The 55,758-nt window shown below is 69.9% G+C and carries 56 protein-coding genes and 2 tRNA genes; 31 read left to right on the top strand and 27 right to left on the bottom strand.

The features are described from left to right. Positions 1 to 249: hypothetical protein (locus tag AU194_RS22035; protein ID WP_059091394.1), on the top strand; the 249-nt coding region annotated here is incomplete at its 5' end. Positions 250 to 319: 70 nt separating this feature from the next. On the opposite strand, the gene AU194_RS22030 is transcribed toward AU194_RS22035, so the two are convergent. Both AU194_RS22030 and AU194_RS22025 read right to left on the bottom strand, forming a co-directional pair. Then, entirely contained in the window at positions 320 to 1,927 is a 1,608-nt protein-coding gene (locus AU194_RS22030; protein ID WP_059091393.1) for a 4-coumarate--CoA ligase family protein, read from the bottom strand. 38 nt (positions 1,928 to 1,965) lie between these two features. Continuing rightward, positions 1,966 to 2,361, bottom strand: coding sequence for an MmcQ/YjbR family DNA-binding protein (locus tag AU194_RS22025; protein WP_197417705.1), 396 nt, complete (start codon positions 2,359 to 2,361; stop codon positions 1,966 to 1,968). A gap of 73 nt (positions 2,362 to 2,434) precedes the next feature. Between AU194_RS22025 and ligA the strand changes: the two genes are divergently transcribed. Next, positions 2,435 to 4,513 (top strand): NAD-dependent DNA ligase LigA, encoded by a 2,079-nt coding sequence (gene ligA / locus AU194_RS22020; RefSeq protein ID WP_157576385.1) that lies wholly within the window; start codon positions 2,435 to 2,437, stop codon positions 4,511 to 4,513. Here the strand turns inward: ligA and AU194_RS22015 are convergent. The 6 genes from AU194_RS22015 to AU194_RS21990 all read right to left on the bottom strand — a co-directional run bounded on the left by AU194_RS22015 (position 4,510) and on the right by AU194_RS21990 (position 8,744). Continuing rightward, entirely contained in the window at positions 4,510 to 6,069 is a 1,560-nt protein-coding gene (locus AU194_RS22015; RefSeq protein ID WP_059091391.1) for a polyamine aminopropyltransferase, read from the bottom strand. The two genes, ligA and AU194_RS22015, sit on opposite strands and share 4 nt — an antisense overlap. Continuing rightward, positions 6,066 to 6,521: a DUF350 domain-containing protein gene (locus AU194_RS22010; protein WP_059091390.1), complete on the bottom strand. Its 456-nt coding sequence runs from the start codon at positions 6,519 to 6,521 to the stop codon at positions 6,066 to 6,068. The genes AU194_RS22015 and AU194_RS22010 overlap by 4 nt, the downstream gene beginning before the upstream one ends. A gap of 23 nt (positions 6,522 to 6,544) precedes the next feature. Then, on the bottom strand, positions 6,545 to 6,976 hold the full coding sequence (locus AU194_RS22005; RefSeq protein WP_059091402.1) for a DUF4247 domain-containing protein: 432 nt from the start codon (positions 6,974 to 6,976) through the stop codon (positions 6,545 to 6,547). After that, complete coding sequence (locus AU194_RS22000) at positions 6,973 to 7,476, bottom strand: DUF2617 family protein (protein WP_059091389.1); 504 nt, start codon at positions 7,474 to 7,476, stop codon at positions 6,973 to 6,975. Before AU194_RS22000 ends, AU194_RS22005 begins: the two co-directional genes overlap by 4 nt. Positions 7,477 to 7,485: 9 nt before the next feature. After that, entirely contained in the window at positions 7,486 to 8,097 is a 612-nt protein-coding gene (locus AU194_RS21995) for a DUF4178 domain-containing protein (RefSeq protein ID WP_059091388.1), read from the bottom strand. Positions 8,098 to 8,180: 83 nt separating this feature from the next. Next, positions 8,181 to 8,744, bottom strand: coding sequence for a hemerythrin domain-containing protein (locus AU194_RS21990; protein ID WP_059091387.1), 564 nt, complete (start codon positions 8,742 to 8,744; stop codon positions 8,181 to 8,183). A gap of 160 nt (positions 8,745 to 8,904) precedes the next feature. Here AU194_RS21990 and AU194_RS21985 point away from each other — a divergent pair, with 160 nt between their 5' ends. Then, the gene (locus AU194_RS21985; RefSeq protein ID WP_059091386.1) at positions 8,905 to 9,159 is read left to right on the top strand and encodes a hypothetical protein; all 255 of its coding nucleotides are present in this window, start codon (positions 8,905 to 8,907) and stop codon (positions 9,157 to 9,159) included. 6 nt (positions 9,160 to 9,165) lie between these two features. Here AU194_RS21985 and AU194_RS21980 read toward each other — a convergent pair whose 3' ends face one another. Beyond that, positions 9,166 to 9,834, bottom strand: coding sequence for a hypothetical protein (locus tag AU194_RS21980; protein ID WP_059091385.1), 669 nt, complete (start codon positions 9,832 to 9,834; stop codon positions 9,166 to 9,168). 71 nt (positions 9,835 to 9,905) lie between these two features. On the opposite strand from AU194_RS21980, the gene gatC reads away from it, so the two are divergent. The 4 genes from gatC (at position 9,906) to gatB (ending at position 14,362) form a co-directional block, all read left to right on the top strand. Continuing rightward, positions 9,906 to 10,205, top strand: a complete 300-nt coding sequence (gene gatC / locus AU194_RS21975) for an Asp-tRNA(Asn)/Glu-tRNA(Gln) amidotransferase subunit GatC (protein ID WP_059091401.1) — start codon at positions 9,906 to 9,908, stop codon at positions 10,203 to 10,205. Beyond that, positions 10,202 to 11,683: an Asp-tRNA(Asn)/Glu-tRNA(Gln) amidotransferase subunit GatA gene (gatA, locus tag AU194_RS21970; RefSeq protein WP_059091384.1), complete on the top strand. Its 1,482-nt coding sequence runs from the start codon at positions 10,202 to 10,204 to the stop codon at positions 11,681 to 11,683. Before gatC ends, gatA begins: the two co-directional genes overlap by 4 nt. A 90-nt stretch (positions 11,684 to 11,773) precedes the next feature. After that, a complete protein-coding gene (locus tag AU194_RS21965; protein WP_059091383.1) occupies positions 11,774 to 12,805 on the top strand; it encodes an ATP-dependent 6-phosphofructokinase in 1,032 nt (343 codons plus the stop codon). 51 nt (positions 12,806 to 12,856) lie between these two features. Beyond that, positions 12,857 to 14,362, top strand: a complete 1,506-nt coding sequence (gatB, locus tag AU194_RS21960) for an Asp-tRNA(Asn)/Glu-tRNA(Gln) amidotransferase subunit GatB (protein ID WP_059091382.1) — start codon at positions 12,857 to 12,859, stop codon at positions 14,360 to 14,362. A 4-nt stretch (positions 14,363 to 14,366) separates the two neighbouring features. Here gatB and AU194_RS21955 read toward each other — a convergent pair whose 3' ends face one another. From AU194_RS21955 to AU194_RS21940, 4 genes are read right to left on the bottom strand one after another with little or no spacing between them, the layout of a single operon-like run. Beyond that, positions 14,367 to 15,575 carry a DUF1214 domain-containing protein gene (locus tag AU194_RS21955; protein ID WP_059091381.1) on the bottom strand — a complete coding sequence of 403 codons (1,209 nt, stop codon included), beginning with the start codon at positions 15,573 to 15,575 and terminating at the stop codon, positions 14,367 to 14,369. Next, on the bottom strand, positions 15,575 to 16,351 hold the full coding sequence (locus AU194_RS21950; RefSeq protein WP_059091380.1) for a sugar phosphate isomerase/epimerase: 777 nt from the start codon (positions 16,349 to 16,351) through the stop codon (positions 15,575 to 15,577). Before AU194_RS21950 ends, AU194_RS21955 begins: the two co-directional genes overlap by 1 nt. A 5-nt stretch (positions 16,352 to 16,356) precedes the next feature. Beyond that, on the bottom strand, positions 16,357 to 17,520 hold the full coding sequence (locus AU194_RS21945) for a sulfotransferase (protein WP_059091379.1): 1,164 nt from the start codon (positions 17,518 to 17,520) through the stop codon (positions 16,357 to 16,359). Further along, positions 17,517 to 18,659 (bottom strand): LLM class flavin-dependent oxidoreductase, encoded by a 1,143-nt coding sequence (locus AU194_RS21940; RefSeq protein WP_059091378.1) that lies wholly within the window; start codon positions 18,657 to 18,659, stop codon positions 17,517 to 17,519. Before AU194_RS21940 ends, AU194_RS21945 begins: the two co-directional genes overlap by 4 nt. Positions 18,660 to 18,786: 127 nt before the next feature. On the opposite strand from AU194_RS21940, the gene AU194_RS21935 reads away from it, so the two are divergent. From AU194_RS21935 to AU194_RS21925, 3 genes are read left to right on the top strand one after another with little or no spacing between them, the layout of a single operon-like run. Beyond that, entirely contained in the window at positions 18,787 to 20,016 is a 1,230-nt protein-coding gene (locus tag AU194_RS21935) for an acetyl-CoA C-acetyltransferase (RefSeq protein WP_082698781.1), read from the top strand. Positions 20,017 to 20,021: 5 nt separating this feature from the next. Then, positions 20,022 to 20,801, top strand: a complete 780-nt coding sequence (locus AU194_RS21930; RefSeq protein ID WP_059091377.1) for an enoyl-CoA hydratase/isomerase family protein — start codon at positions 20,022 to 20,024, stop codon at positions 20,799 to 20,801. A 12-nt stretch (positions 20,802 to 20,813) separates the two neighbouring features. After that, the gene (locus AU194_RS21925; protein ID WP_059091376.1) at positions 20,814 to 22,109 is read left to right on the top strand and encodes an acyl-CoA dehydrogenase family protein; all 1,296 of its coding nucleotides are present in this window, start codon (positions 20,814 to 20,816) and stop codon (positions 22,107 to 22,109) included. Here the strand turns inward: AU194_RS21925 and AU194_RS21920 are convergent. From AU194_RS21920 to AU194_RS21910, 3 genes are read right to left on the bottom strand one after another with little or no spacing between them, the layout of a single operon-like run. Further along, positions 22,106 to 23,056: a phosphotransferase family protein gene (locus AU194_RS21920; protein ID WP_059091375.1), complete on the bottom strand. Its 951-nt coding sequence runs from the start codon at positions 23,054 to 23,056 to the stop codon at positions 22,106 to 22,108. The two genes, AU194_RS21925 and AU194_RS21920, sit on opposite strands and share 4 nt — an antisense overlap. Beyond that, on the bottom strand, positions 23,049 to 23,837 hold the full coding sequence (locus AU194_RS21915) for an SDR family NAD(P)-dependent oxidoreductase (RefSeq protein WP_059091374.1): 789 nt from the start codon (positions 23,835 to 23,837) through the stop codon (positions 23,049 to 23,051). Before AU194_RS21915 ends, AU194_RS21920 begins: the two co-directional genes overlap by 8 nt. A gap of 59 nt (positions 23,838 to 23,896) precedes the next feature. After that, positions 23,897 to 24,979: a PQQ-dependent sugar dehydrogenase gene (locus AU194_RS21910; RefSeq protein WP_157576382.1), complete on the bottom strand. Its 1,083-nt coding sequence runs from the start codon at positions 24,977 to 24,979 to the stop codon at positions 23,897 to 23,899. A gap of 226 nt (positions 24,980 to 25,205) precedes the next feature. Between AU194_RS21910 and AU194_RS21905 the strand changes: the two genes are divergently transcribed. Then, complete coding sequence (locus AU194_RS21905; RefSeq protein ID WP_059091372.1) at positions 25,206 to 26,045, top strand: DoxX family protein; 840 nt, start codon at positions 25,206 to 25,208, stop codon at positions 26,043 to 26,045. A 5-nt stretch (positions 26,046 to 26,050) separates the two neighbouring features. Here AU194_RS21905 and AU194_RS21900 read toward each other — a convergent pair whose 3' ends face one another. Continuing rightward, positions 26,051 to 26,440 carry a PH domain-containing protein gene (locus AU194_RS21900; RefSeq protein ID WP_059091371.1) on the bottom strand — a complete coding sequence of 130 codons (390 nt, stop codon included), beginning with the start codon at positions 26,438 to 26,440 and terminating at the stop codon, positions 26,051 to 26,053. Positions 26,441 to 26,701: 261 nt separating this feature from the next. On the opposite strand from AU194_RS21900, the gene AU194_RS21895 reads away from it, so the two are divergent. The 3 genes from AU194_RS21895 to ilvC are packed head-to-tail and all read left to right on the top strand — an operon-like array spanning position 26,702 to position 30,132. After that, on the top strand, positions 26,702 to 28,573 hold the full coding sequence (locus tag AU194_RS21895; protein WP_059091370.1) for an acetolactate synthase large subunit: 1,872 nt from the start codon (positions 26,702 to 26,704) through the stop codon (positions 28,571 to 28,573). Next, a complete protein-coding gene (gene ilvN, locus AU194_RS21890; RefSeq protein ID WP_059091369.1) occupies positions 28,573 to 29,085 on the top strand; it encodes an acetolactate synthase small subunit in 513 nt (170 codons plus the stop codon). Before AU194_RS21895 ends, ilvN begins: the two co-directional genes overlap by 1 nt. 45 nt (positions 29,086 to 29,130) lie before the next feature. Then, positions 29,131 to 30,132 carry a ketol-acid reductoisomerase gene (ilvC, locus tag AU194_RS21885; protein WP_197417708.1) on the top strand — a complete coding sequence of 334 codons (1,002 nt, stop codon included), beginning with the start codon at positions 29,131 to 29,133 and terminating at the stop codon, positions 30,130 to 30,132. A gap of 62 nt (positions 30,133 to 30,194) precedes the next feature. Here the strand turns inward: ilvC and AU194_RS21880 are convergent, their stop codons facing one another. Next, positions 30,195 to 31,625 carry an NAD(P)/FAD-dependent oxidoreductase gene (locus AU194_RS21880; protein ID WP_197417704.1) on the bottom strand — a complete coding sequence of 477 codons (1,431 nt, stop codon included), beginning with the start codon at positions 31,623 to 31,625 and terminating at the stop codon, positions 30,195 to 30,197. Positions 31,626 to 31,706: 81 nt separating this feature from the next. Here AU194_RS21880 and serA point away from each other — a divergent pair, with 81 nt between their 5' ends. The 3 genes from serA to AU194_RS21865 are packed head-to-tail and all read left to right on the top strand — an operon-like array spanning position 31,707 to position 34,909. Next, complete coding sequence (gene serA / locus AU194_RS21875; protein WP_059091367.1) at positions 31,707 to 33,293, top strand: phosphoglycerate dehydrogenase; 1,587 nt, start codon at positions 31,707 to 31,709, stop codon at positions 33,291 to 33,293. A 5-nt stretch (positions 33,294 to 33,298) separates the two neighbouring features. Continuing rightward, complete coding sequence (locus tag AU194_RS21870; protein ID WP_059091398.1) at positions 33,299 to 34,309, top strand: 3-isopropylmalate dehydrogenase; 1,011 nt, start codon at positions 33,299 to 33,301, stop codon at positions 34,307 to 34,309. After that, positions 34,310 to 34,909, top strand: a complete 600-nt coding sequence (locus AU194_RS21865) for a hypothetical protein (RefSeq protein ID WP_059091366.1) — start codon at positions 34,310 to 34,312, stop codon at positions 34,907 to 34,909. Here the strand turns inward: AU194_RS21865 and AU194_RS21860 are convergent. Then, complete coding sequence (locus AU194_RS21860) at positions 34,860 to 36,089, bottom strand: amidohydrolase family protein (RefSeq protein WP_059091365.1); 1,230 nt, start codon at positions 36,087 to 36,089, stop codon at positions 34,860 to 34,862. The genes AU194_RS21865 and AU194_RS21860 overlap by 50 nt on opposite strands. 9 nt (positions 36,090 to 36,098) lie before the next feature. After that, the gene (locus AU194_RS21855) at positions 36,099 to 36,425 is read right to left on the bottom strand and encodes an antibiotic biosynthesis monooxygenase (protein ID WP_059091364.1); all 327 of its coding nucleotides are present in this window, start codon (positions 36,423 to 36,425) and stop codon (positions 36,099 to 36,101) included. Positions 36,426 to 36,483: 58 nt separating this feature from the next. Between AU194_RS21855 and AU194_RS21850 the strand changes: the two genes are divergently transcribed. After that, positions 36,484 to 36,918, top strand: a complete 435-nt coding sequence (locus AU194_RS21850; RefSeq protein ID WP_059091363.1) for a MarR family winged helix-turn-helix transcriptional regulator — start codon at positions 36,484 to 36,486, stop codon at positions 36,916 to 36,918. Here AU194_RS21850 and AU194_RS21845 read toward each other — a convergent pair. Then, positions 36,899 to 38,101, bottom strand: coding sequence for an MFS transporter (locus AU194_RS21845; RefSeq protein WP_059091362.1), 1,203 nt, complete (start codon positions 38,099 to 38,101; stop codon positions 36,899 to 36,901). The genes AU194_RS21850 and AU194_RS21845 overlap by 20 nt on opposite strands. Before the next feature lie 51 nt (positions 38,102 to 38,152). On the opposite strand from AU194_RS21845, the gene AU194_RS21840 reads away from it, so the two are divergent. The 5 genes from AU194_RS21840 (at position 38,153) to AU194_RS21820 (ending at position 42,023) form a co-directional block, all read left to right on the top strand. After that, on the top strand, positions 38,153 to 39,388 hold the full coding sequence (locus AU194_RS21840) for a lipase family protein (protein WP_082698778.1): 1,236 nt from the start codon (positions 38,153 to 38,155) through the stop codon (positions 39,386 to 39,388). Positions 39,389 to 39,403: 15 nt separating this feature from the next. Next, on the top strand, positions 39,404 to 40,186 hold the full coding sequence (locus tag AU194_RS21835; protein WP_059091361.1) for a fumarylacetoacetate hydrolase family protein: 783 nt from the start codon (positions 39,404 to 39,406) through the stop codon (positions 40,184 to 40,186). Continuing rightward, on the top strand, positions 40,186 to 41,688 hold the full coding sequence (gltX, locus tag AU194_RS21830; protein ID WP_059091396.1) for a glutamate--tRNA ligase: 1,503 nt from the start codon (positions 40,186 to 40,188) through the stop codon (positions 41,686 to 41,688). The genes AU194_RS21835 and gltX overlap by 1 nt, the downstream gene beginning before the upstream one ends. Positions 41,689 to 41,818: 130 nt before the next feature. Then, positions 41,819 to 41,890 (top strand) — tRNA-Gln (locus AU194_RS21825). A gap of 60 nt (positions 41,891 to 41,950) precedes the next feature. Beyond that, positions 41,951 to 42,023: transfer RNA gene (locus AU194_RS21820), tRNA-Glu, on the top strand. Between the two features lie 95 nt (positions 42,024 to 42,118). On the opposite strand, the gene AU194_RS21815 is transcribed toward AU194_RS21820, so the two are convergent. Further along, the gene (locus AU194_RS21815) at positions 42,119 to 42,820 is read right to left on the bottom strand and encodes an IclR family transcriptional regulator (protein WP_059091360.1); all 702 of its coding nucleotides are present in this window, start codon (positions 42,818 to 42,820) and stop codon (positions 42,119 to 42,121) included. Positions 42,821 to 42,896: 76 nt separating this feature from the next. On the opposite strand from AU194_RS21815, the gene leuC reads away from it, so the two are divergent. The 3 genes from leuC (at position 42,897) to AU194_RS21800 (ending at position 45,833) form a co-directional block, all read left to right on the top strand. After that, positions 42,897 to 44,342, top strand: a complete 1,446-nt coding sequence (gene leuC, locus AU194_RS21810) for a 3-isopropylmalate dehydratase large subunit (RefSeq protein ID WP_059091359.1) — start codon at positions 42,897 to 42,899, stop codon at positions 44,340 to 44,342. Between the two features lie 12 nt (positions 44,343 to 44,354). Continuing rightward, a complete protein-coding gene (gene leuD, locus AU194_RS21805) occupies positions 44,355 to 44,948 on the top strand; it encodes a 3-isopropylmalate dehydratase small subunit (protein WP_059091358.1) in 594 nt (197 codons plus the stop codon). Between the two features lie 204 nt (positions 44,949 to 45,152). Then, positions 45,153 to 45,833, top strand: coding sequence for an HU family DNA-binding protein (locus tag AU194_RS21800; protein WP_059091357.1), 681 nt, complete (start codon positions 45,153 to 45,155; stop codon positions 45,831 to 45,833). Positions 45,834 to 45,891: 58 nt separating this feature from the next. Here AU194_RS21800 and AU194_RS21795 read toward each other — a convergent pair whose 3' ends face one another. The 3 genes from AU194_RS21795 to cofC are packed head-to-tail and all read right to left on the bottom strand — an operon-like array spanning position 45,892 to position 49,735. Continuing rightward, positions 45,892 to 46,827 (bottom strand): NUDIX hydrolase, encoded by a 936-nt coding sequence (locus tag AU194_RS21795; RefSeq protein ID WP_059091356.1) that lies wholly within the window; start codon positions 46,825 to 46,827, stop codon positions 45,892 to 45,894. Positions 46,828 to 46,858: 31 nt separating this feature from the next. Beyond that, positions 46,859 to 49,018, bottom strand: a complete 2,160-nt coding sequence (locus AU194_RS21790) for an RNA degradosome polyphosphate kinase (RefSeq protein WP_059091355.1) — start codon at positions 49,016 to 49,018, stop codon at positions 46,859 to 46,861. A gap of 54 nt (positions 49,019 to 49,072) precedes the next feature. Beyond that, positions 49,073 to 49,735 (bottom strand): 2-phospho-L-lactate guanylyltransferase, encoded by a 663-nt coding sequence (gene cofC, locus AU194_RS21785; RefSeq protein WP_059091354.1) that lies wholly within the window; start codon positions 49,733 to 49,735, stop codon positions 49,073 to 49,075. Between the two features lie 93 nt (positions 49,736 to 49,828). On the opposite strand from cofC, the gene AU194_RS21780 reads away from it, so the two are divergent. Genes AU194_RS21780 through AU194_RS21770 form a run of 3 tightly spaced genes read left to right on the top strand, consistent with a single transcriptional unit; the run spans position 49,829 to position 53,080 of the window. Beyond that, complete coding sequence (locus AU194_RS21780; RefSeq protein ID WP_197417707.1) at positions 49,829 to 50,809, top strand: NAD(P)H-dependent glycerol-3-phosphate dehydrogenase; 981 nt, start codon at positions 49,829 to 49,831, stop codon at positions 50,807 to 50,809. Positions 50,810 to 50,815: 6 nt separating this feature from the next. Beyond that, positions 50,816 to 51,919: a cystathionine gamma-lyase gene (locus AU194_RS21775; protein WP_059091352.1), complete on the top strand. Its 1,104-nt coding sequence runs from the start codon at positions 50,816 to 50,818 to the stop codon at positions 51,917 to 51,919. A 45-nt stretch (positions 51,920 to 51,964) separates the two neighbouring features. Continuing rightward, positions 51,965 to 53,080, top strand: a complete 1,116-nt coding sequence (locus AU194_RS21770) for a D-alanine--D-alanine ligase family protein (RefSeq protein ID WP_059091351.1) — start codon at positions 51,965 to 51,967, stop codon at positions 53,078 to 53,080. Here the strand turns inward: AU194_RS21770 and AU194_RS21765 are convergent. Together AU194_RS21765 and AU194_RS21760 are read right to left on the bottom strand one after the other, a co-directional pair. Further along, positions 53,077 to 53,664: a DUF3515 domain-containing protein gene (locus AU194_RS21765; RefSeq protein ID WP_059091350.1), complete on the bottom strand. Its 588-nt coding sequence runs from the start codon at positions 53,662 to 53,664 to the stop codon at positions 53,077 to 53,079. The genes AU194_RS21770 and AU194_RS21765 overlap by 4 nt on opposite strands. A gap of 10 nt (positions 53,665 to 53,674) precedes the next feature. Further along, entirely contained in the window at positions 53,675 to 53,902 is a 228-nt protein-coding gene (locus AU194_RS21760) for an Lrp/AsnC ligand binding domain-containing protein (RefSeq protein WP_059091395.1), read from the bottom strand. A gap of 116 nt (positions 53,903 to 54,018) precedes the next feature. Between AU194_RS21760 and AU194_RS21755 the strand changes: the two genes are divergently transcribed. Both AU194_RS21755 and AU194_RS21750 read left to right on the top strand, forming a co-directional pair. Then, positions 54,019 to 54,975, top strand: coding sequence for a thiamine-phosphate kinase (locus AU194_RS21755; RefSeq protein WP_059091349.1), 957 nt, complete (start codon positions 54,019 to 54,021; stop codon positions 54,973 to 54,975). A 28-nt stretch (positions 54,976 to 55,003) separates the two neighbouring features. After that, on the top strand, positions 55,004 to 55,687 hold the full coding sequence (locus tag AU194_RS21750; RefSeq protein WP_059091348.1) for a uracil-DNA glycosylase: 684 nt from the start codon (positions 55,004 to 55,006) through the stop codon (positions 55,685 to 55,687). Positions 55,688 to 55,758: the final 71 nt, after the last annotated feature.

The following is a 55,758-nucleotide window of genomic DNA, read 5'->3' as shown; positions in this document are numbered from 1 at the left end:
ATGAACAAGTTCGGATTCGCCACCATCATCGCCGGCGGACTGGCCACCGGATTCCTGGCCTTCGCCGCCCCCGCCGGGGCCGCCCCCGCCGGCCCCGGCAACGCCCAAGACACCATCAGCTCCCTGGATGACCGCGGCTACCAGGTCCGCATCAACCAGCAGGGTATGACCAAGCCGCTGGACGAGTCGAAGATCGTGTCGGTCCGCTACGACAACGACGACCGCATCGTCTACGTCACCACCCGCTGACTTTTCGTTGACTCTGCGCACAGGGCGACAAACCCCGAGTGGGGAGTGCCCTGGGCGCAGAGTCAACGCCTCAGCGGCGCAGGTCTTTTCGCAGGATCTTGCCCGACGCGGACTTCGGGATCTCGTCGATGAACTCCACCTTGCGGACCTTCTTGTACGGCGCGACCTGACCGGCGACGAACAACATGACATCGGCCTCGGTCAACGACGCATCGGGCTGGCGCACCACGAACGCCTTCGGCACCTCTTCACCGGATTCGGTGTCGACCACGCCGATCACCGCGGCGTCGGCGATCGCGTCGTGTGAGAGCAGCACCGCCTCCAGTTCGGCGGGCGGTACCTGGTAGCCCTTGTACTTGATCAGCTCCTTGAGCCGGTCGACGATGTAGACGCAGCCGTGTTCGTCGACCTGGGCCAGGTCGCCGGTGTGCAGCCAGCCGTCCTCGTCGATGGTCTCGCGGGTGGCCTTCTCGTTGTTGAGGTAACCGGCCATCACGTTCGGGCCGCGGAACCACAGCTCGCCGGTGGCGCTCACACCGCTTGCGGGGACGTCGATCTCGGCGCCGGTCTCCGGGTCGAGGATGCGGCTCTCCGAGTTCGGCACCGTCCACCCGCTCGAGGACAACGGCGCCACCGTTCCGACGAACCCCGTACCTCCGTCGAACGGCGTGACGTGGCTGACCGGGCTGAGTTCACTCATGCCGTAGCCCTGTACCACCGCGCAGCCCAGCCGTTCGGCGACGGCGTGGCCGAGGTCGGCGTCGAGCGGGGCGGCGCCGGACATGATGCCCTGCAGCGAGGACAGGTCGTACTCGTCGATCAGCGGATGCTTGGCCAGTGCCACCGCGACCGGCGGCGCGATGAACGCGTAGGTGCACTTGTGTTCGGCGATGTTGGCGAGGAATGCGGTGAGGTCGAACCTCGGCATGATCACCAGCGCTGCCCTGGCGTGCAGTGCCGCGTTGAGCAGCACCGTCATCCCGTAGATGTGGAAGAACGGCAGCACGGCCAGGATGCGGTCGTCGGCGGTCATCCCCTGCACGGGGCGGATCTGCGCGACGTTGGCCACCAGGTTGCGGTGGGTCAGCATGACGCCCTTGGGGTTGCCGGTGGTGCCCGAACTGTACGGCAGCACTGCGAGATGCGTCGACGGATCGAAGCTGACGTCGGGCGCCGGATGCCCCGGGCCGAGCAGGTCCGCGGCGTTCGGATGGCCGTCGGCGGCGGCGCCGGGTCCGTCGAGCACGATCACGCGGTCCTTGCTCATCCCGACGGCGGCGGCGCCCTCGACGGCATTGGCCAGCAGCGGTGTGACGGTCACCAGCATCGTGGCCTTGGAGTCGGCCAGCTGTTTGGCGATGTCCTTGGCGGTGAACAGCGCGTTGATCGTGGTGGCCGTCGCACCCGAGCGCAGGATGCCGTGGAACGCGATCGCGAACGCCGCACTGTTCGGGGCGAGCAGTCCGACCACCGAGCCCACGCCCACCCCGCGCTCGGCGAGTGCGCCGGCGAAGGCGTCGATGCGAGCGAGCATCTCGCCGTAGGTGAGGCGCTCACCGGTCGCGGTGTCGATCAGCGCGGTGCGCGCGGCGTCGGACTCGTCGAAGTCGCTGAACAGGTAGTCGTAGACGCTGGTCGTCGGGATGTGGACGTCGGGGTACGGGCTGGCGAAACTCATGGTGCCTCCGATCGAACCATGCCCGGTGGCCGCCGCGGTCAGAGTCCGTCGAGTTGGTCGACCAACCTCTTCGGCGCCACCAGCCGGTAGGACGCGTCGACCAGTTCGCGGACCTCGGCCCAGTCCACGTCGGCGACGTCGAAGTCCAGCCCCAGCCAGCCCGAAGCGCCCAGGTAGGCGGGCAGGAAGAAGCGGTCGTCGGCCTGCAGGGCCGCCCGGTCGGACTCGTCGACCTTGACCAGCACGCAGTGCGACACCGTGGTCATCTCGCCGGTCTGCTTGGTGCTGCCGCCGTACATCGCGAACATCTTGGACACGAAGAACCCGGGCCTGCCGTGTGAGACCTTCTCGTGGGCGCCGGGGAACGCGAGCGCGATGTCCCGCACCTCGGCCAGCCCGAAATCGTCGTCGCGGAACATGATCGGATGGGGCATGACCGCCACGCTAAGACTTGTCGCCCCCCTTCGATAGCCTTCGGGAGTGAGCTCGAAAGACGCCGAGGCGGCGCTGGCGCAGCAGGCCGACGATGCGACGGATCCCGACGTGCGCCGGGAATGGCAGGAGCTGGCCGACGAGGTGCGCGGGCATCAGTTCCGTTACTACGTCCGCGATGCGCCGATCATCACCGACGCCGAGTTCGACACGTTGCTGCGCCGGTTACAGTCCCTCGAGGAGCAGCATCCGGAACTGCGCACCCCCGATTCGCCGACCCAGCTGGTCGGCGGCGCGGGGTTCGCCACCGACTTCACCCCAGCCGAGCACCTCGAGCGGATGCTCAGCCTGGACAACGTCTTCGACCCCGAGGAGCTGACCGCCTGGGCGGGCCGCATCAAGGCCGAGATCGGCGCCGACGCCCACTACCTGTGCGAGCTCAAGATCGACGGGGTGGCGCTGGCGCTGGTGTACCGCGACGGCAGACTCGAGCGGGCCGCCACCCGCGGTGACGGCCGCACCGGGGAAGACGTCACGCTCAACGCGCGCACCATCGCCGACATCCCCGAGCGGCTCACCCCGTCCGACGAGTTCCCCGTGCCCAAGGTGCTCGAGGTGCGCGGTGAGGTGTTCTTCCGCGTCGTCGACTTCGAGGAACTCAACGCCGGGCTGGTCGCCGAGGGCAAGGCGCCGTTCGCCAACCCGCGCAACAGCGCTGCCGGATCGCTCCGGCAGAAGAACCCCGCCGTCACCGCCCGCCGCAACCTGCACATGATCTGCCACGGCCTCGGAAAGGCCGAGGGCTTCACGCCGAAGACCCTGCACGACGCCTACCGCGCACTCAAGGAGTGGGGGCTGCCGGTGTCCACGCACACCACCCGGGTGCAGGGCCTCGACGCGGTCACCGAGCGGATCGCCTACTGGGGTGAGCACCGCCATGACGTCGAACACGAGATCGACGGCCTGGTCGTCAAGGTCGACGAGGTGTCGCTGCAACGCCGCCTGGGCGCCACCTCGCGCGCGCCGCGCTGGGCGGTGGCCTACAAGTACCCGCCCGAGGAGGCGCAGACCAAACTCCTCGACATCCGGGTCAACGTAGGCCGCACCGGCCGGGTCACGCCGTTCGCGTACATGGAGCCGGTGAAGGTGGCCGGGTCCACCGTCGGGCTCGCGACGCTGCACAACGCGTCGGAGGTCAAGCGCAAGGGCGTGCTGATCGGCGACACCGTGGTGATCCGCAAGGCCGGGGACGTGATCCCCGAGGTGCTCGGCCCGGTGGTCGACCTGCGCGACGGCTCCGAGCGCGAATTCGTGATGCCGACCCACTGTCCGGAGTGCGGCACCGAACTGGCCCCGGCCAAGGAGGGCGACGCCGACATCCGCTGCCCGAACTCGCGGACCTGTCCGGCGCAGCTGCGGGAGCGGGTGTTCCACGTGGCCGGCCGCGGGGCGTTCGACATCGAGGGCCTCGGCTACGAGGCGGGGATCGCGCTGCTGCAGGCCGGCGTCATCACCGACGAGGGCGACCTGTTCACGCTGACCGAGGGCGACCTGCTCCGCACCTCGCTGTTCACCACGCAGAAGGGTGTGGTGTCGGCCAACGGCAGGCGGCTGCTGGCCAACCTCGGCAAGGCCAAGGCGCAGCCGCTGTGGCGGGTGCTGGTCGCGTTGTCGATCCGCCACGTCGGGCCCACCGCGGCGCGGGCGCTGGCCACCGAGTTCGGCTCACTCGACGCGATCATCGAGGCGTCCGAGGAGCAGTTGGCCGCGGTGGAGGGCGTCGGCCCGACGATCGCGGCCGCGGTCAAGGAGTGGTTCACCGTCGACTGGCACTGCGCGATCGTCGAGAAGTGGCGCGCGGCCGGGGTGCGGATGGCCGACGAACGCGACGCCAGCATCGCCCGCACGCTCGAGGGGCTCTCGATCGTCGTGACGGGCTCGCTGACCGGGTTCTCCCGCGACGAGGCCAAGGAGGCGATCATCGCCCGCGGCGGCAAGGCCGCCGGCTCGGTGTCGAAGAAGACCGCCTACGTGGTCGCCGGGGATGCGCCCGGGTCGAAGTACGACAAGGCCATCGAACTCGGTGTGCCTGTCCTCAACGAGGACGGGTTCCGCGCCCTGTTGGAGAACGGGCCGCAGGAGCCTGCCGACTAGCGGTAGCCCGCGCGGATGTCGTCGACGATGCGGGGGTGGTCGAGCGTCGACGGCTCCAGGCGCCGTGGGGCGACGTCGGCGGAGAACACCGTCGCGGCGTCGAGCACCTCCTGATTCAGAAACCGCAGCGGCTCAACGCCTTCCGGCATCGTGGGCACCGGCGGCGCCGCACCGCGGCGGGCCAGCGCGAATCCCCAGTCCCCGAACGTCGGGACGTGCACGTGATACGGGGTGACCGCGAAGTCCGCGGACTCGATCGTCGACACGGTGCGCCAGAACGCCGTCGGCGTCGAGAACGGGCTGCCCGCCTGCACCACCATCAGCCCGTCGGGTCTCAGCGTGCGCGCCACCAGCAGATAGAACTCGGTCGAGTACAGGCGGCCCAGCACCGGGGTGTCCGGATCGGGCAGGTCCACGATCACCGCGTCGAACGTCCGGTCGGCGGTGCGCAGCCAGGTCATCGCGTCGTCGACGACCACGGTGACGCGCGGATCGTCGAGCGCGCCGCGGTTGGTGTCGCGCAGCGTGGTGCGGGCCAGGTCGATCACGGCGGGATCCAACTCCACCTGGGTGATGTCCCGAACGGTGTTGGCCCGCAACAGTTCCCGGGCGGCCAATCCATCGCCGCCGCCGAGGATCAGCACCGACTGCGCCCCCTGCCCGAGTGCGGGATACACGAGGCTCTCGGTGTAGCGGAATTCGTCGCGGGTGGAGAACTGCAGCCCACCGTCGAGGTAGAGGCGCATGTCGTCACCGCGGCGGGTGACCACGATCTCCTGATACGGCGACCGGGCGTACGCGACGATCGGGTCGGCGTAGAGCCGCTGGCGCGTGGTGGTCTCGACGCCGTCGGCGCGGAGCAGCAGCGTCACCAGCAACACCAGCGCCGCACTCAGCACACCCAACGCGACACCCAGTTGCCGCCCGGAGACGATGCGGCGCAACAGGAACACCGCGACGACGGCCGCCGCGATGAGGTTGATCATCCCGGTGGCCGCCGCGCCGCGGATCATGCCGACGTGGGGGAGCAACAGGAACGGCCACAGCAGGCCGCCGACCAGCGCCCCGAAATAGTCGGCGGCGTTGAGGTTGGCCAGCACCCGGCCGCTGTCCGCCGCGCCCGCGGTCCGCCCGCGCTGCAGCAGCGTCATCAGCAGCGGCACCTCGGCGCCGACCAGCCCGCCGATCAGCGCCGTACCGACCACCAGCACCCACGTCGACCCGCCGATGAACGCGAACACGACGTACAGCGCGGCCGCCGACAGCCCGCCGATCACCCCGAGCAGCGTCTCGACCGCGATGAACGTGATCGCGGCGTGCCCGAGCAGCGGTTTGACCGCGAGCGCACCCGCGCCCAGCGCCGCCACGTAGCCCGCCACGATCAGCGACGTGGCGACGATCCCGCCGCCGTGCATGCTCGACGACAACGTCAGCAGCGCCAGCTCGTAGACCAGTCCGCAGGCGGCGCAGGCGGCGACCGCGGCCAGCAGCAACGCCCGCCAGCGGGTACTGGCCGCCGACTCGGAGTCGAGAAGCGAAGGGTCCGTCGCCGTCATGACAGTGCGGCGGCGTTCACCCCTCCCACCGCCAGCAGTACGACGGCCGTCGCGATCGCCGAGGGATGCAGGCGGTCGGCTTCGATGAGGTCGCGGAACCGCCCCGGGACGACGCCTTCGAGGATCACCAGCGCCACCCCCTGCAGCGCGACGCCCACCAGCCCGTAGACGAGTGCCTCGAGCAGCCCCTGGGCGAGTTCGCTGGAACTGGCGATGATCGCCGAAACCACCACGATCGCCAGCGCGGCGTACATACCGGACGCCACCGCCACGGCGTTGGGCCGGTACTCGACGAACACCAGGTGGCGCAGCCTGCCCGGGGTGAGCAGATCGACCATGGCGAATCCGGCGGCCAGCACCAGCGCGCCGATCACGAAGTACAGGATCGCGGCGACCACGTTCTGCGCGAGGTTCTCTGCGCTGATGGTGCCGAACTCGACGGCCAGGTACATCGGGTGCTCCTTCGTGGGGGGTGTCACTTCGTACCGTCCGGACCGCCCGGGCTGCCGCCCGACCCACCGGACGGTGAACCGGGGAAGAAGCCGGGGCCGAGGAAGATGAAGCCGCCCGAGCTGTAGCGGGCGCCGAGGTCTTCGACGCGGACCGTGCACGGCCGGGTGCCGTCGGGTCCGACGATGACGATCTCGTCGTCGTAGCGCAGGTAAGTGATGCCGCGGTCGGTGGTCCGCGCCTCCGGCGGCACCCGGGCGGCGATGTCGTCGGCGACCGCGCTCGGCGAGCCGGTGCACTCGTAGTTGTCGCCGTCGGCGTCCCCGGAGTACCGCGAGTAGTTGGTCGCGACGTCGTTGCGGATGTTGCCGCCCATCATCGACATCCCGAGCAGCAGACAGATCACCCCGCCGACGGCCAGTGCACCCGACAGCGTGAACAGTCCGGTGCGGGTCACGGCCGCCACCAACTGGTGGTCGTCACTGCCGTGCCGCCGTGGTCACCGGGGTACAGATGCCAGGTGTGCCACCGCCATCCGGGTCCGTCCGGCAGCGCCCGCAGCACGGTCAGCGCGGCGTCGTCGCCGGGGAACCGGCCGCCGAGTGTCTGCCGATCGGTCAGGCAGCGGCGGCGCAACCGTGCCGCGAGCTCGTCGAAAACCGGTGGGGCACAGGTCATCGTCCGCGCGGTGAAGCGGTAGCCGGCGGTGCGGAAGCGGTCGGGCAGGGCGCGACCGTGGGTGTGCGCTGTGCACGAGACCTCCTCGCTGAATAGACCGTCGGGATGGTCCACGGTGACGACGTGCGACGCCCCGAGCACCCCGAGGACCAGCGCGCCCGCACTCTCGTGGGTGAGCCGCATGCTGGCGAGCGCAGCGGGGACGGGCGCGTTGAGCGCGAGACCGAGTGCGGCTCCGTCGACGTCAGTGGGGGCCACGGCGAGTTCGTGGAACGGCAACGCGGTGTCCTACGAGCCCGGCGGGGGTGCCGGATAGACGGTGAGTTCACCCGCGCGAACGGTCCGGCCGATCGAGACCTCCCACGGCATCTCCGGCGCCCAGCGCTCGAAGCCGAGGAACGTGTCGCCGGCGTTGTTGGCGTAGTCGACGAACTCCATGTCGCCGCCCGGCGGCAGACCGGTGGTGCCCTCGGTGGTGTAGGAGGCACGTCCGCGTTCGGTGATGACGTACCCGACGCCGTCTACGACGTGCGGGGTGTCGGGCTGGAGCTGGAGGTCGGGTCGGCGGGTCCACATCGCCAGTTCGAGGCGGCCCTCGTCTTCTTCCACGCTGAACCAGATCGGTTCGGCACCGCCCTCGAGCAGATGCTCCCACCACACGAAGGGGCCTTGGCGCAGCGTCACCGACCCCCGCACCACGTAGTCCACGCCACCGTGGCTGACGATGGCGCCCGGCCCGAGTTGGCGCGGCCCGAACTCCTGGGGTGTCGCGAACTTCAGCGGGTCGGAGCGTTGGGGTTGCGGTTTGGAGGTCTTCTTCGACCGCTGGAATGCGAGTACCAGCGCGATGACGGCGCCCGCGAACAGCGCGATGGCCAGGATGATCAGCAGCGTGCCCACAGGAACCTTCCAGACGGCGGCCAGGAAACGGTCTCGATCGACCGTAACAGCCGCCGCCCGGAGGGTCGGTCAGGAAGGTGCGGTCACGCGGCGCCGCGCAGGGCGTCGCGGGCGCGGTCCAGCAGCGAGGCGAAGGGGCCGAGCGCGAAGTTCGCCGTGGCCGATTCCACCCCGGCGTGCGGGTGCGTCGGGGCGATCCGCTCGGCGACCTGCACCGCGACCGCGAGGCGTTGGAGTTCCTCGGCGTCGAGATGCTCGGTCAGGAGCGGGAACTCCTCGACCTCTTCCTTTTCGGCGTGCTCGAGGACCGCGGCCTGCAGATGGATCAGCCCCTTGCTGAACTCCGCGGTGTCGATGTCGAGTTTCTCGAGTTCGCTCAAGGCGACCTTGGAGTCGTGCTCCTCGGCCAGGCGGGCGTCGACGACGGCGCCGGCGCTCTCGATCTTGCGGCGCACCCGGGGGTGCACCATCATCTCCTCGGCCGTCTCGTGGACGGCGAGCATGGTCCGCAGACGGGTGAACTTCTCCCGCTTGGTCTCCGCGTCGGCCGCGTCGAGCGTCTCGGTGAACAGTTGCCGGATCGTCTCGTGCTGCGACTTCAAGTAGTCGACGACGTCCTGACCGGTGCTGATGGGCTTGGAAGCCACGCGAAAAACCTCCGCATGTCGTATGGAAAAGGTCGGCGCGGTGGGCTGGGCGCCGCCGATCCAATACCCGTGGTGCACATGGGCGAAACGGTTTGGCGCTCAGCCGCACGGGAACCCCAGGGGTCACTTCGACATCAGGGCGACACTTGGGAGGAAGTTCATGGCGATCTGCGACACCTGCGGCAACCACTACGACAAGGCGTTCACCGTGACGTGGGCCGACGGACGCAGCGCGACGTTCGACAGCATCGAGTGCGCGGCGATGCAGATCGCGCCCGAGTGCGCGCACTGCGGCTGCCGGATCCTCGGCCACGGCATCGAGACCGAGGACGCGATCTTCTGCTGCGCCCACTGCGCGCGGAAGGACTCCAACGCCGACGTCAACGACCGTTATCCGGTGCCGGCCAGCGGCTGAACGCGCTCAGCGCAGGATCGTCGCGACGATCTTGGCGAGGTAATCGAGCCGGTCGACCTCCGAGGGCCGGAACGCGGGCCCGCCCGCCCGTCCGAGCACGAGGGCGGTGTTCGGGTCGCCCAGCGGGGCCGCCGCCACCGTGGTGTCCATATCGCGCCACACCTGCGGCATCCAGTCATCGGTGGCATCCAGTGCCGCGGCCTGCTCCAGCGGCAGCCAGGGCGCGCTCTCGGCCTGGGTCTCCGGGGCGCCGTGGCTGCCCACAACCCGGTGCACCCCGGTCTCGTCGACGTGGACGACCGTGCACCAGCCGACGCGCAGCACCCTCGGCGCCTCGTCGACCAGCGTCTGCAGTTTCTCCGAGCGTCCCTTGGCCTCGGCGACGTGTTCGATCAGTTCCAGTTCGCGGTGCGCCTCGAGCAGGCCGGTGTGCGGGCGGATCGTGTCGACGTAGACGCCGCTGAGGCTTTCGGCTGCGGTGATCACCGCGTCGGGCATCGTGCCCGCGGGTAGGTCGACCACCAGATCGTCGATCGCGTATCCGGCGAGTCGTTCCACCACGTCGAGCGAGAGGATGTCGGCGCCGACCGAGCCGAGCGCGACCGCCAGAGAGCCGAGGCGGCCGGGCCGGTCCTCGATCTGGACGCGCAGCAGGTACGAAGGCACGGCGACCACTTTGGCACGGACCGCGGACTGAAGCGACTCGCCAAACCGCCGCCGGCGGCCCCCGACTAGGCTTCGTGGTCGTGTCCCAGATCTCCCGAGACGAGGTGGCCCACCTGGCCCGACTGGCCCGCCTGGCGCTGAGCGATGACGAACTCGACAGCTTCGCCGGCCAGTTGGACGCCATCCTGGACCATGTCAGCGCGATCCAGTCCGTCGACGTCGCCGGTGTGAAGCCGACCGGCAACCCGCTCACCGACGTCAACGTCACCCGCCCCGACGTGGTGGTGCCCGGCCTGACCCAGGCCGAGGCGCTCGACGCCGCGCCGGATGCGGTCGACGGCCGCTTCGCCGTGCCGAGGATTCTGGGGGAGCCGGAATGACCGAACTGATCCGCGAGACCGCAGCCGTGCTGGCAGGCCGCATCGCCGCGAAGGAGATCTCGGCCACCGAGCTCACCCAGGCCTGCCTGGACCAGATCGCCGCCACCGACGACCGCTACCACGCGTTCCTGCACGTCGCGGGAAACAAGGCGCTGGCCTCGGCGGCGCGGGTGGACTCCGCGGTGGCCGCCGGTGAGCGGTTGCCGTCGCCGTTGGCCGGGGTGCCGATCGCGCTCAAGGACGTTTTCACCACCACCGACATGCCGACGACGTGCGGTTCGAAGATCCTCGAGGGGTGGCGCTCCCCGTACGACGCCACCGTCACCGTGCGGCTGCGCGCCGCGGGCCTGCCCATCCTCGGCAAAACGAACATGGACGAGTTCGCGATGGGCAGCTCCACCGAGAACTCCGCCTACGGGCCGACCCGCAACCCCTGGGACGTCGACCGCGTCCCCGGCGGGTCCGGCGGCGGCAGCGCGGCGGCGCTCGCGGCGTTCCAGGCGCCGCTGGCCATCGGCACCGACACCGGCGGTTCGATCCGCCAGCCCGCGGCACTGACCTCCACCGTCGGGGTGAAGCCCACCTACGGGACGGTGTCGCGGTACGGGCTGATCGCCTGCGCCTCGTCGCTGGACCAGGGCGGCCCGTGCGCCCGCACCGTGCTCGACACCGCGCTGCTGCACCAGGTGATCGCCGGCCACGATCCGCGCGACTCGACCTCGGTCGAGGCCGAGGTGCCCGACGTGGTGGCCGCCGCCCGCGAGGGCGCCACCGGCGATCTGCGCGGGGTGCGGGTCGGTGTGGTCAAACAGCTCAGCGGCGAGGGGTACCAGCCGGGGGTGCAGGCGTCGTTCACCGCGGCGGTCGACCAGCTCACCGCGCTGGGCGCCGAGGTCGTCGAGGTGGACTGCCCGAACTTCGACCACTCGCTGGCCGCCTACTACCTGATCCTGCCGTCGGAGGTGTCGTCGAACCTCGCGCGCTTCGACGCGATGCGCTACGGTCTGCGCGTCGGCGACGACGGCACGCACAGCGCCGAAGAGGTGATGGCGCTGACCCGCGCCGCCGGCTTCGGCCCAGAAGTCAAGCGCCGCATCATGATCGGCACGTACGCGCTGTCGGCCGGGTACTACGACGCGTACTACAACCAGGCGCAGAAGGTCCGCACGCTCATCGCCGGTGATCTCGACAAGGCCTATGAGAAGGTCGACGTCCTCGTCACCCCGGCCACCCCGTCCACGGCGTTCCGCCTCGGCGAGAAGGTCGACGATCCGCTGGCGATGTACCTGTTCGACCTGTGCACGCTGCCGCTGAACCTGGCCGGGCACTGCGGGATGTCGGTGCCGTCCGGGCTGTCGCCGGACGACAACCTGCCCGTGGGTCTGCAGATCATGGCGCCCGCACTGGCCGACGACCGGCTCTACCGGGTGGGTGCGGCCTACGAGGCCGCGCGCGGCCCGTTGCCCACCGCGATCTAGGGCGCCGACCGCACGGTTGGTGTACGCGTCGACCGGGTGCAACGGTGAACAACCGTGCGCTCGGCGGCCTGGACAGGGAGAATAGGGGCTATGCGCATCGGAGTTCTCACCGGCGGTGGTGACTGTCCCGGCTTGAACGCCGTGATCAGGGCGGTGGTCCGCACCTGCGATGTGCGCTACGGCTCCTCGGTCGTCGGCTTCCAGGACGGGTGGCGCGGACTGCTCGAGAACCGGCGGATCCAGTTGCGCAACGACGACCGCAACGACCGTCTGCTCGCCAAGGGCGGCACGATGCTCGGCACCGCGCGCGTGCATCCGGAGAAGCTGCGCGCCGGGCTCGACCAGATCAAGCAGACCCTCGACGACAACGGGATCGACGTGCTGATCCCGATCGGCGGTGAGGGCACGTTGACCGCCGCGCACTGGTTGTCCGAGGAGAACGTCCCCGTCGTGGGGGTGCCGAAGACGATCGACAACGACATCGATTGCACGGACGTCACTTTCGGCCACGACACCGCGTTGACGGTGGCCAGCGAGGCGATCGACCGGCTGCACTCCACCGCCGAATCGCATCAGCGCGTCATGCTGGTCGAGGTGATGGGCCGCCACGCCGGCTGGATCGCGCTGAACGCGGGTCTGGCGTCCGGGGCGCACATGACGCTGATCCCCGAGCAGCCCTTCGACGTCGAAGAGGTCTGCCGGTTGGTCAAACAGCGCTTCGTGCGCGGGGATTCGCATTTCATCTGCGTGGTGGCCGAGGGCGCCAAACCCGCCGAGGGCACCATGCAGCTCCGGCAGGGCGGGATGGACGAGTTCGGCCACGAGAAGTTCACCGGGGTGGCACAGCAACTGGCGATCGAGGTCGAGAAACGGGTCAACCGCGACGTGCGGGTGACCGTCCTCGGCCATGTCCAGCGCGGTGGCACACCCACCCCGTTCGACCGGGTGTTGGCCACGCGCTTCGGGGTCAACGCCGCCGACGCCGCCCACGCCGGCGAGTTCGGGATGATGGTGTCGCTGCGGGGTCAGGAGATCGGCCGGGTGTCGCTGGCCGACGCGACCCGCCAGCTCAAACTGGTGCCGCAGTCGCGCTACGACGACGCCGCCGAGTTCTTCGGCTGACCGGGTACGCGGCCTCGGGCCGCGCCGGACACCACAACTAAGATCGAGGTCATGACGGTGACATCGGCGGCTGAACTGCTCGACTACGACGACGTGGTGGCCCGCTTCGAACCGGTGATGGGTATGGAGGTCCACGTCGAGCTCTCGACGGCGACCAAGATGTTCTGCGGCTGCGCCAACGCGTTCGGCGCCGAGCCCAACACCCAGGTCTGCCCGGTGTGCCTGGGGCTGCCGGGTGCGCTGCCCGTGCTCAACCAGCAGGCGGTGGAGTCGGCGATCCGGATCGGGTTGGCGCTGAACTGCGAGATCGCGTCATGGTGCCGGTTCGCGCGGAAGAACTACTTCTATCCCGATCAGCCGAAGAACTACCAGATCTCCCAGTACGACGAGCCGATCGCGTTCAACGGCTACCTCGACGTACCGCTCGACGACGGCAGCACCTGGCGCGTGGACATCGAGCGCGCGCACATGGAGGAGGACACCGGCAAGCTCACCCACCTGGGCAGCGACACCGGCCGGATCGCCGGGGCGACGAACTCGCTGGCCGACTTCAACCGGGCCGGGGTGCCGCTGATCGAGATCGTCACCAAGCCGATCGAGGGGGCGGGGGAGCGGGCGCCCGAGATCGCCCGTGCCTACGTGACCGCGCTGCGCGATCTGCTGCGGGGCCTCGACGTGTCGGACGTCCGCATGGACCAGGGCTCGATGCGCTGCGACGCCAACGTGTCGCTCAAACCGATCGGCCAGGCCGAGTACGGCACCCGCACCGAGACCAAGAACGTGAACTCGCTGAAGAGCGTCGAGGTGGCGGTGCGCTACGAGATGCGCCGCCAGGCCGCGGTGCTGACCTCTGGCGGCACGGTGCACCAGGAGACCCGCCACTTCCACGAGGACGGGTACACCTCACCCGGCCGCAGCAAGGAGACCGCGGAGGACTACCGCTACTTCCCCGAACCCGACCTCGAACCGGTCGCGCCCGACGCCGACCTCGTCGAGCGGCTGCGCGGCACCCTGCCGGAGCTTCCGTGGTTGACGCGCAAGCGGATTCAGCAGGAGTGGGGTATCTCCGACGAGGTGATGCGCGATCTGGTCAACAACGGCGCGATCGAACTCGTCGCCGCGACCGTCGAGCACGGGGCGTCCAGTGAGGCCGCGCGCGCCTGGTGGGGGAACTTCCTGGTGCAGAAGGCCAATGAAGCGGGAGTGGCGGTGTCCGATTTGCCGATCACCCCGGCCCAGGTGGCCGCGGTCGTCAAACTGGTCGACGACGGCAAGCTGTCGAACAAGCTGGCGCGCCAGGTCGTCGAGGGTGTGCTCGCCGGTGAGGGCGAACCCGAGAAGGTGATGGCCGACCGCGGACTCGAGGTGGTGCGCGACGATTCGGCGCTGCAGGCCGCCGTCGACGAGGCACTGGCCGCCAACCCGGGGATCGTGGAGAAGATCCGCGGCGGCAAGGTGGCTGCTGCGGGCGCGATCGTCGGTGCAGTGATGAAAGCCACCAAGGGGCAGGCCGACGCGGCGCGCGTACGTGAGCTGGTTCTCGCCGCCTGCAGCTGACCGCTCACATGCGGTGGCGGGACCGGACCCCGTTGAACCGCGCCCACATCGCCTCGGTGCGCTGCTGCGGGGTCACGGTTGCGGTGTGCGGCGGGAGCGCCTCGGCGAGGTCCGCCCGGGCGACGATGTGGGTGCGCAGTGCGGCGGGTGCCCCGGTCAGCATGTGGCGGTAGGTGACGTTGCCGCGGCGGAAACCCTGGGTGTCGAGCCAGTTGTGGTAGCCGGGGTCGTCGTGGGCGAGCACGATGCGATTCGTGCCGTCGGCGTCGGTCACCGTCCGGCTCGGGGTGTAGGACACCGGGCGGTACAGGTAATCCATGCTGTTGAAGAACACCCCCATGTTGGTGAGCATCCACAGCCCCTCGTGCGCGTCGAACTCGATGATCAGCGCCTCGTCGGCGGCCAGCTCCCAGTACATGTTCGCCGCCGCGCGGCCACGCTTGTCGTCACCCGCCGCGGCGTCGACGGCCGGGAACCGATTGGGGTGCGCGGCGTCGACACCCCCGTGGGTGAACGGGAACTCCGGCCAGTCGGTCATCACGCCGTGGACGAAGTCGCCGGCCCACGCGATCGCGGCCACCATGTCGTCCGGGGTCGGCAGCGGACGTGGCGACGTCATGTCGATACGTTCGATCCGCAGCTCGGCGGGCCGTTCGTCCCACCGGTCGAAACCCTGGCGGATGAACAGCTTTCGGGATCCGGGGGTGGTCGGCAGCCAGTTCGGCCCACGCCGCGGTCCGCCGACGTAGCACTCGAACGTGCCGTCGGGCTCCGTCGTCAGCTGATGGCCAAGCAGGTTCGCCTCGGGGACGTCGCCGAACGGTTCGTGCAGCACCCCGGGCCCCTCGGGACGCGGCCCCTGCACGGTGATGTTGAAAAACGGCGCGGTGCCGCGGTTTCCGGACAGCCGGTAGGTGTGGGCGCCGTCGATCCACGCCTGGTGATACGTGAAGTCGGCGCTGTCGCCGCCGAGTTTGCGCAACGGTGTGCAGAAGGCGTGCACGATCGGGTAGCCGGTGTCGGCGGTCTCCAGCGCCAGGTCGAACGCCTGCCCGAGGTTCTGCGTGAGGAAGCGCAGCGCATCCACCCGCTGACTACCCGACGTCGCGTTGTGGTCCTTGAACACCTGCGCCCCAGCCGCTTTCAAGCGGTCGCAGAACCCGTCCCACGCCGCCGCCAGCGCGGCGTCGTCGGGTCCGTCCCCGAAGGCCATCAGCGCGCCACCCGGTCCAACAGCGCGCCGACGGTCTCGCAGGCGCGCCGCGCCGCCGCCATGCGACCCTCGGCCTCGATGCGGGGGCCGATGAGTTCGAGGTCGAAACCGTGGGCGTAGCCGCCGGCGAGCACCTGGGCGACGAACGGTTCGATCGGGATCGCCCCGTCACCCGGTACGGCGCGGGCGGGCAGTGCGCGGTCACCGAGGACGTAGTCGCTGAGTTGCACGAGTTCGGTGCGGGGCAGGGCGCGTTCGACCAGGGCGGGCAGGTCGGCCTCGGCCCAGCAGTGAAACAGGTCGATACAGATCCCGAGGCCGGCCATCTCGGCCAGTGCGATGGTGTCGCGCAACGAATGCGCGATGTGCAGATCGGCGTACAGGCTCGACGCGTTCTCGATCGCGAGCGCGACACCGCGGGCTCGGGCGTGCGCCGCGCAGGGCGCCACCGCGGCGCAGAACTCCTCGGCCGCCTCCCGCCACGTCAACGACCCCCGGCCGCCCGTCAGCATGTAGATCATGCGCGCCCCGGTGCCGGCGGCCGCATCGATCACCGCGGTCAACGCCGTCCGTGCGTCTTCCCGGTCCGACTGCAGATGCCCGCCGGCGAACAGGTGGTAGACGGCGTCGATCCGGTGCCCGACGAGTTCCTGGTCCGCCAACTGGGAGTCGAGGATGCTCAACCGCGTCAGACCCAACGCCTCCCACCGTGCGTGCAGCGCCGCGGGGGAGTCCCCGTAGAACGTCACGCTGTGCACCGACAGCCGGTCGTGCATCGAGTTCAGTCCCGTTTCTCGATCGGCACGCCGAAGCGCTCGCGGAACGGCCGGAACTCCTCGTTGAGCGCGTCGATGTCCTCACCGATGTCGGTCAACAGCGATGTGGAGTACCGGAACTTGCCGTACCGGTCACCGCGGTTGTGCGCGAGGTAGTGGCGCATCGCGGCCTCCGCCGCGTCGGTCAGGGTGCGTCCGCGGAACTCGTAGTAGGCCCGCACGGTCGCAACGGGATCGGCGACGAAGTCGGTGTAGCGGACGTGGTGGATCCGCGGATCGTCGACGAGCGGATGGCTCATGGTGTTGGCGATGCTCGCGCGGGTGAGCTCGAGGTGCATCTTCGCCGCGGCCTTCAGGTCGATCGGTCCGACGATGCCGTCGAGGATGTCGGCCATCATCATGGTGCGCGACGCGGCGACCTGGACCGGGTCGCGGTGCAACCACATCAGCGAAGCATCGGGATACTCGGCGAACAACTCGGTCAATCGGAAGCCGTGAAAACCCTTGAGCACCCAGTACTTCGGCGGCCTGCCGTACTGACACTGCTGCAGCATCGCCTTGTGGATGCGGTACTGCGCGGCCGGATCGGTCGGCAGCCCGCCCACGACGGTCTGCATCGGCACCCGCCACCACGCCGTCGGCGTCATCACCCGGAAGTCGAACGCCCACGTCCGTTCGTCCTCGGGCAGACCGTCGCCGAGCATGTCGTTGTACGGATGGCTGTGCAGCCATTTGGGCGTCTTCGCGTTGATCTCCCGCCAGTCGGCATCCGCGCGGGCGCGCCGCGGATCGTCCGGTGCGGCCAGGCCGGGTGGCGGCGACGGATACATCAACTCCCAGAACCGCAGCGCCCGCGCATCCGGATCCACCGACAGCAGCGCGTGCATCAGCGTTGTGCCGGAACGCGGTTCGCCGGTGACGAACATCGGCCGGTCGATCACCTCGGCGGCGACCGGGTACCGGTCGCGGTCGGCGAAGAACTCCAGCCGGGTGGTGAGCAGCCAGTGGCAGACCTCCGCGGCCCGCCGCAGTCCGTCGGCGTCCATGCCGAGCCCGTTGAGGTGGTCGACCGCGACTCCGAAGCGCGCAGGCAGCGTCGGATCGCCGTAGTCGTGCAGTCCGGTGGCCGTCTCGGCCCGAGCCAGCAGGTCCTGCGCGACCAACGTCATACCAGCACCCCACACAGTCGCAGCAGTTCGTCCTCGGTCTCGCGCACCCGGTCGGCGGAGCCCGCGGCGTGCCGCAGCCCCGCCATCGCGCCGTAGTCCATGATCTTGGGCACCCGCAGCCCGGCGTCCACGTACTCTTTGACCGTCCGCGCCACCTGGGCGGGGGTGCCGTGCGGCAACACCGCGAGGAGCGCCTCGGGCTCTACGCGGGCCAGGAAGTCGACGATCCGCTCGCGGGTCAGTGTCGCCGGGTCGATGTCGTGGAAGCCCCGCCAGCCGCCGCCCATCGGATGCTCGAACCCGAACCCGCGCAACGTCTCCGCCGACACCTGCAGCAGGAACGCCTTGACCAGCGGTGCCTGCAGGATCTCGGCGAGTGCGGCGTCGTCGGCGGCGATGAGGCAGATCTGGATGTAGCACGGCGTGATGGCCAGCGGGTCGCGCCCGGCGCGGTCGGCCGCGGTCCGCACGGTGGCGAGCATGTCGGCGTAGTGGCCGGGCGTCCATGCGCCGGCCGGCCACCAACCATCGGCGTACCGACCCGCGATCTCGAGCATCCGGGGCCCGCTGGCGCCGATCCAGATCGGCGGCACCCGGCCGCCGAACGGTTCGGTGTCCAGCCGCGCCTGATGCAGCCGGTAGAACCGGCCGGTGAAGTCGACGGGCCCGTCGGACTGCCACAGCAGCCGGATGACGTGTAGCGCCTCCTCGAACCGGCTCACCGGCCGGTCGAAGTCGAAGCCGTAGGGGAGGATGTTCTCGCGTTCACCGCTGCCCAGCCCGAGGATGAACCGGCCGCGCGCCAGGTGGTCGATCGTCAGCGCGCTCTGCGCCAGCGACGCCGGATGCCGCCGGACCGTGTCCACGACGGCGGTGGCCAGCGGCGTCGACTCGGTGAGCACGGCCGCTGCGGCGGCCACCGCCATCCCGTCGAGATGTCGGTGGGGGGACGGCGACGCGGTCGCGAGGTCGGTGAACTCCGGGGTCCAGATCGAGTCCGGCCAGAAACTCACCATGTGGTCGGGCAGCCAGATCGAGTGATAACGGCCGCTGTCGAGGGCCGGCAGCCCGCTGAGGTCCAGCGGCAGGGTGGAGCGCAGGAACGCGGCGGGCTGGACCGTCGGCGCATCGCTGGGCACTCGCACAGCTTAGGGGCGGGTCGTGATTGCCCTACACCTTTTCGGAGAATAGTCTTCTCTCGATACGCAAAGGCATTCTCGGGCATTCTCGCCCTTGCCGCCGGCTCGCGACGAGGGGAGCTGCCCGATGACGGAGGCCTGGATTCTCGATGCCGTGCGCACGCCGCGCGGACGCGGGCGCGCCGGCGGCGGCCTGCACGGCGTCCACCCACAGGAGCTTTTCGCCCAGTGCATGCGCGCCGTGACCGCGCGCGGGGGATTCGAACCCGGCGAGGTCGACGACGTCGTCGCGGGCAACGGGCTGCTGGCCGGTGAGCACGGCGACGACATCGCACGGCTGTCGCTGCTGTTGGCCGGCTGGCCGGAGACGGTCCCGGGCATGACGCTCAACCGGTTCTGCGGTTCCGGTCAGCAGGCGGTCACCGTCGCCGCGGCCGGGGTGGCCAGTGGTGCGCAGGATCTGGTGATCGCGGGGGGTGTCGAGTCGATGTCGCGCTGGAACGTGACCGTCGGCTCGCCGACCATCGACGGCGACAATCCCGCCTTCCGGGAGCGCTATCCGACTGTGCCGCAGGGAATATCCGCCGACTTGATCGCGTCGCTCGAGGGTTTCACCCGCGAGGACGTCGACACCTTCGCCGCGCAGAGTCAGGCCCGGGCCGAACGCGCCATGGCCGAGGGGCGGTTCGACCGATCGATCATCGCGGTCACCGCCGCCGACGGTGCGACACTGCTCGACCGTGACGAGCATCCGAGACCCGGGACGACGGTGGAGAAACTCGCCGCACTGCGCCCGGCGTTCGCCGCGATGGGAGAGTCCGGTGTCGCGGGGGAATCGCGCACCTTCGACGAGATCTGCCTGGACCGGTACCCGAAGGTCGAGCGCATCGACCACGTGCACCATGCGGGCAACTCGTCCGGAGTGGTCGACGGTGCGGCCGCCGTGGTGATCGCTGCACCGGAATGGGCGCGCGCACAGGGCATCTCACCACGGGCGCGGATCCGTGCGACCGCCGCCATCGGTAGTGAACCGATCATCATGCTCACCGCCCCCGGCCCGGCCGCGCAGCGCTGCCTGGCCAAGGCGGGGATGCGCGCGGCCGACATCGACCTGTGGGAGGTCAACGAGGCGTTCGCCGCGGTGCCGCTCAAGACGATCCGCGACCTCGACCTGAATCCCGAGCGGGTCAACGTCAACGGCGGCGCGATCGCGCTCGGCCACCCGATCGGCGCCACCGGCGCGATGCTGATCGGCACCGTGCTCGACGAACTCGAACGCCGCGATCTGGCCACCGGCCTGGTCACCATGTGCACGGGCGGCGGCATGGGCACCGCCACGATCATCGAGCGGATCTGACCGGCATGCCCGAGACCATCGGCGTCGACCACCCCGCCGACGGTGTGGCGCTGCTACGCCTCAACCGGCCCGACCGGCTCAACGCGATCAACCACGTCATGCGGACCGAACTGCGCCAGGCCCTCGACACGCTGGCCGGTGACCGCACCGTCCGCGCGGTCGTGCTCACCGGGGCGGGCCGCGGTTTCTGCTCCGGCCTCGACGTCCGGAATTTCGGTGCGGGCATGCTCGACGCGGACGCACCCGCCATCGACCGGATGCGCTTCCAGGAGTCCATGGCGGCGCTGCCCCAGGCGGTCCGCGCGCTGCCGCAACCGGTGATCGCCGCGGTCAACGGTCCCTGCGTCGGCGCCGGGATGGCACTGTGCCTGGCGGCCGACATCAGGATCTGTTCGCCCGCAGCGTCATTCGGCAACGCGGCCATCCTGCTCGGACTCTCCGGTGCGGAGATGGGGATGAGCTACCACCTCCCGCGCATCGTCGGCACGAGTGTCGCCGCGGACTGGATGCTGACCGGCCGTACCGTGGCCGCCGAGGAGGCCGACCGCCGCGGGCTGGTCAGCCAGATCGTCGAGGCCGACACCCTCGTCGACCGTGCGATCGAACTGGCCGGGCACGTCGCGGGTCTGGCGCCGCTGGGTGTCGAACTGACCAAACGCGCATTGCAGGTCAACACCGACGCCGCGGATCTGACCGCCGCGCTCGAGTTGGAGAACCGCAACCAGGTGCTGGCCCATGCGACCGACGACGCTGCCGCGCGCCGGCAGCGGTGGGCAGGGAAGTAGGAGGACGCGTCGATGGCGTGGGATTTCTCGACCGACCCGGAATGGGCCGAACAACTGAAGTGGGTCGACGAGTTCGTGCGGTCGGAATGCGAACCGATCGACCTGATCGTCAAGGAGTCGCACGACCTCGATGATCCGGTGCGCCAGGCGTTGATCCCGCCGCTGCAGCAGATCGTGAAGGAGCGCGGTCTGTGGGCCACTCATCTCGGACCGCACCTCGGCGGACCGGGCTACGGACAGGTGAAACTGGCACTGCTGAACGAGATCCTGGGTCGCTCGGAGTGTGCGCCGATCGTATTCGGTTCGCAGGCGCCCGATTCCGGCAACAGTGAGATCCTCGCCCATTACGGCACCCCCGAGCTCAAGCAGCGCTACCTCGAACCCCTCCTCGACAACCGCATCATCTCGTGCTTCTCGATGACCGAACCGCACGGTGGGGCCGATCCGAAGGTCTTCACCACCACCGCCGAACCCGATGGCGACCACTGGGTGATCAACGGGGAGAAGTGGTACTCGTCGTTCGCGTCGAAGGCCTCGTTCATCATCGTGATGGCGATGACCGATCCGGATGCGCCGCCGTATCAGCGCTATTCGATGTTCGTCATCCCCGGCGGTACGCCCGGTGTCAACGTCGTGCGCGACGTCGGCCTGGGTTATCAGCCGCTCGGCGGTGGCGGACGCGAGGGATATGTGCGCTACGAGAACGTGCGCGTGCCCGCCGACCACATGCTGGGGCCGCGCGGGGGTGCGTTCGTGGTGGCCCAGACCCGGCTCGGCGGCGGCCGCATCCACCATGCCATGCGGACGGTCGGATTGGTGCGGCGGATCTTCGACATGATCACCGAACGCGCGGTGTCGCGGTACACGCAGGGCGGTCTGCTCTCCGACAAGCAGATGGTTCAGGAGATGGTCGCCGACTCGTGGATGGAGATCGAGGCGTTCCGGCTGCTGACCCTGCAGACCGCCTGGAAGATCGACCAGTACAACGACTACAAGGCGGTGCGCGCCGACATCTCGGCGGTCAAGGCGATGATGCAGAAGGTGCTGCACGACGTGTCGGCCCGTGCGCTGCAGATCCACGGTTCGCTCGGCACGTCGCACGAGATGCCGTTCGTGCAGTACCTCACCGAGTCGTTCGTGCTCGGGCTGGCCGATGGTCCGACCGAGGTGCACAAGGTGACGCTGGCCCGTTTGCTGCTCGCCGGCGTCGAACCCGCCCCGGACACGTTCCCGTCGGAGCACCTGCTGCGGCTCAAGGCCGCTGCCGAGGCGAAGTTCGCCGACAAGCTGGCCGGCATCCCGCGTTAGCCGAGCAGCGCGCGCGTCCGCTCCAGCAGCCGGGGCAGCACCGGCGCCATCGCCTCGAATTCCGCACGGGGAGCGGGCTTCCGGCGGTTGTGCTTGACGATGAGCGACCAGGTGGCCGTCGACTTGAAACACGCCAGCGCGGTGAACCAGGCGAGATCGGGCACCTCGTCGCCGAGCGCGCCCCGGTAGCAGTCGGCCAACTCGGCCACCGACGGTGCCAGACCTTCGTGCGGGGTGGACCGGCGGTAGGTGTGCGGATCGGCGTTGGCGAGGAACCACCCGACATCGATGCGCGGGTCGCCGACCGACCAGATCTCCCAGTCGATCACCGCGGCGATCCGCGCCCCGGTCGCCACGCAGTTGCCGAGCCGGAAGTCGCCGTGTACCACGCTCGACCGCATCGGGGCGGGCACACTGGCGCGCAGGGTGTCCCGTACGTCCTCCCAGCCGGGCGCCAGATCCTGGTCGACGGTGCGCAGCGTGGCCGACCACCGGTCGATCTCCGCTGCGGCGTCGCCCACCGGTTCACCGGTGAGTCCGAGGTCGGCCGGCGCGACCCGGTGCAGCGCGGCCAGCACCCGCGCCGCGTTCCGGAACCGTTGTGGCACAGCGGGTTCGGCAGGTGCACAGTCGTCGAACAACGGCTCGAAGGTCTCGCCGTCGATCAACGTCATCGCGAACAACGGCGGCGCGTCGGCGTCGGTCCACACCACCTCGGGCACCGGCACGTCCGTCGCCGCGAGCGCCTGGATCATCCGCGCCTGCCGCAGCACGTCCCGGTGCCCGACCGGCGCGTGTCCGGGCGGTGCCACCTTCACGACGACCGGCCGCTCACCCATCCGGGCGCGGAAGGTCAGACTCGACGCGCCGCCCGCCAGCGGCACCACCTCCGCGATCCCCCCCGATGCCAACCGCTCCCGCAGTGCGCCGAGGTCGACCTCAGCCACCCAGCCGGCCCATCTCCGCCAGGAACGACTGAGTGTGCGCAATCCGACCGGTCAGCGTCGCCGGATCACCGCTACACAGGATCGCCGCGGTCTCGGTGATGAGCGCGATGTCCTCGGTGTCGGTCTTGGCCAGGTCGAGCGTGCCCGCTCCCGGCGTGGCGACAGGGTTGGTCGGCGCCGCCGCGTTGACCGCGATCCCGTCGTCGAACAGTTCTGCGGCAAGGCTTTTCGTCAACCGGTTGAGCGCGGCCTTCGCGGTGCCGTAGACACCGAAGCCCGCGGTGCGGTCGAAGTCGGAGAACGGCGGCCCCTGCGGCAGGTCGCCGCCCACCGACGTCACGTTGAGGATCCAGCCACGGCCGCGCTCGCGCATGGCGGGAATCACCAACTGGCACAGGTGCAGTGGCGCGAGCAGATGCATCTCCAACATCAGGCGGACCCGTTTGTCAGGGAAGCCGGACAGCGGCCGCAGGAACGTCACCGCCGCGTTGTTGACGAGGATGTCCGGCGCCCCGACGGTGTCGACGGTCTCGGCGAACAGCTGGTCGCGCTCGTCGGCGTGCGACAGGTCCGCCGGGAACGCGAACGCGCTGCCGCCTGCGGCGAGTATCCGGTCACGCGTCTCGCGCAGCGACCCCTGGTACTTCGGATCCGGCTCCATGGTGCGCGCGGTCAGGACCACCGTGGCGCCCTCGGCGGCCAACCGCGTCGCGATGGCCGCACCGAGACCCCGGCTGCTGCCGGTGACCAGAGCGATCTTGCCCGCACAACGTCCCGCCACAGCCGACCTCCACCGGTAATGCGCTTCTCACGAACGAGAAGTACATTACGGGTCGAACGTCAGGTGTTGTCGGCGTTGGTGCGCGGGAATCCGCCGCCCTGCGGGAACAGCGGGAACACCACGTCGTCGAGCCGTTCGGCGTCGCCCGCGGTCCGGTTCACCGTCGCACCCCACACATTGCCGTCCGCCGACAGCGCCAGCGCCCACGCGTGACCGCGGGTGTCCTGCCGGACCACCTCGGGTTCGCCGGTCACGGCGCCGGTGTCGGGCGCCTGCCGCACCGCGACGGTCTGCTTGGTGTTGACGAGGTTGACCAGCACCGCACCGTCCAGGGCGGCGCAGCCGGCGACCCCGGGCCGGTCGGGCCACGTCCAGACCGTGGAGATCTTCGAATCCTTGGTCATCTTCTGCAGCCGGTCGCCGGTCGGGGTGCGGTCGGTGACGTACAGCGCCCCGTCGGACGGATCGATGCACATCCCGCCCCCGGACCCCATCCCGCTCATCGCGGTGGTGGTCGGCGCCTGGTTGACCGTGGTGGGCTGTTCGATCCGCAGCACCTTGCCGGCCTGCGACGCCGGATCCGCCGCCGCAGCCGGATCCCCCGCGTCGCCGGTCTGCACCAGCAGGGTCGTCGGGCTGGTGAAGATCAGGGAACCGGTGTTGCCGGTGGCGCCCTTGGGGATGCCGGTCAGGATCGGTTTGGGCACGTCGCCGTCGGCGATGCGGACCACCCGGTTGTCGGTGGGGGTGCTGACGTAGGCGTACATCAGCCGGTCCTGCTTGTACGTGGGGGACAGCACGATGTCCATCAAGCCGCCGTCACCGGACGGATCGACCGGGATCGTCGTCTTCACCTTCGGTTCGGCGCGCACCGACACCTCTTTGACCGCGCCGGTGGTGCGCTCGCCGACCAGTGCGGACTGGCTGTCCGGCAGCATGATCAACCCGCTCGTGCTCTCGAGGCACCCCTGCATCACCCCGGGCGCCGGACACTCCTTGGGGAACGGTTTGGCGGGCAGGGGAGGAGGGGGCGGGGGCGTGGACGTCGGGCCCGGGCGCAGTTCGGGTTCGGTGGTGAACGGCTGCGACTGCGCACCGTCGAAACGGGCACACGCGGGAGCGGCCAGCGCGGTGACGCACATCAGTGCTGCCACTGCGCGAAGCGGCCGGCGCGTTCTCATGCTGGCCAGATTACGGATCGCGCGACCGTACGCGCCACGGCGGTCATTTCCGACCCGCGACCAGACACAGATTCGCGTTCCCGGGGCGCAATTCACGCGATTCTGTGTCTGCTCGCCGAAACGACTTGCCCAGAAGCGCCGAGGTAAATACACGATTCCGCGGTGATCTGCACTTACCCTGGCCCACGTGACCAGTCACCCCCAGGACGCACGCACCTGGCAACGGCCCGACGATCCGGCCCGGCCGACTTCGGCAAGCCTGGTCGACCCCGAAGACGACCTGCCGTCGTCGACCTACGGCGGCGATTTCGAGACCACCGCGATCCCGCGGTACGACGCCGACAAGGGCGCACCCGCGCCGCCGCCGCCGGTGTTCAACCTCATGAACGACCCAGAGCCGCTGCCCTACGTGCAGCCGCACGCCGGTCCTCCGGTGATGCCGTACGGGGCCGAACCGTCGGAGATCGGCCACGACTTCACCGGCGAACAGGTCAAGGCGGCCCGCCGCCGCGGTACCCAGGACCTCGGTCTGATGCTGCTGCGCGTCGGGTTGGGTGTCCTGCTCATCGGCCACGGCCTGCAGAAGGCGTTCGGCTGGTGGGGCGGCCCGGGTCTGGGCGGCTTCCAGGAGTCGCTGGCCGAGGTCGGCTACCAGCACGCGAACATCCTGACCTACGTCGGCGCCGTCGCCCAGATCGGCGCGGGTCTGCTGCTGGTCCTCGGGTTGTTCACGCCGGTGGCCGCCGCGGTCGCGCTGGCCTACCTGATCAACGCGCTGCTCGCCGGAGTCGCCGGCCAGTCGGAGGCGGGATTCCCGTTCTTCCTGCCCGACGGGTTCGAGTTCCAGGTGACGCTCATCGTGATCGCCGCCGCGCTGGTCCTGACCGGACCCGGTCGCTACGGCTTCGACGCGGGCCGGGGCTGGGCGCGCAGACCGTTCGTCGGCTCGTTCGTCGCGCTGCTACTCGGGATCGGGTTGGGTGTAGCGATGTGGATCCTGCTCAACGGCGCGAACCCCTTGGCGTGACCGTCTCAACGGTACGGGTTGGGCACCCGTCCGCCGCTGGCCGCGGTCAGCGTCGGCAACGTGGCGAACGTCACGGCCGGTAACCGCATCTCGCTGCCGTCGCGGCGCTTGGCCCGCGCCCAGTTCGCCTTGCTGAACCGCAGCCCTTCGATGTCGTCCCACGCCATGGTGCGGCTGCCCCACAGGTAGCGCGCGGTGACGGTGTCGCGGTCGGCCACTGTCCGCAACCGCATGATGAACAGCACTCCCACCACGGGGATGACCAGCAGCACCGTGAACCAGCGCGGATTGGCCAGCACGATCGACATCAGCCCCAGCGTGAAGAAACCGACCGCGAGATAGGCGGTGCGCGGGATCCGGATGACGACCGGGGCCGACGGGTCAGAAGTGCTCACGCCACCGATTCTGGCACCGCCGCCGGCCGGCGTTCGCACCCGCGAGGCAATTTGACCAGTGAGCAGTGCAGAGGCTACCGTCGAGTGTCATGCAGACCCCGGAGATTTTCGTAGTACTTGGTTGGCGCGTTGATGCCGCGCTGGCCCTCTGCCGGGCATAGCCACCACATCGACGCGCCACCCTCGAACAGCGACTCCGCTGTCGGGGGTTTTTTTCTGCCCGAGAACGTGCCGATTCCACCATCCAGACAAGAGGACACCGTGAGCGCACCGACCACGCGACCACCGCACCGGCCCGCGACACCCCCCGAGACGGAGCAGGCCGTGTCGGCCGTCCAGTCGACCAGCCCGAAGACGATGCGCCCCCGCACCCTGGCGCCCGAGCAGATGACCGGCGCCCAGGCAGTCATCCGGTCGCTGGAGGAGCTCGACGTCGACACGATCTTCGGCATCCCCGGCGGCGCGGTGCTCCCGGTCTACGACCCGCTGTTCGACTCGCAGAAGCTGCGCCACGTGCTGGTCCGCCATGAGCAGGGCGCCGGACACGCCGCGAGCGGGTACGCCCACGCCACCGGCAAGGTCGGCGTGATGATGGCGACCTCCGGTCCGGGCGCGACCAACCTGGTCACCCCGCTGGCCGACGCACAGATGGACTCGATCCCCGTCGTGGCGATCACCGGGCAGGTCGGCCGCGGGCTGATCGGCACCGATGCCTTCCAGGAAGCCGACATCTCCGGCATCACGATGCCGATCACTAAGCACAACTTCCTGGTCCGCAACGGCGATGACATCCCGCGCGCGCTGGCCGAGGCGTTCCACATCGCCAAGACCGGACGGCCCGGCGCGGTGCTCGTCGACATCCCGAAGGACATCCTGCAGGGACAGTGCACGTTCAGCTGGCCGCCGCAGATCGACCTGCCCGGCTACAAGCCGAACACCAAACCGCACAACCGGCAGATCCGCGAGGCCGCCAAGCTGATCGCCGCCGCCCGCAAACCGGTCCTCTACGTCGGCGGCGGCATCATCCGCGGCGAGGCGAGCGAGCAGCTGCTCGACCTGGCCGAGCTGACCGGGATCCCCGTCGTCACCACGCTGATGGCGCGCGGCGCGTTCCCCGACAGCCATCCGCAGAACCTCGGCATGCCGGGCATGCACGGCACCGTCGCCGCGGTGGCCGCCCTGCAGCGCAGCGATCTGCTCATCGCGCTGGGCACCCGCTTCGACGACCGGGTGACCGGCAAGCTGGACTCGTTCGCCCCTGACGCCAAGGTCATCCACGCCGACATCGACCCCGCCGAGATCGGCAAGAACCGCCACGCCGACGTGCCGATCGTCGGTGACGTCAAGGCCGTGATCATCGAGCTGGTGGAGGCGCTGCGCAAGGACGGCACGATCGGCGCGTTGTCGATCGACGGCTGGTGGACCTACCTGCGCGAGGTGCAGTCCACCTACCCGCTGAGCTACGGACCGCAGAGCGACGGCAGCCTGTCGCCCGAGTACGTCATCGAACAGCTGGGCAAGCTCGCCGGCCCCGACGCGATCTACGTCGCCGGGGTGGGGCAGCATCAGATGTGGGCCGCGCAGTTCATCTCCTACGAGAAACCCAAGACGTGGCTGAACTCCGGCGGTCTGGGCACCATGGGCTACGCGGTGCCCGCCGCGATGGGCGCCAAGATGGGCCGCCCGGACACCGAGGTGTGGGCCATCGACGGTGACGGCTGCTTCCAGATGACCAACCAGGAGTTGGCGACCTGTGCGATCGAGGGCATCCCGATCAAGGTGGCGCTGATCAACAACGGCAACCTCGGCATGGTCCGGCAGTGGCAGACGCTGTTCTACGAAGAGCGGTACAGCCAAACGGATCTGGCCACCCACTCGCGCCGCATCCCCGACTTCGTCAAGCTGGCCGAGGCGCTGGGTTGTGTCGGATTGCGTTGTGAGCGTTCCGAGGACGTCGTCGAGGTGATCCGCCAGGCGCAGGCCATCAACGACCGTCCGGTGGTCATCGACTTCACCGTCGGCGCCGACGCGCAGGTGTGGCCGATGGTCGCTGCAGGCACCAGCAACGACGAGATCATGGCCGCGCGCGACATCCGGCCGCTGTTCGACGACAACGAAGAAGGGCATGCCTGATGGCGGAGAACGTCCGCACCCACACCCTGTCGGTGCTCGTCGAGGATAAACCGGGTGTGCTCGCCCGGATCGCGGCGCTGTTCTCGCGGCGCGGCTTCAACATCCAGTCCCTGGCCGTCGGCGCGACGGAACAGAAGGACATGTCGCGGATGACGATCGTCGTCAGCGCCGACGAGGCCCCGCTCGAGCAGGTCACCAAACAGCTCAACAAGCTGATCAACGTGATCAAGATCGTCGAACAGGACGAGACGAACTCGGTGGCACGCGAACTCGCGCTGATCAAGGTGCGCGCCGATGCCGCCACCCGCGGTCAGGTCATCGAGGCGGTGAACCTGTTCCGCGCGAAGGTCGTCGACGTGTCGACCGAATCGCTGACCGTCGAGGCCACCGGAACGCAAGAGAAGCTCGACGCGTTACTCCGGGTGCTCGAGCCGTACGGCATCCGTGAGATCGTGCAGTCCGGGGTGGTGTCGTTGTCGCGCGGTCCGCGTGGCATCGGCGCCGCCAAGTAGATCCCAAACCGCAAGTCAGAGAAGGAAAAACCAGTGGCAGTTGAGATGTTCTACGACGATGATGCCGACCTGTCCATCATCCAGGGACGCAAGGTCGCCGTCATCGGCTACGGCAGCCAGGGGCACGCGCACTCGCTGAGCCTGCGCGACTCCGGCGTCGAGGTGAAGGTCGGCCTCAAGGAGGGGTCGAAGTCGCGCGAGAAGGTCACCGAGCAGGGCCTCGAGGTCGGCACCCCGGCCGAGGTGACCAAGTGGGCCGACGTGATCATGCTGCTGGCTCCTGACACCGCACAGGCCGAGATCTTCACGAACGACATCGAGCCGAACCTCGAGGACGGCAACGCGCTGTTCTTCGGCCACGGCCTCAACATCCACTTCGGTTTGATCAAGCCGCCGGCCAACGTCACCATCGGCATGGTCGCCCCCAAGGGGCCGGGCCACCTGGTGCGCCGCCAGTTCGTCGACGGCAAGGGCGTGCCCTGCCTGATCGCCGTCCACCAGGACCCCAAGGGTGAGGGCCAGGCGCTCGCGCTGTCCTACGCTGCCGCGATCGGTGGCGCCCGCGCCGGCGTCATCAAGACCGACTTCAAGGAAGAGACCGAGACCGACCTGTTCGGCGAGCAGGCCGTGTTGTGCGGTGGCACCGAAGAGCTCGTCAAGGCGGGCTTCGACATCATGGTCGAGGCCGGCTACGCGCCGGAGATGGCGTACTTCGAGGTGCTGCACGAGCTCAAGCTGATCGTCGACCTGATGTACGAGGGCGGCATCGCCCGGATGAACTACTCGGTGTCCGACACCGCGGAGTTCGGTGGCTACCTGTCGGGTCCGCGCGTCATCGACGCCGACACCAAGGAGCGGATGCGCGCCATCCTCAAGGACATCCAGGACGGCACGTTCGTCAAGCGCCTGGTCGCCAACGTCGAGGGCGGTAACAAGGAGCTCGAGGGGCTGCGCAAGCAGAACGCCGAGCACCCGATCGAGGTCACCGGCAAGAAGCTGCGCGACCTGATGAGCTGGGTCGACCGGCCGATCACCGAAACCGCTTAACTCTCTTCGATTTCGGTGTAGTTGGTTGCGGTGAGCGCAACCAACTACACCGAATTCGCGTTTCAGGGGGCGAGGCTCGGCATCTCCTTGATGCCGAACTCACGGCGCAGCACCGTGCGCGCGGCGTAGTAGCCGGCCATCCCGTGCACCCCGGTGCCGGGCGGGGTGGCCGACGAACACAGGTAGGCCTTCGGAATCGGCGTCGTCCACGGATTGAGCCGCAGCGTCGGGCCGACCATCGCCCCGAACAGCGTCGCCCCGCCGACGATGATGTCGCCGCCGACGTAATTGGCGTTGTGCCCACTCATCTGGGCGGCGGGGACGCAGCGGGCCGCGACGACCAGATCGCGGAAACCCGGGGCGGCGCGCTCGAACATCGCGGTGATCGTCTCGGTGAGATCGGCCTGCGAGCCCGACGGGACATGCGCGTACGTCCACAGCGGCCTGCGGGCTTGCGCGTCGATGCGCGACGGATCCACCAGGTGCGGCAGCGACGCCAGCGTCATCGGCCACTCGGCGTGCCGTCCCGCCGCGACCTCCTTCTCGGCCAGCGCCATCTGGGCCCGGCTGCCGCCCATGTGGACGGTGGCCGCGTCGCGTAGCCGCGCGTCGCGCCACGGGATCTCCCCGGAGAGCACGAAGTCGACCTTGCACACCCCGGGCCCGTACCGGTAGTGACGCAGCGCCTTTGCGTAGCGCGGCGGGACCGCATCGCCGTAGATCGACAGCAGTGCGGTCGGCGCGGTGTCGTAAATGGTGACCCCGTCCGGCGGGGTGGTGACCGGTTCGCCGAGAACCAGTTCGCCGCCGTGCGCCTCGAGATCGGCGATCAGCGCGTCGGCGATGCGCTGGGTGCCGCCGACCGGCACGGGCCAGCCCGCGGTGTGGGCGACCGTGCCCAGCATGAGACCCGCCCCGCTGTTCACCGGCGAAGGAACCCGGTGAATGGCGTGCGCGCCGACCCCGGTGAACAGCGCCCTGGCGTCCTCCCCGCGCAGCGCCCCCCACACCGGGCTGCCGTGGGCCAGCACCCGCAGCCCGGTGCGCACCGTCGTCGGCAGATCCGGCGGCAGCGACCGCTTGTCGCCGAGGAAGAAGCCGAGCACCCCGTCGACATGCTCGACGAGCGGACTGAACAACCGGCGCCACGAGTCGCCGTCGTCGAGTTCGGCGCAGGTCCGCTCCAGGGACCGGTACGCGACGGCGGCGGGCCGACCCGGCAACGGGTTGGCGTAGGACACCTCCGGGGCGATCAACTCCACCCCGCGTGCGGCCAGATCGAAGGCCGCGAAGAACGGTGACGCCACCCCGAGCGGGTGCACCGCCGAACACACGTCGTGCCGGATGCCGGGGTAGTCGGGGTCGGTGGCCGTGCGCGCTCCGCCACCGGCGGTGGGCTGGCCCTCGATGACGCGCACCCGCAACCCGGCACGCGCACAGATGACCGCGGCGGCCAGCCCGTTCGGACCACTGCCGACGACGGTGATGTCCACTTTGTCGATGACCTCCCGCGTCGGCGCAATTGCCCGTATCCTGCCCGAGGCTCCGAAACTAGCGACCTTTAGGCTGACCGGGTGAGTCTTCCTGTTGTACTGATAGCCGACAAGCTCGCGGAGAGCACCGTCGCCGCCCTCGGTGACCAGGTCGAGGTGCGCTGGGTGGACGGTCCGGATCGCGAGAAACTGCTCGCCGCCGTCCCCGAGGCCGAAGCCCTGCTGGTCCGCTCGGCGACCACCGTCGACGCCGAGGTGTTGGCCGCCGCCCCCAAACTCAAGATCGTTGCCCGCGCGGGCGTCGGGCTCGACAACGTCGACGTCGACGCCGCCACCGCACGCGGTGTGCTCGTCGTCAACGCGCCGACGTCGAACATCCACAGCGCCGCCGAACACGCGATCGCCCTGCTGCTTTCGGCCGCACGTCAGGTGCCGGCCGCCGACGCGACGCTGCGCGAGAAGACCTGGAAGCGGTCGTCGTTCTCGGGCACCGAGATCTTCGGCAAGACCGTCGGCGTCGTCGGGCTGGGCCGCATCGGCCAGCTGGTGGCCGCGCGACTGGCCGCGTTCGGCACCCACGTGGTGGCCTACGACCCCTACGTCTCGCACGCGCGCGCCGCGCAGCTGGGCATCGAACTGCTCACCCTCGACGAGCTGCTGGAGCGCGCCGACTTCATCTCGGTGCATCTGCCCAAGACGCCGGAGACCGCGGGGCTGATCGGCCGCGAGGCGCTGGCCAAGACCAAACCCGGCGTGATCATCGTCAACGCGGCGCGCGGCGGCCTGATCGACGAGCAGGCGCTGGCCGACGCCGTCAGCAGCGGGCACGTCCGCGCCGCGGGCCTCGACGTGTTCTCCACCGAACCGTGCACCGACAGCCCGCTGTTCGAGCTGCCGCAGGTCGTCGTCACCCCTCATCTGGGGGCGTCGACCGCCGAGGCCCAGGACCGTGCGGGCACCGACGTCGCGGCGAGCGTGCGCTTGGCGCTGGCCGGAGAGTTCGTCCCCGACGCGGTCAACGTCGGCGGCGGTGCCGTCGGCGAGGAGGTGGCGCCGTGGCTGGATCTGGTCCGCAAGCTCGGGCTGCTCGCCGGCACGCTGGCCACCGAGCCGACGACCACGCTGTCGGTGCGGGTCTGTGGTGAGCTCGCCTCCGAAGAGGTCGAGGTGCTGCGGCTCTCGGCGCTGCGCGGGCTGTTCTCCACGGTGACCGATCAGCAGGTGACGTTCGTCAACGCGCCCGCACTGGCCGCCGAGCGCGGAGTGCAGGCCGAGATCACGACCGCGTCGGAGAGCCCCAACCACCGCAGTGTCGTCGACGTGCGGGCGGTCGGCTCCGACGGTTCGGTGACCAACGTGGCGGGCACCCTGACCGGACCGCAGCAGGTCCAGAAGGTCGTCCAGATCAACGGCCGCAACTTCGATCTGCGCGCCGAGGGCGTGAACCTGATCGTCAACTACATCGATCAGCCCGGTGCGCTCGGCAAGATCGGCACGCTGCTCGGCGGTGCGGACGTCAACATCCACGCCGCGCAGCTCAGCGAGGACGCCGAGGGTCCCGGTGCCACGATCCTGCTGCGCCTCGATCGTGACGTTCCCGCCGACGTGCGGACCGCGATCGCCGAGGCGGTCGACGCCAAGAGACTGGAAGTGGTGGATCTGTCGTGACATCGATGAAACTGGCCATCGTCGCGGGTGACGGTATCGGACCCGAGGTGATCGGCGAGGCCGTCAAGGTGCTCGACGCGGTGCTGCCCGACGTCGAGAAGACGAGTTACGACCTCGGCGCCCGGCGCTACCACGCGACCGGCGAGATCCTGCCCGATTCGGTGCTCGAGGAGCTCAAATCCCACGATGCGATCCTGTTGGGCGCCATCGGTGATCCGTCGGTGCCCAGCGGGGTGCTCGAACGGGGTCTGCTGCTGCGCACCCGGTTCGCGCTGGACCACCACATCAACCTGCGGCCGGCCAAGCTCTATCCCGGCGTCACCGGTCCGCTGGCCGGTAACCCCGAGATCGACTTCGTCGTGGTGCGCGAGGGTACCGAGGGGCCCTACACCGGCACCGGCGGCGCGATCCGCGTCGGCACCCCCAACGAGGTGGCCACCGAGGTCAGCCTGAACACCGCGTTCGGCGTGCGCCGGGTGGTCGAGGACGCGTTCCGCCGCGCCCAGCAGCGCCGCAAGCACCTGACCCTGGTGCACAAGAACAACGTGCTGACCTTCGCCGGCGCGCTGTGGTGGCGCACCGTGCAGGAAGTGGCCGAGCAGTACCCCGACGTCGAGATCGCCTACCAGCACGTCGATGCCGCGATGATCCACATCGTCACCGATCCGGGCCGGTTCGACGTCATCGTCACCGACAACCTGTTCGGCGACATCGTCACCGACCTGGCCGCCGCGGTGTGCGGCGGGATCGGGCTGGCCGCCAGCGGCAACATCGACGCCACGCGCACCAACCCGTCGATGTTCGAACCGGTGCACGGCAGCGCCCCGGACATCGCCGGGCAGGGCATCGCGGATCCGACCGCGGCGATCATGTCGGTGGCCCTGCTGCTGGCCCACGTCGGCGAGACCGACGCCGCCGCCCGCGTCGACAAGGCGGTGGAGGCGCACCTGGCCGGCCGCGGCGACGAGAAGCTCGGCACCACCGCCGTCGGTGACCGGATCGTCGGTCTGCTGTAGGTGACGACGCCGGCGCGGCAGTGCTGGCTGTTCGCGATCGGCTCCGCGCTGTTCGCGCTGGCCACCGTGCCCGGCTTCGCCGCCGTGGCCGGGGCCGGCGCGGCCAACGCGTTGTGCTTCGCCGGATCGTTCTTCTTCACCACTGCCGCGTGGCTTCAGCTCACCGGCGCCCGCGCCGGGACGCGTCTCGAATACGGTTCGGCGGCAACACAGTTCATGGGCACGCTGCTGTTCAACGTGAGTACCGGGGCGGCGGTGTGGGCGCATGCGGTCAGTGCGGAGCGTCATCTGGTGTGGGCGCCCGACGCGACGGGTTCGGCGGCGTTCCTGGTCAGCGGCGCGCTCGGGATCGCAGCGGTGACGGCGACCGCGCGTTCGCGGGTGTGGCAGGCCCAGTGGGTCAACATGATCGGGTGTGTGGCGTTCGGGGTGTCGGCGGTGGGCGCGTTCGTCACCGGGTCCGGTGTCACCGCGGACGCGCTGCTCGCCAACAGCGGAACGTTCGTCGGGGCGCTGTGTTTTCTGGCCGCCGCGCTGATGGTGCTTCCGCCTAGGACGGCAGCAACCCCGCACGGTCGATCGCCACGCGGCCCTCTTTGAGCACCAACAGGATGTTGTCGGGCTCGCCGACCGCGTCGATGTCGGCCAGTGGATCGCCCCGCACAATCACCAGGTCGGCGAGTTTGCCCGCCGCCACCGTGCCCAATTCGTCTGCCAGACCGCACAATTCGGCCGATGTCGAAGTGCCCGCGACGATCGCCTGCATCGGGGTGAGGCCGCCGAAGCGCACCAGCAGTCCGAGTTCCTTCAGGTTCGTGCCGTGGGCGGGGCTCAGCCCGGCGTCGGTGCCGACGGCGATCTTCACGCCCGCGGCGACCGAGGCACCGATCGACTCGTGAGCGACGGTGTGCCAGTGGGCGCTCTTGGCCTGACCGGCGGGGGACGAGGTCACGTCGGCCATGGTCTCCAGCAGGGTGGGAACGAGGAAGATGCCGTCGTCGACCATCTTCTGACGCAGTGCGTCGTCGAGTTGGTAGCCGTGTTCGACGCTGGTGACGCCCGCCTCGACGGCCGCCTGGATGCCGGCGTACCCGATCGCGTGCGCGGCGACGCGTTTGTGGCCGTAGGCCCCGGCCTCCTCGACCACCGCGGCGATGAGTTCCCGGCGCATGCCCAGCCATTCGGGTTGGTCGCTGGGGGAGGAGACCCCACCGCTGGTGGCCACCTTGATGACGTCGGCGCCCGCTGCGATGAGTTCGCGGGTGCGCCTGCGGGCTTCGTCGACGGTGTCGACCAGCGAGCCCCCGATCAGCGGCGTCAGGTCGATGCCGGACGGGAGATGGAAGTCGGCGTGCCCGCAGGTCTGGCTCATCATGTTGATCGCCACCAGCAACCGGGGGCCCTCGATCAGGCCGTGGGCGACGGCGTTGCGGACCCCGGCGTCGATTCCCATCAGGTCGCGGGCGGTGGTCACGCCGTTGTGCAGCGTGACGCGTAACCGGTCGATCAACTGGAAGTACTGGTACGACGGGGGATTGAGCGCCCGGTCGAGCGGCGGCGCCCCCGCGCCGGGCAGGCTGAAGTGCACATGGCAGTCGAAGAACCCGGGGCAGATCGTGTTGCCGCCGAGGTCGATTCGGGTCGCCTCAACCGAAGGCGCCCCGGACGCGGTTCCCGCCCATTGGATGCGGCCGTCGGCGACGAGCACCGCGGCGTCGGGCAGCGGTGCCGCGCCCGTGCCGTCGATGAGCGTGGCGTTGTGCAGCAGCAGGGGTTCCACGCCGACAACCTAACGCACGGCGTGCACCGCTTCGACGGTGTAGAGGTGCGGGTCGAATCCGATCGCGAGTGCGGCGGCCCGGCCCATGTGTTCGCGCGCCACCGGGTCGGCGAGCATGCGCTGGTAGGCCTCCGGGCTGTCCCACTGCGCGTAATTGACCACCCTGGTCCGGTCGGCGCTGAGGTGGAGGTTGGCCGTGCGGAACCCGTCCTGGTGTCGCATGACCTCCTCGGTGGCCTGGTCGAGCAGCTCGACCAGCGCGGTGGCGTTGGCGGGTTCGACGGTGAAGACGTTGATCAGGGTCGCGTAGGGACTGTGCGCGTCGATGCGGGTCATCTGTTCCTCCCGGTATGTCAGGTTCCTGACAATCTAGCAGGAATGTAAGGTTCCTGTCATGGGTGTGGCCGAAACCGAGTTGATGGTCGGATATCTGGTCAAGCGGGTGCAGCAGGCGCTGCGGCGGCGGTGCGATGCGGCCCTGCGGCCGACCGGGTTGTCGATGGCCCAGTACTCGGTGCTGCGGGCGCTCGCCGACCATCCCGACGCGTCGGCCTCGGAGCTGGCGCGGCTGTGCTTCGTGACGCGGCAGTCCCTGCGTGATGTGCTGACGGGCCTGCGGTCGGCGGGTCTCGTCGACGAGGCCGGGGGCCGCGACGGCGGTCGTGCCCAGCCCCTCAACGTCACCCCACAGGGGCGGCGGCGGTTGGCCGCCGCCCACACCGCGGTGGCGGGCGTCGAGGCCGCGATGCTGAGCGGCGTCTCGGACACCGCGCGGCGTCAGCTCACCCGCGCGCTGTCGGAGTGTGCGGTCAATCTCGAGCAGGCCTGACCGCGGCCTCCGGTGTGACCGGAACGAGCGGCAGTGCGAGCAGCGGCAGCACCGCGAGCAAGCCGAATGCCAACGGATATCCGAAGATCCCGATCAGCCCGCCGAACACCGGCGCGGACGCGGCCGAGGCCAGATGCTGGCTGGTGTTCTGCGTGCCAAGGGCGCGGCCACTCCAGAACGGCCCGGCGATCTCGGCGATCGCGGTGAACGCCAACCCGTTGTCCGACACGGTGATCACCGAGGCGGCGACCATCAGCGCGACGCTGACCGGGGAACCCAGCGCATCGGTGACGGCGACGAGTGCCATCACGCCGGCCGCCGCCCAGGCGATCCAGCGGATCGGGCGCAACCGGTCGCCGACCCGGTCGGACAGGTAGCCCGCGCCGACCCGGCCACCGGCGCCGAGGATCTGGGCCACCGTCACGAGTGCGCCGGCCGACGCCGCCGACCACCCGCGCTCGGACATCAGCCACACCAACGTGAACGTCCACACCACCGCCTGGGGGATGACCAACAGCACCGAGACGGCGTGGATGCGCCACAGCACCGCCCCGCCGCGGTACGGGTTGGCCAGCACCTCGGCGGCGGCTTCGGCGCGTGGGGGTCGCGGTGGGTCGAGCACGCCCACCAGGCACAGCACCGCCGCCGCCGCGCACACGATCGCCGGGAACAGCAGGGCGGTCGCGACGCCGTGACTCTGCGCCAAGCGGGGGATCACCAGCGCGCCGAGGCCGACGCCGAGCGGCACCGACGCCTGCCGGATGCCCATCACCAGACCCCGCTGATGTGGCGGGAACCACCCGACCACCAGGCGGCCACTGGCGGAATTGCTCCCGGCCGCGGCCATCCCGCCGAGGAACAGCAACGCGCCAACGGCCGGAAGCGAATCCACCGCGGCCGCGCCGAATGCCGCGGCCGCGGTGAGCGCCGAGCCGGCGGTCAGCACGAAGCGTTCACCGCTGCGGTCGACGACCCAACCCCACGCGATCAGGGTGACCACCATGCCGAAACTCGGCATCGACGACATCAAGCCCGCGACGGCGAGGTCGAGGCCGCGTTCGGTGTGCAGCGTGGGGATCAGGAACGCCGCACCGTAGATGAAGACGTTGGCGCACATCGTCGCCCCGACACCCAGCGCGAGCATCGACCAACGGCGTGCCGTCCCGAGCGCCGGTGTGGTCATACGCCCATGGTGACACGGGCATCCCAGATGTTTGAACTCTCGTCCCACATTATGGACGTCGTCGTGACGACCCGTACGGTGTCGGGCGTGATCTGGAGATCTGTCGGCGCGGTGGCGCTGCTGGTATGTGGCCTCGCCGTGGCGGCGCCGTCGGCCCCCGCGTCGGCGGCCACCCCGGAGTGGTCGGGGCTCGACGCACGGGCGTACACCGGGGAGATCCCGGCGCCCGGCACGCTGATCCGCGAGGTGCCGCTGGCGCCGGAACTGTCGGTACTCGGGGCGGGTGCGGCCTACCGCATCCTCTACGCGACCCGCGACCAGCACGACGCGCCCGCAGTCAGCACCGCGGCGGTCTTCCTGCCGCACGGCACGCCGCCGGCAGGGGGCTGGCCGACCGTCGCGTGGGCGCACGGCACGGTCGGTCTCGGCGACGACTGCACCCCCTCGGCGCTGCCGCGTTCGGACCGCGACGACGAGTACCTCACGCACTGGCTCGATCAGGGGTACGCCGTCGTGGCCACCGACTACACGGGGCTGGGGACCCCCGGGCTGATGAGCTACCTCAACAGCCGGTCCACCGCCCGCGCCGTCGTCGACTCCGTGGTGGCCGCGCACGGCTTCGGGCTGCCGCTGTCGCCGAAGTGGGCGATCGTCGGGCAGTCCCAGGGCGGGGCCGCGGCGGTCAGCAGCGCCCGCTGGGCCACCGAGTTCAGTGCAGGCAGCGAACTGGACTACCGCGGCGTGGTGGCCACCGGTACCCCGGCCAACATCGAACAGGTCGCCACACGTGCGGCGCCCGATATGGCGCTGCCGCCCGAACTCGGCCCGGCCGCCAACAGCTACGCCGCCTACATCCTGGCGGCGTTCCGCGAGGCCCGGCCCGACCTCGACGTCGACAGCGTGCTGAGCCCGCAGGGCCTGCGTGCCGCCGAACTCGCCGAGACGCTGTGCAAACCCGCACTCGACGAGGCGCTCGCCGGACAGAACCCGGCGCAGTTCTTCTCCGCGCCGCTGGCGTCCCTGCCGGATGCGGCCGAGGCGCTCGACGCCTACATGGGCACCCCGGTCAGCGGTTACGACCGCCCGATCTTCCTCGGCGTCGGGCTGCTCGACCGCGACGTGCCGCCGAATTCGACGCTGACCCTCAACGATCAGCTGACCGCCAACGGCGAGGACGTGACGCTGCGGGTCTATCCCGACGAGGACCACAGCGGGACGGTGCTGGCGTCGCTGCCGGACTCCACCCCGTTCCTGCGGGCGGCGCTTGCCGGGGGCCCGGACGCCTGACACTAGGCTGGCGGCATGCGTCTCGGTCGAATCGCCAGCCCCGACGGGGTCGCCTTCGTCAGCGTCGAGGGGGCCCCGGACGATCCCGCCACGGTGGTGCGGGAGATCGCCGAACACCCCTTCGGCACCCCCACGTTCACCGGCCGGTCGTGGCCGCTGGCCGATGTGCGGCTGCTCGCGCCGATCCTGGCCAGCAAGGTCGTCTGCATCGGGAAGAACTACGCCGCCCACATCGAGGAGATGGGCGGCGGCCACTTCCCGGATCCGGTGATCTTCCTCAAACCGAACACCGCGATCGTCGGGCCCAACATCCCGATCCAGTTGCCCGCCAACGCCAACCCGGTGCACTTCGAGGGTGAGCTGGCGGTGGTGATCGGGCGGCCGTGCAAGGACGTGCCCGCCGCCAGGGCGGCCGAGAACATCCTCGGGTACACGATCGCCAACGACGTGTCGGCCCGTGATCAACAGAAGCAGGACGGCCAGTGGACCCGCGCCAAGGGCCACGACACCTTCTGTCCGGTGGGTCCGTGGATCGTCACCGACGTCGACCCGTCGGATCTCGAACTGCGCACCGAGGTCAACGGGGAGGTGCGGCAACGCAGTCGGACCTCGTTGATGATGCACGACATCGGTGCGATCGTGGAGTGGATCTCGGCGGTGATGACCCTGCTGCCCGGCGACCTCATCCTCACCGGGACTCCGGAAGGGGTGGCCCCGATCGACGACGGCGACACCGTGTCGGTCACCGTCGAGAACATCGGCACCCTCACCAATCCCGTTGTGCGAAAAGGAAAGTGATGACCGCCCCACCCGTTCGTGTCCGATTCTGTCCGTCGCCCACCGGGACACCGCACGTCGGCCTGGTCCGCACCGCGCTGTTCAACTGGGCCTACGCGCGGCACACCGGCGGCACGTTCGTGTTCCGCATCGAGGACACCGATTCCGCGCGCGACAGCGAGGAGAGCTATCAGGCCATCCTCGACGCGCTGAGCTGGCTGGGGCTGGACTACGACGAGGGCCCCGGCGTCGGCGGACCCTATGAGCCCTACCGGCAGTCGCAGCGCCGCGACATCTACCGCGACGTGATCGACCGGCTGGTCGCCGCGGGCGAGGCCTACGAGGCGTATTCGACGGCCGAGGAGGTCGAGGCCCGCCACGTCGCCGCCGGCCGCAACCCGAAGCTCGGTTACGACAACTACGACCGCGACCTCACCGAGGAGCAGCGCGCCGCCTACCGCGAAGAGGGCCGCAATCCGGTGATCCGGCTGCGGATGCCCGACCGCGACATCACCTGGCGCGATCTGGTGCGCGGTGAGACCACCTTCGGCGCCGGGACGATCCCCGACTTCGCGCTCACCCGCGGCAACGGCGAACCGCTCTACACCTTGGTCAATCCCGTCGACGACGCGTTGATGAAGATCACCCACGTACTGCGCGGGGAGGATCTGCTGCCGTCCACGCCGCGCCAGATCGCGTTGTACGAGGCGCTGATCCGCATCGGGGTGGCCGAGGCGGTGCCGGAGTTCGCGCACCTGCCCAGCGTGCTGGGAGACGGCAACAAGAAGCTCTCCAAACGCGATCCGCAGTCGAACCTGTTCCTGCACCGCGACCGCGGGTTCATCCCGGAGGGGTTGCTCAACTACCTGGCGCTGCTGGGCTGGGGCATCGCCGAGGACCGCGACGTGTTCAGCCTCGACGAGATGGTGGCCGCGTTCGACGTCGCCGACGTGAACTCCAATCCCGCGCGTTTCGACCAGAAGAAGGCCGACGCGCTCAACGCCGAACACATCCGGATGCTCGGCGAGGACGACTTCATCGCCCGTCTGAAGGCCTACCTCGCCGCCCACGGCCACGACACCGGCCTCGACGATGCGCAGTTCGCCGAGGCGGCGCGGTTGGTGCAGACCCGGATCGTGGTGCTCGGCGACGCGTGGGGGCTGTTGAAGTTCTTCGACGACAACGCGTTCGCCCTCGACGAGAAGGCCGCCGCCAAGGAACTCAAGTCCGGTGCGGTGCCGGTGCTCGACGCCGCGCTGGCGGGGCTGGAGGGCCTCGGGGAATGGACCACCGCGGCGATCGAGGAGGCGCTGAAGAAGGCGCTGCTCGACGGTCTCGAACTCAAACCCCGCAAGGCGTTCGGTCCGATCCGGGTGGCCGCCACCGGCGCCTCGGTCAGCCCGCCGCTGTTCGAGTCCCTCGAACTGCTCGGCCGCGATCGCAGCCTGGCACGGTTGCGGGCCGGCCGGGACCATGCCGCGGCTTCTGGAGACGCTGGGGCGGAGGGTTCCGGGGGCGCCTGAGGGGGAGCGTGGCGAAAGCACCCCGAAATCTTTGGTAGTGTGCACGTCGGCGCCGGAACGACGCGCGGGGGCGATCCTCACCGCGCGGAAGCTTCGGAAATGCCCGTGACCAGCGGTTATGGGCTGCCAATGGGGTATGGTGTAATTGGCAACACAGCTGATTCTGGTTCAGCCATTCTAGGTTCGAGTCCTGGTACCCCAGCTGCGTAGCGATTAGGTCGGTGATGTCGTCCTGAGCTATGCTGACCAACCGGAAGTTCTAGCCCCCGTCGTCTAGCGGCCTAGGACGCCGCCCTCTCACGGCGGTAGCGTGGGTTCGAATCCCATCGGGGGTACAAGATCACGGCGCCCGGCTCTTCGGAGTCGGGCGCCGTTTTTTCAACCGCGTGCGACGAGATCTACGTCACGGTGATCTCGGTCTCGCGGGCGTCTACAGGCGCCGGGCGAGCGCGTCGGCCGCGGCCAGTAGATCCGCCGCCCAGCGGGCGCCGGGCCTGCGGCCCATCCGGTCGATCGGCCCCGACACCGAGATCGCGGCCACCACCGCGCCTCTGCCGTCGCGCACCGGCGCCGAGACGCTGGCGACTCCCGGCTCCCGTTCTGCCGCGCTCTGCGCCCAGCCGCGCCTGCGCACCTCCGCCAGCGTGCGTTCGGTGAACATGGCCTCGGGTAGCACGGCCTGCTGGGTGGCGGCGTCGGCGAAGGCGAGCAGCACCTTGGCTCCGGAGCCTGCGGTCATCGGCAGCCGGGTGCCGACCGGCACCGTATCCCGCAGTCCCGCCGGGGGTTCCAGCGCCGCGACACAGATCCGTGCGGTGCCCTCGCGGCGGTACAGCTGCACACTCTCCCCGGTGATCTCACGCAGCCGCGGCAGTACCACCGCACCGGCGGCCAACAGCGGATCGTTGACCTGACCCGCGAGCTCGGTCAGCGCGGGGCCCAGCCGCCACCGGCCGTCGGCGTCGCGGGCGAGCAGGCGGTGAGTCTCCAGGCCCGCGGCGAGCCGGTGCGCAGTCGCCCTGGGCAGCCCTGTGCGCTCGCAGAGTTCGGCGAGCGCGCACGGCGACTCCGCGATCGTGTGCAATACGCCCACGGCTTTGTCCAACACGCCGATGCCGCTATCCTGTCTCACAGGGAGATACTAACGTCCCGCAATGTGAGAATGCCAGCGCAACGTCGCAGGCCGCGTATCGAGAATCGAGAAGGTAATGGCACAGCCCGCCACACCGCGCACCCTGGCCGAGAAGGTGTGGGCCGACCATGTGGTCGCGCTCGGCACCGGGGAGGGCGCCGCGCGCGAACCCGATCTGATCTACATCGACCTGCACCTCGTGCACGAGGTGACCAGTCCGCAGGCGTTCGACGGCCTGCGCCTGGCGAATCGGCCGGTGCGCCGTCCGGATCTCACGATCGCCACCGAGGACCACAACGTGCCCACCGTCGACATCGACAAGCCGATCGCCGACCCGGTGTCGCGCACCCAGGTGGAGACGTTGCGGCGCAACTGCGAAGAATTCGGTATCCGCCTGCACCCCATGGGCGACGCCGAACAGGGCATCGTGCACATCATCGGGCCGCAGCTGGGGCTGACCCAGCCCGGGATGACCGTCGTGTGCGGTGACAGCCACACCTCCACCCACGGCGCGTTCGGCGCGATCGCCATGGGAATCGGCACCTCCGAGGTCGAACATGTGCTGGCGACGCAGACGCTGGCGCTCAAGCCGTTCAAGACCATGGCGGTCAACGTCGACGGCGAACTGCCGCCCGGGGTGAGCGCCAAGGACATCATCCTGGCCGTCATCGCCAAGATCGGCACCGGCGGGGGACAGGGACACGTCATCGAATACCGCGGCAGCGCCATCGAATCGCTGTCGATGGAGGGTCGGATGACGATTTGCAACATGAGCATCGAGGCCGGTGCGCGGGCGGGCATGGTGGCCCCCGACGACACCACGTTCGAATTCCTGCGCGGCCGCCCGCACGCACCGACCGGTGCCGACTGGGATGCCGCCGTCGAGGCCTGGCGGCAGCTGCGGACCGATCCGGGTGCCGAATTCGACACCGAGGTCTACATCGACGCCTCGGAGCTGAGCCCGTTCGTCACCTGGGGCACCAACCCGGGCCAGGGTGTGCCGCTGTCGGCCTCGGTGCCCGACCCCGAGATGATCCTCGACGAGGGCGAGCGCCAGGCGGCCGAAAAGGCGTTGACCTACATGGGCCTTGAGGCGGGTACCCCGATGCGCGACGTCGCCGTCGACACCGTGTTCGTCGGCTCCTGCACCAACGGCCGCATCGAGGATCTGCGGGTCGTCGCCGACGTCCTGCGCGGCCGCAGCGTGGCCGAGGGTGTGCGGATGCTCGTGGTGCCCGGCTCCATGCGGGTGCGCGCACAGGCCGAATCCGAAGGGCTCGACCGGATCTTCCTCGACGCCGGCGCCGAGTGGCGGCAGGCGGGCTGCTCGATGTGTCTGGGCATGAACCCCGATCAGCTCTCCCCGGGGCAGCGCTGCGCCTCGACGTCGAACCGCAATTTCGAGGGGCGCCAGGGCAAAGGCGGGCGCACACACCTCGTCTCGCCGGCCGTCGCGGCCGCCACCGCCGTCCGCGGCACCCTGTCCTCACCCGCGGACCTGTCCGCCGTCCCCGCCCGCTAAGGAGTACTTGCGATGGAAGCCTTTCGCACCCACACCGGGATCGGCGTGCCCCTGCGCCGCTCCAACGTCGACACCGACCAGATCATCCCCGCGGTGTATCTGAAGCGGGTCACTAGAACAGGTTTCGAGGACGGGCTGTTCGCCGCCTGGCGCAACGACCCCTCGTTCGTGCTCAACCTCCCGCCGTTCGACAAGGGCTCGGTTCTGGTGGCGGGACCGGATTTCGGCACCGGATCGTCACGCGAGCACGCGGTCTGGGCGCTGATGGACTTCGGGTTCCGTGTCGTCATCTCGTCCCGATTCGCCGACATCTTCCGCGGCAATGCGGGCAAGGCCGGGCTGCTGGCCGCCGAAGTGACGCAAAATGATGTCGAACTTTTGTGGAAGCTGATCGAGCAGAGTCCCGGGCTGGAAATCACTGTCAATCTTCAAGATCGGAACATCGTCGCGGGAACGGTCGTGGTGCCGTTCACTATTGACGACTACACCGCATGGCGACTGCTCGAAGGACTCGACGACATAGGCCTTACGCTGCGGAAACAGGATCAGATCGCGGATTTCGAGCAGCACCGGCCGAGCTGGAAACCCCGCACTCTGCCGGCCTGAGCCGGGGCGGTAGACCGCCCGAAATCGCCGCCCGGACACCCGTTCTTGGACCTCCCGACAGGACGTCAAGGGGGCCAACCGGATTGCCGAAACATTAGCCAGGAGCCGCCGAAACTGCGCGTGGCTCTTGGAAATCAGTGGTCTGTGGGTTTACCGTGTCCACTAGTCGGTCCAAGAGGGACCACTGGGTCTCGGAGGTTTTGCATGAACAAAGCGGAGCTTATCGACGCACTGACAACCAAAATGGGCACTGATCGCCGGCAGGCCACCGCCGCCGTCGAGAACGTCGTGGACACCATCGTGCGTGCGGTACACAAGGGCGACAGCGTGACCATCACCGGTTTCGGCGTCTTCGAACAGCGTCGGCGTGCGGCGCGCGTCGCTCGCAACCCGCGCACGGGTGAGACGGTGAAGGTGAAGCCGACCTCGGTGCCTGCGTTCCGTCCCGGCGCGCAATTCAAGGCGATCGTCTCTGGCACACAGAAGCTCGCGGCCGAAGGCCCCGCCGTCAAGCGCGGTGTCGCGGCTGCACCGGCCAAGCGTGCCGCCAAGAAGGCCCCCGCCAAGAAGACCGCGGCGAAGAAGACGGCTGCCGCCAAGAAGACGGCGCCGGCGAAGAAGTCGACCGCCGCCGCGAAGAAGACCGCGCCGGCCAAGAAGTCGACCGCGGCCAAGAAGACGACGACGGCTGCCGCCAAGAAGTCGGCGCCGGCGAAGAAGTCGACCGCGGCGGCGAAGAAGACGGCCCCGGCCAAGAAGACCGCGACCAAGGCCCCGGCCAAGAAGGCCGCGACCAAGGCGCCCGCCAAGAAGGCCTCGGCCGCCAAGAAGACGGCCACCAAGGCTCCGGCACGCAAGGCGCCGGCCAAGAAGGGCCGCAAGTAATCCCCTGCTGAACGAGGAACCGCCGCGGATCCCCACGATCCGCGGCGGTTTCGTCGTTTCAGTCGGTCGCCAGGGGGCTACCCATGTGATCGGCGGCGATCATCCGGCCCTCCGACAGCGACAGCACCCAGGTGCTGCCCTTGCGGTTGCGCGACTTGTCCGGCCGCACCCCGTCGCGGTCGCACCACCACTGGATCAGATCCGGAATCACCTTGCCCTGTGAGCAGATCACCGGGGTGTGGCCCGCGGCGGCAGCCTTCGCCGCGATCTCGAGCACCCGCCGACGGGCCGGCTTCTTGTCCTCGGAGTAGGCCTCCTCGGTCAGCGTCGGCTCCGAATGGATCAGCTCGTCGAGTTCCTGGGCCAGCGGTTCGATCGTCTGCTCACAGCGCGTCCGGTCCGCCGCGTAGAGCTGATCGGCCCCGAACGCGAGCAGTTGGCCGACCAACGACTCCGCCTGTGCGCGACCGTGCTTGTCCAGCGGCCGTTTCCGGTCGTCGCCGCGGTAACGCGACTTGCTGCCCGCGGTTGCGTGCCGCACCACGAGGACGGTCTGGGTGTCGGCGGGCGCCTTCGCGAACCGGCGCAGCACCTTGCGGTCGTGCGGGTACGCCACCCGGGCGATGGCCTCGCGCACGGGCAGCCACACCAGCTCGTCGACTTCCTCGTTGGGGGAGAAGGACCCCTCCACCGCCCGCCCGGCCCAGTAGCGGACCTTCTTGACACCCTGCTCGACCGGGTAACTGACCGACGCCAGCCGGCGGCCAAGGACACAGTGGAAGCCGGTCTCCTCGCGGACCTCCCGCACCGCGGTGACCGGTTCGGTCTCCCCGGGGTCGACCTTGCCCTTGGGCAGTGACCAGTCGTCGTAGCGGGGACGGTGGATCACCGCCACCTCGGGCGCGTCCCCGTTGGGGCGCCACAGCACCGCACCCGCGGCGGGTATGCGATCACGATGTGCGGCAACGGAACTCGTTGTCTTGGTCTTGGACACCCTCAACTCCTGGGGGACGACGACGGCTGCGTCACCGGTGGCGGTGCCGCTGCATCAGCGACACCTGATGATCGCGGACGGTCTCGCCCTCGCGTGGCGAGGCCGACCAGTGGCCGTCGGATCCGAGTTCCCAGCAGCGCGTCGCCGGGTCGAGCGCCGACTCGAACACGTCGCCCAGTTGCGCGGTCAGGCGGGGATCCTTCACCTGAGCCATCACCTCGACCCGCCGGTCGAGGTTGCGGTGCATCATGTCCGCGCTGCCGATCCAGTATTCGTCGATGGCGCGGAAGTGCAGGATCCGGGAGTGCTCGAGGAACCGGCCGAGGATCGACCGCACCGTGATGTTCTCCGAGAAGCCGGGCACGCCGGGCCGCAGCGCACAGATCCCGCGCACCACCACCTCGACGCGAACCCCGGCCTGCGACGCACGGTACAGCGCGTCGATGACCTGTTCGTCGACCAACGCATTGGCCTTCAGGCGGATTCGGCCCTCCGTGCCGTCGCGGGCGGCCGCGACCTCCCGTTCGATGCGTTCGATGATGCCCTTGCGCACCCCGAGCGGGGCGACCAGCAGGTTGCGGTAGGCGTCCTTACGCGAGTAACCGGTCAGCGAGTTGAACAGATCGGTGAGGTCGGCGCCGATGTCGGGGGCGGCGGTCAGCAGTCCGACGTCCTCGTACAGACGCGCGGTCTTCGGGTTGTAATTGCCGGTGCCGATGTGGCAGTAGCGCCGGATCATCGACCCTTCGCGGCGGACGACGAGCGCGGTCTTGCAGTGGGTCTTGAGGCCGATCAACCCGTACACCACGTGCACGCCCGCCTGCTCCAGCGTGCGGGCCCATTTGATGTTGGCCTGTTCGTCGAAGCGTGCCTTGATCTCGACGAGCGCCACCACCTGCTTGCCGGCCTCCGCCGCGTCGATGAGCGCGTTGACGATCGGGGAGTCGCCGGAGGTGCGGTAGAGGGTCTGTTTGATGGCCAGCACGTTGGGGTCGGCGGCGGCCTGTTCGATGAACCGCTGCACCGTGGTGGAGAACGCGTCGTAGGGGTGGTGCACCAGCACATCCCCATCACGTAGCGTCGCGAAAATGCTCTTCGGAGTCTCGCGTTCACCGAACGCCGGTGGGGTGGCGGGGACGAACGGCCGGTCCTTGAGCGCGGGCCGGTCGACGTCGTAGATCTGCCACAGCGCCGACAGGTCGAGCAGACCCGGCACCTCGACCACGTCGCCGGGGTCGACGTCGAGTTCGCGCAGCAGCAGTTCCAGCATGCCCTCGGTCATGTCGTCGGAGACCTCGAGGCGCACCGGCGATCCGAACCGGCGGCGCGCCAGCTCCCGCTCCAGCGCCTGCAGCAGATCCTCGTCGCGGTCCTCCTCGACCTCGAAGTCCGCGTTGCGGGTGATCCGGAAGGCGTGGTGCTCGACGATCTCCAGGCCGGGGAACAGCACCGGTAGGAACGCGGCGATGAGTTCCTCCATCGGCAGGAACCGCACCACCGCGCCGGTGTCGCCGCGCACGCCGAGGCGGACGAAGCGGTCGACGTTGTCGGGCACCTTGATTCGCGCGAAGTGCTGGCCGCCGTCGTCGGGGTGGCGGACGGTGATCGCCAGGTTGAGCGATAACCCGCTGACGAACGGGAACGGGTGCGCCGGGTCCACCGCCAACGGGGTGAGCACCGGGAACACCTGCTCGTGGAAGTACGTCGACAGTTGGGCGCGTTCGGCGTCGTCGAGTTCGGACCAGGTGACGATCACGATGCCCTCGTCGGCCAACGCCGGGCGCACCCCGTCGAGGAAGACCCGTGCATGCCGCGAGGCGATCTGCTGGGTGCGTTCGCTGATGCGGCGCAACTGTTCGCGCGGTGACAGACCGTCGGCCGACCGCACCGACAGTCCGGTCTCGTCGCGGCGCTTGAGGCCCGCGACGCGCACCATGTAGAACTCGTCGAGGTTCGAGGCGAAGATCGCGAGGAACTTCGCCCGCTCGAGCAACGGCAGGGACGGGTCGGCGGCCAGCGCCAGCACGCGGGCGTTGAAGTCCAGCCAGCTCAGTTCGCGGTTGAGGTAGCGATCCTCGGGCAGGGCGTTGTCGACCGCGGGGGACGTCGCCGCGGGCGGTGCCTCCGGAGTGGAATCCCCCTTGGCCCGTTCGCCGTCGTCCGCGCGGATCTCGGCCTCTGCTTCAGTCATGGATCCGATCCTCCCCCAAGGAGACGGCGTCCTGCCACCGCATCCGCGAGATGTTCACCTTCGGACGCCGACCGCCTGTGCGGTCCGCGGCCCCACTCCGAGCAGGCGGGCCTCCGCCAGGTCGTCGGGGGTGTCGATGTCACAGCGCAGACCCGGCCACGGAGCGGCCAACTCGACCGCACCCGAACGGCGGTGGCGCTCGGCGGAATCCGGGCCGAAGTGCGGGTCGAGCCCGACGCCGAACGCGAACAGCGCCGAGGTGCCGGTGCCGTGCCGGTCGCTGACGAAGCTACGGGGGTGTGCCCGCGCGGCGGTGATCGCCTCACTCAGCTCGGCTGACTGTAGGGCAGGCAGATCGCCCTGCAGCGCAACGACATTGAGGCCGGTCGAGCGGACGGCAGCGGCGGCCGAGCGCAGTGCGTTGTTGAGCGGGTCGGGGTGACCGGGCGGGGTCGGATCGTCGAGCACCGAGGCCCCGAGCGCCCGGACGGCCGCGGAAGCGGCGGGATCGGGGGTGACGACGGTGACTGCGCCGACCGCGGCGGCCGCGGTGATGGTGTCGACGAGCATCGCCAGCACCAGGGTCTCCCGGTCCAGGGGGCTCAACATCGGCGCGAGCCGGGTCTTGGCGGCGACGAGGCGTTTGACGGCGATCACCACCGCCACGTCCGCATCCGGGGCGGGCGGGGCGGCGCCGTTGGTCGTCGTGCCGCGCATGGCGCCATCCTGCCAGCACCACGGGCCCTCGGCCGACGCCGTCGGGCCGCGTGCGCTGCGCGCTAGGGTGAACGCGTGGTGACGGCGGCGGTGATGGGGTCCGGAGCGTGGGGGACGGCAATGGCCAAAGTCCTCGCCGACGCGGGGAACCCGGTGACGCTGTGGGCGCGGCGTCCGGAGGTCGCCGCCGAGATCAACGAGACCCACCGCAACACCGGCTACCTCGGGAACGTGGACCTGCCCACGGCGATCCGCGCGACCGCCGACCCCGTCGAGGCGCTCGCCGGTGCGTGCACGGTGGTGCTCGGGGTGCCCGCGCAGAGTCTGCGCGGCAACCTCGAACAGTGGAAGGGGCTGATCGGCGATGACACCACGCTGGTGAGCCTCGCCAAGGGCATCGAACTGGACACCCTCATGCGGATGAGCCAGGTCATCGTCCAGGTCACCGGCGCCGACCCGGCCCGCGTCGCGGTGGTCACCGGTCCCAACCTCGCCAGCGAGGTCGCCGACGAACAACCCGCCGCCACCGTCGTGGCGTGCAGTGACAGCGGGCGCGCGGTCGCGCTGCAACGCGCGCTGGCCACCGGATACCTGCGGCCCTACACCAATGCCGACGTCGTCGGCGCCGAGATCGGCGGCGCGTGCAAGAACGTCATCGCGTTGGCGTGCGGTATGGCCGTCGGGGTGGGGCTGGGGGAGAACACCGTCGCCGCGATCATCACCCGGGGACTGGCCGAGATCATGCGCCTTGGCATCGCGCTGGGCGCCAAACCCGCGACGCTCGCCGGGCTGGCCGGGGTGGGCGACCTCGTCGCCACCTGCACCTCGGTGCAGTCGCGCAACCGCACCTTCGGCGAACGGTTGGGCCGGGGCGGCACGATGGAGTCCGCGCTGCGTGCGGCAGGCGGCCACGTCGCCGAAGGGGTCACGTCGTGCCGGTCGGTGCTGGCGCTGGCCGACAGCTACGACGTCGAGATGCCACTGACCGATGCGGTGAACCAGGTGTGCCACAAGGGTCTGTCCGTCGACGAGGCCGTCGTGCTGCTGCTGGGCCGCAGCACCAAACCGGAGTAGCGCAGCATGGACGGCACCTACGGCGACTCCACCCGCAGCGTCAAAGCTGTTGGCGCGGAAGCGGTTCCGGGTCAACCCGTCGCCACCCCACCGGTACCGGTGTCGGCGTACCACCTGTCGCCGGACGAAGCGGAACCGCTGGACACCTACGGGCGCAGTTCGAATCCGACGTGGCGGCGGTTGGAGGCGGCGCTCGCCGAACTCGAAGGGGCGTCGGCCGCGCTGACCTACGGGTCCGGGATGGCGGCCATCAGTTCGGCGTTGCGGGTGCTTACCGGGCCCGGTAAGCGTCTGGTGGTGCCGTCCGACGGCTACTACCAGGTGCGCCGCTACGCCGCCGAATATCTTGCGCCGCTGGGTGTCTCGGTGGTCGAGGCGAGTGCGGCCGAGATGTGCGCCGCGGCCGCGGACGCCGACGTGGTGCTCGCGGAGACCCCGGCCAACCCGGGTCTGGACGTGGTGGACCTGCATCAGCTCGGGATGACGTGCCGTCGTCGCGGCGCGACGCTCGTCGTGGACAACACCACCGCCACCCCGCTCGGCCAGCAACCGCTGTCGCTGGGCGCCGATCTCGTGGTGGCCAGTGCCACCAAGGCACTCTCGGGGCACAGCGACCTGATCGCCGGTTACGTCGCGGGCAGTCACCCCGAGATGATGGCCGCGTTGGAAAGCGACCGGCTGCTGGCCGGTCCCGTCCTCGGGCCGTTCGAGGCGTGGCTGGTCCTGCGCAGCCTGGGCAGCGCCGGTCTGCGCTTCGAACGCCAGTGCCAGAACGCGCTCGCGGTCGCCATGCTGATGCGCAACCACCCCGCCGTGCGCACCGTGCGGTATCCCGGCCTGCCCGAGGACCCCGCCCACACGGTGGCGACACGGCAGATGAAGCGGTTCGGTGGGCTGGTGTCCATCGAACTCGCCGACGCCGCCGCGGTCCACCGCCTCGTCGAGCGCAGCGAGCTGCTGGTCGCCTCGACCAGCTTCGGCGGTATCCACACCTCGGTCGACCGGCGCGCCCGGTGGGGCGATCCGGTGCCCGGCGGATTCGCCCGGCTGTCCATGGGCATCGAGGACACCGACGACCTGGTCGCCGACCTCGGCACGGCGCTCGGCTGACATCGAATCGTCGGCCGCACGGCCGGGACGGTAGCCTCGCTGACTGTGAACGCCCGCATCCAGCGCACCCGCGTTGCCGTCGTCTACGGCGGGCGCAGTTCCGAACACGCCATCTCCTGCGTCTCCGCGGGCAGCATTCTGCGCAACCTCGACCCGGAGCGGTTCGACGTCGTCGCGGTCGGCATCACCCCTGACGGGTCGTGGGTGCTCACCGACGGCAGCCCCGAGACGCTGGCCATCACCGACGGGCGGCTGCCCGAGGTGAACGCCGCGTCCGGCACCGAGCTGGCACTGTCCGCCGATCCGGGCCGCCGCGGCGAGCTGGTCTCGCTGAGCCCGTCGGCGGCCGGGGAGGTCCTCGCCGCCGTCGACGTGGTGTTCCCGGTGCTGCACGGCCCCTACGGGGAGGACGGCACGATCCAGGGCCTGCTCGAACTGGCCGGTGTGCCCTACGTGGGCGCCGGGGTGCTGGCCAGCGCCGCGGGTATGGACAAGGAGTTCACCAAGAAGCTGCTGGTGGCCGAGGGTCTGCCGGTCGGTGACCACGTGGTGCTGCGCCGCGGCAAGAGCGATCTGACGCTCGACGAGCGCGACCGCCTCGGCCTGCCGGTGTTCGTCAAACCCGCCCGCGGCGGATCCTCGATCGGTGTCAGCCGGGTGTCGGACTGGTCCGAGCTGCCCGCCGCGATCGACCTGGCGCGCACGCACGACCCGAAGGTGATCGTCGAGGCCGGTATCCCGGGCCGGGAACTGGAGTGCGGCGTGCTCGAGTACCCCGACGGCCGGGTGGCGGCCAGCACCGTCGGCGAGATCCGGGTGGCCGGGGTGCGCGGCCGCGAGGACGGTTTCTACGACTTCGCGACCAAGTACCTCGAGGACGGTGCCGAACTCGACGTGCCGGCCAAGGTCGAGGACGACGTGGCCGACGAGATCCGGGCGCTGGCCATCCGCGCGTTCCGCGCCATCGACTGCCAGGGTTTGGCCCGCGTCGACTTCTTCCTCACCGACGACGGACCCGTCGTCAACGAGATCAACACCATGCCGGGTTTCACCACGATCTCGATGTATCCGCGGATGTGGGGCGCCAGCGGGGTGGACTATCCGACGCTGCTCGCGGCGATGGTCGACACCGCGGTCAACCGCGGGACCGGCCTGCGCTAACGCGGCGGACCCGGCGCGATCGGCTGAGCCGGCATCGTGTCGGTCAACACCCGGGAGATCAGCTGGATCGGCGTCGGGCCGGAGTCCTGCGGCAGCGTGAGCGCCACGTAGACCGGGCGGTCGACGGCGTACCAGGTGCTGCGGGTCTGTTCGCTCTCCGGCCTGCTGCCCGGCGCGGCCTCCTCGCCGACGCGGAACCACTGCACCGCGTCGACCACCTGCAGCGGCGCCCCGACCACGAAGTCGACCGGACGGTCCAGTCCGCAGCGCAGAATGACCGCCTCGGTGTCGGGTCCGGCCTGCCACGCCGCGGTGCCCACCGGCGTCGGCTCGGCGGTGGGGGCGCGGCGGAAGTCGCCGAGGGTCTCGGGCAGCCGTTCCAAGAGCGCCCCGCACTCGGGGCTGTCCGCACGCGGGGCGGGCACCTGCGCGATCGCCACCGGCCGCTGTTCGGGCCTGCCCTGGCGCACGGCCGCGATCCCGAGCACCACCACCAGCGCCGCGACGGCCACCACGACCGCCGCGATCATCAGCGCCCGCGGGGGCCCGTCGCGCGGTGCTCGTTGTGGATCTTCGGACGTCATCCGAACAACCCTATGGGTGCGCCCCGTTCGCGATCGGGCAGGTCAGTGTCCGGGTGATGCCCTCGACCCGCTGCACGCTCGCGACCACACCCGATGTGAGGGCGTCGAGGCTCTCGGCGCCGACGCGGGCCACCACGTCATACGGGCCGGTCACGTATTCGGCGTTCTGCACACCGGGCAGTTCGGCCAGCCGGGCCGCGACGACTTCGGCGCGCCCGACCTCGGTCTGGATCAGCATGAAAGCCTCGACCACCGGTGTTCGCCTCCGTCCGCCCCCATAGACTCCCGGGGGACCAAACGTACCGCAGGTGGAGCCGGTGCTGCGCGTCGTGACGGCGGCCGGGTGGAGGTGAGATGACGCCGTTCGACCCGGCCGCGACGATGGCGGAAGTCGGTGAGTTCGCGGTGATCGACGCGTTGGTGCGCGGGCGGCGCCAACCACCGTCAGTGGCGCTCGGGCCCGGCGACGACGCCGCGATGCTGTCGTTCTCCGACGGCCGCACGGTGGTCTCGACCGACATGCTGATCCAGGATCGGCACTTCCGGCTGGACTGGGCGACCCCGCATCAGGTGGGCCGCAAGGCGATCGCGCAGAACGCCGCCGACGTCGAGGCCATGGGTGCGGCCGCGACCGGTTTCGTGGTGGCCTTCGGCGCGCCGGCCGACACCCCGGCGATGTCGGCGGTGCAGCTCAGCGAGGGGATGTGGGATGAGGTGTCGGCGATGGGGGCGGGCATCGTCGGCGGCGATCTGGTCCGCGCCCCGCTGTGGGTGATCTCGGTGACCGTGTTCGGCGACCTGGCCGGGCGGGCGCCGGTGACCCGCGCCGGGGCCCGCGCAGGCGACGTCGTCGCGGTGGCGGGGGAGCTGGGCCGGTCGGCGGCCGGGTACACGTTGTGGCGCAACGGGATCGACGACTTCGCGGCGTTGCGGGCCCGGCATCTGGTCCCGACGCCGCCCTACGGGCAGGGCCGCCTCGCTGCGAGCGCCGGGGCGACGGCCATGACCGATGTCTCCGATGGCCTGCTGGCCGACCTCGGTCACATCGCGTCCGCGTCGAACTGCCGGATCGACCTCGAGCGCGCGGCGTTGCGCCCCGACCACGACGCGGTGACCGGTGCCGCGACGGCCGTCGGCGCCGACCCGTGGGAGTTCGTCCTCGGCGGCGGTGAGGACCACGCGCTGGTCGCGACGTTCCCCGGCGCACCGCCCGCCGGGTGGCGTTCGATCGGCCGCGTGCTCGACGGGCCCGCCGACGTGCAGGTCGACGGCGACGCGTGGACCGGAAACCGGGGCTGGCAGTCCTTCTGACGAACCCCGCACGCTAGGTTGGCTTTTCGTGACTGCACGCGCACTCTCCGAACTCATCGACCCGGGCTGGGCGCAGGCGCTCGAGCCGGTGCGGGACCAGGTCGCACAGATGGGGGAGTTCCTGCGGGCCGAACTCGCCGCCGGACACCGCTACCTGCCCGCCGGGGCGAATGTGCTGCGGGCGTTCACGTTTCCGTTCGACCGGGTGCGGGTGCTCATCGTCGGCCAGGACCCGTATCCGACGCCGGGTCACGCCGTCGGGTTGAGCTTCTCGGTGGATCCGGAGGTGCGGCCGCTTCCGCGCAGCCTGGCCAACATCTTCACCGAGTACACCGCCGACCTGGGCTACCCGGCACCGACCAACGGCGACCTCACCCCGTGGGCGCAGCGCGGCGTGCTGCTGCTCAACAGGGTGCTCACGGTGCGGCCGGGCACCCCGGCGTCGCATCGCGGCAAGGGCTGGGAGCCGGTGACCGAATGCGCCATCCGGGCACTGGTCGCCCGCGATGAGCCGATGGTGGCGGTGCTGTGGGGCCGGGACGCGGCCACGCTCAAACCCATGCTGGCGGGTAACGCGTGCGTGGCGATCGAATCGCCGCACCCGTCACCGCTGTCGGCGTCGCGGGGGTTCTTCGGGTCCCGGCCGTTCAGCCGGGTCAACGAACTGCTGACCGGGATGGGCGCCGAACCGATCGACTGGCGGCTGCCGTAGCGGCTCGCGTCAGGGCAACCCGGGGATCGGGGGCGGCGCCGGGATGTCCGGCGGCGCCCCCGATCCCCGGG

Origin of the sequence: Mycobacterium sp. GA-2829, from assembly GCF_001499965.1 — a bacterium.
Classification (GTDB): Bacteria; Actinomycetota; Actinomycetes; order Mycobacteriales; family Mycobacteriaceae; genus Mycobacterium.
This window is presented reverse-complemented; position numbering and strand designations above follow the sequence as displayed.

Bases quoted from the DNA above. Each gene is read 5' to 3' on its own strand.
- AU194_RS22030 (WP_059091393.1), bottom strand. From the start codon at position 1,927: ATGAGTTTCGCCAGCCCGTACCCCGACGTCCACATCCCGACGACCAGC.
- AU194_RS22025 (WP_197417705.1), bottom strand. From the start codon at position 2,361: ATGCCCCATCCGATCATGTTCCGCGACGACGATTTCGGGCTGGCCGAG.
- AU194_RS22015 (WP_059091391.1), bottom strand. From the start codon at position 6,069: ATGACGGCGACGGACCCTTCGCTTCTCGACTCCGAGTCGGCGGCCAGT.
- AU194_RS22010 (WP_059091390.1), bottom strand. From the start codon at position 6,521: ATGTACCTGGCCGTCGAGTTCGGCACCATCAGCGCAGAGAACCTCGCG.
- AU194_RS21985 (WP_059091386.1), top strand. From the start codon at position 8,905: ATGGCGATCTGCGACACCTGCGGCAACCACTACGACAAGGCGTTCACC.
- gatA (WP_059091384.1), top strand. From the start codon at position 10,202: ATGACCGAACTGATCCGCGAGACCGCAGCCGTGCTGGCAGGCCGCATC.
- AU194_RS21965 (WP_059091383.1), top strand. From the start codon at position 11,774: ATGCGCATCGGAGTTCTCACCGGCGGTGGTGACTGTCCCGGCTTGAAC.
- gatB (WP_059091382.1), top strand. From the start codon at position 12,857: ATGACGGTGACATCGGCGGCTGAACTGCTCGACTACGACGACGTGGTG.
- AU194_RS21955 (WP_059091381.1), bottom strand. From the start codon at position 15,575: ATGGCCTTCGGGGACGGACCCGACGACGCCGCGCTGGCGGCGGCGTGG.
- AU194_RS21950 (WP_059091380.1), bottom strand. From the start codon at position 16,351: ATGCACGACCGGCTGTCGGTGCACAGCGTGACGTTCTACGGGGACTCC.
- AU194_RS21945 (WP_059091379.1), bottom strand. From the start codon at position 17,520: ATGACGTTGGTCGCGCAGGACCTGCTGGCTCGGGCCGAGACGGCCACC.
- AU194_RS21935 (WP_082698781.1), top strand. From the start codon at position 18,787: ATGACGGAGGCCTGGATTCTCGATGCCGTGCGCACGCCGCGCGGACGC.
- AU194_RS21930 (WP_059091377.1), top strand. From the start codon at position 20,022: ATGCCCGAGACCATCGGCGTCGACCACCCCGCCGACGGTGTGGCGCTG.
- AU194_RS21925 (WP_059091376.1), top strand. From the start codon at position 20,814: ATGGCGTGGGATTTCTCGACCGACCCGGAATGGGCCGAACAACTGAAG.
- AU194_RS21910 (WP_157576382.1), bottom strand. From the start codon at position 24,979: ATGTGCGTCACCGCGCTGGCCGCTCCCGCGTGTGCCCGTTTCGACGGT.
- ilvN (WP_059091369.1), top strand. From the start codon at position 28,573: ATGGCGGAGAACGTCCGCACCCACACCCTGTCGGTGCTCGTCGAGGAT.
- ilvC (WP_197417708.1), top strand. From the start codon at position 29,131: ATGTTCTACGACGATGATGCCGACCTGTCCATCATCCAGGGACGCAAG.
- AU194_RS21870 (WP_059091398.1), top strand. From the start codon at position 33,299: ATGAAACTGGCCATCGTCGCGGGTGACGGTATCGGACCCGAGGTGATC.
- AU194_RS21855 (WP_059091364.1), bottom strand. From the start codon at position 36,425: ATGACCCGCATCGACGCGCACAGTCCCTACGCGACCCTGATCAACGTC.
- AU194_RS21850 (WP_059091363.1), top strand. From the start codon at position 36,484: ATGGGTGTGGCCGAAACCGAGTTGATGGTCGGATATCTGGTCAAGCGG.
- AU194_RS21845 (WP_059091362.1), bottom strand. From the start codon at position 38,101: ATGACCACACCGGCGCTCGGGACGGCACGCCGTTGGTCGATGCTCGCG.
- AU194_RS21840 (WP_082698778.1), top strand. From the start codon at position 38,153: ATGGACGTCGTCGTGACGACCCGTACGGTGTCGGGCGTGATCTGGAGA.
- AU194_RS21835 (WP_059091361.1), top strand. From the start codon at position 39,404: ATGCGTCTCGGTCGAATCGCCAGCCCCGACGGGGTCGCCTTCGTCAGC.
- gltX (WP_059091396.1), top strand. From the start codon at position 40,186: ATGACCGCCCCACCCGTTCGTGTCCGATTCTGTCCGTCGCCCACCGGG.
- leuC (WP_059091359.1), top strand. From the start codon at position 42,897: ATGGCACAGCCCGCCACACCGCGCACCCTGGCCGAGAAGGTGTGGGCC.
- leuD (WP_059091358.1), top strand. From the start codon at position 44,355: ATGGAAGCCTTTCGCACCCACACCGGGATCGGCGTGCCCCTGCGCCGC.
- AU194_RS21800 (WP_059091357.1), top strand. From the start codon at position 45,153: ATGAACAAAGCGGAGCTTATCGACGCACTGACAACCAAAATGGGCACT.
- AU194_RS21790 (WP_059091355.1), bottom strand. From the start codon at position 49,018: ATGACTGAAGCAGAGGCCGAGATCCGCGCGGACGACGGCGAACGGGCC.
- cofC (WP_059091354.1), bottom strand. From the start codon at position 49,735: ATGCGCGGCACGACGACCAACGGCGCCGCCCCGCCCGCCCCGGATGCG.
- AU194_RS21780 (WP_197417707.1), top strand. From the start codon at position 49,829: ATGGGGTCCGGAGCGTGGGGGACGGCAATGGCCAAAGTCCTCGCCGAC.
- AU194_RS21775 (WP_059091352.1), top strand. From the start codon at position 50,816: ATGGACGGCACCTACGGCGACTCCACCCGCAGCGTCAAAGCTGTTGGC.
- AU194_RS21765 (WP_059091350.1), bottom strand. From the start codon at position 53,664: ATGACGTCCGAAGATCCACAACGAGCACCGCGCGACGGGCCCCCGCGG.
- AU194_RS21760 (WP_059091395.1), bottom strand. From the start codon at position 53,902: ATGCTGATCCAGACCGAGGTCGGGCGCGCCGAAGTCGTCGCGGCCCGG.
- AU194_RS21755 (WP_059091349.1), top strand. From the start codon at position 54,019: ATGACGCCGTTCGACCCGGCCGCGACGATGGCGGAAGTCGGTGAGTTC.